At 72.4% G+C, this 43,109-nt stretch carries 38 protein-coding genes; 14 read left to right on the forward strand and 24 right to left on the reverse strand.

Going from position 1 to position 43,109, the window contains the following annotated elements; translation table 11 throughout:
• Nucleotides 1-116 precede the first annotated feature (116 nt).
• Together alc and allB are read right to left on the reverse strand one after the other, a co-directional pair.
• Nucleotides 117-1,247, reverse strand: a complete 1,131-nt coding sequence (alc, locus tag ACZ4UB_RS15800) for an allantoicase (protein ID WP_468070581.1) — start codon at nucleotides 1,245-1,247, stop codon at nucleotides 117-119.
• 2 nt (nucleotides 1,248-1,249) lie between these two features.
• A complete protein-coding gene (gene allB / locus ACZ4UB_RS15805) occupies nucleotides 1,250-2,593 on the reverse strand; it encodes an allantoinase AllB (protein ID WP_354383088.1) in 1,344 nt (447 codons plus the stop codon).
• A gap of 326 nt (nucleotides 2,594-2,919) precedes the next feature.
• On the opposite strand from allB, the gene ACZ4UB_RS15810 reads away from it, so the two are divergent.
• The gene (locus ACZ4UB_RS15810) at nucleotides 2,920-3,726 is read left to right on the forward strand and encodes an IclR family transcriptional regulator (protein WP_354383087.1); all 807 of its coding nucleotides are present in this window, start codon (nucleotides 2,920-2,922) and stop codon (nucleotides 3,724-3,726) included.
• 96 nt (nucleotides 3,727-3,822) lie between these two features.
• On the opposite strand, the gene ACZ4UB_RS15815 is transcribed toward ACZ4UB_RS15810, so the two are convergent.
• Both ACZ4UB_RS15815 and ACZ4UB_RS15820 read right to left on the reverse strand, forming a co-directional pair.
• Complete coding sequence (locus ACZ4UB_RS15815) at nucleotides 3,823-4,515, reverse strand: ABC transporter ATP-binding protein (RefSeq protein WP_468070582.1); 693 nt, start codon at nucleotides 4,513-4,515, stop codon at nucleotides 3,823-3,825.
• On the reverse strand, nucleotides 4,512-5,612 hold the full coding sequence (locus tag ACZ4UB_RS15820) for an ABC transporter permease (protein ID WP_468070583.1): 1,101 nt from the start codon (nucleotides 5,610-5,612) through the stop codon (nucleotides 4,512-4,514). Before ACZ4UB_RS15820 ends, ACZ4UB_RS15815 begins: the two co-directional genes overlap by 4 nt.
• Nucleotides 5,613-5,746: 134 nt before the next feature.
• Between ACZ4UB_RS15820 and ACZ4UB_RS15825 the strand changes: the two genes are divergently transcribed.
• Both ACZ4UB_RS15825 and ACZ4UB_RS15830 read left to right on the forward strand, forming a co-directional pair.
• On the forward strand, nucleotides 5,747-7,114 hold the full coding sequence (locus tag ACZ4UB_RS15825) for a sensor histidine kinase (RefSeq protein ID WP_468070584.1): 1,368 nt from the start codon (nucleotides 5,747-5,749) through the stop codon (nucleotides 7,112-7,114).
• Complete coding sequence (locus tag ACZ4UB_RS15830; protein ID WP_468070585.1) at nucleotides 7,111-7,740, forward strand: response regulator; 630 nt, start codon at nucleotides 7,111-7,113, stop codon at nucleotides 7,738-7,740. Before ACZ4UB_RS15825 ends, ACZ4UB_RS15830 begins: the two co-directional genes overlap by 4 nt.
• 27 nt (nucleotides 7,741-7,767) lie before the next feature.
• Here ACZ4UB_RS15830 and yczR read toward each other — a convergent pair whose 3' ends face one another.
• A complete protein-coding gene (gene yczR / locus ACZ4UB_RS15835; protein WP_468070586.1) occupies nucleotides 7,768-9,255 on the reverse strand; it encodes a MocR-like transcription factor YczR in 1,488 nt (495 codons plus the stop codon).
• A 232-nt stretch (nucleotides 9,256-9,487) separates the two neighbouring features.
• Between yczR and ACZ4UB_RS15840 the strand changes: the two genes are divergently transcribed.
• The 3 genes from ACZ4UB_RS15840 to ACZ4UB_RS15850 all read left to right on the forward strand — a co-directional run bounded on the left by ACZ4UB_RS15840 (nucleotide 9,488) and on the right by ACZ4UB_RS15850 (nucleotide 13,644).
• On the forward strand, nucleotides 9,488-10,156 hold the full coding sequence (locus tag ACZ4UB_RS15840; RefSeq protein WP_468070587.1) for a nucleotidyltransferase family protein: 669 nt from the start codon (nucleotides 9,488-9,490) through the stop codon (nucleotides 10,154-10,156).
• Between the two features lie 250 nt (nucleotides 10,157-10,406).
• Complete coding sequence (gene aceB, locus ACZ4UB_RS15845; protein WP_468070588.1) at nucleotides 10,407-12,026, forward strand: malate synthase A; 1,620 nt, start codon at nucleotides 10,407-10,409, stop codon at nucleotides 12,024-12,026.
• Between the two features lie 427 nt (nucleotides 12,027-12,453).
• On the forward strand, nucleotides 12,454-13,644 hold the full coding sequence (locus ACZ4UB_RS15850; RefSeq protein ID WP_468070589.1) for an SGNH/GDSL hydrolase family protein: 1,191 nt from the start codon (nucleotides 12,454-12,456) through the stop codon (nucleotides 13,642-13,644).
• Between the two features lie 166 nt (nucleotides 13,645-13,810).
• On the opposite strand, the gene ACZ4UB_RS15855 is transcribed toward ACZ4UB_RS15850, so the two are convergent.
• The 7 genes from ACZ4UB_RS15855 to ACZ4UB_RS15885 form a co-directional block, all read right to left on the reverse strand.
• Nucleotides 13,811-15,217, reverse strand: a complete 1,407-nt coding sequence (locus tag ACZ4UB_RS15855; protein ID WP_468070590.1) for a nucleobase:cation symporter-2 family protein — start codon at nucleotides 15,215-15,217, stop codon at nucleotides 13,811-13,813.
• Nucleotides 15,218-15,521: 304 nt separating this feature from the next.
• Nucleotides 15,522-16,925: an 8-oxoguanine deaminase gene (locus ACZ4UB_RS15860; RefSeq protein WP_468070591.1), complete on the reverse strand. Its 1,404-nt coding sequence runs from the start codon at nucleotides 16,923-16,925 to the stop codon at nucleotides 15,522-15,524.
• A gap of 189 nt (nucleotides 16,926-17,114) precedes the next feature.
• On the reverse strand, nucleotides 17,115-18,038 hold the full coding sequence (pucL, locus tag ACZ4UB_RS15865; RefSeq protein WP_354383875.1) for a factor-independent urate hydroxylase: 924 nt from the start codon (nucleotides 18,036-18,038) through the stop codon (nucleotides 17,115-17,117).
• Between the two features lie 2 nt (nucleotides 18,039-18,040).
• Nucleotides 18,041-18,430 carry a hydroxyisourate hydrolase gene (gene uraH, locus ACZ4UB_RS15870; RefSeq protein ID WP_330333425.1) on the reverse strand — a complete coding sequence of 130 codons (390 nt, stop codon included), beginning with the start codon at nucleotides 18,428-18,430 and terminating at the stop codon, nucleotides 18,041-18,043.
• Entirely contained in the window at nucleotides 18,427-18,939 is a 513-nt protein-coding gene (gene uraD, locus ACZ4UB_RS15875) for a 2-oxo-4-hydroxy-4-carboxy-5-ureidoimidazoline decarboxylase (protein ID WP_354383874.1), read from the reverse strand. Before uraD ends, uraH begins: the two co-directional genes overlap by 4 nt.
• 151 nt (nucleotides 18,940-19,090) lie before the next feature.
• Entirely contained in the window at nucleotides 19,091-19,489 is a 399-nt protein-coding gene (locus ACZ4UB_RS15880; protein WP_468070592.1) for a helix-turn-helix domain-containing protein, read from the reverse strand.
• Nucleotides 19,486-19,737 (reverse strand): YkoF family thiamine-binding protein, encoded by a 252-nt coding sequence (locus ACZ4UB_RS15885; RefSeq protein WP_468070593.1) that lies wholly within the window; start codon nucleotides 19,735-19,737, stop codon nucleotides 19,486-19,488. Before ACZ4UB_RS15885 ends, ACZ4UB_RS15880 begins: the two co-directional genes overlap by 4 nt.
• A 125-nt stretch (nucleotides 19,738-19,862) precedes the next feature.
• Between ACZ4UB_RS15885 and ACZ4UB_RS15890 the strand changes: the two genes are divergently transcribed.
• From ACZ4UB_RS15890 to ACZ4UB_RS15900, 3 genes are all read left to right on the forward strand, one after another.
• Nucleotides 19,863-20,696, forward strand: coding sequence for a TIM barrel protein (locus tag ACZ4UB_RS15890; protein WP_468070594.1), 834 nt, complete (start codon nucleotides 19,863-19,865; stop codon nucleotides 20,694-20,696).
• A 75-nt stretch (nucleotides 20,697-20,771) separates the two neighbouring features.
• A complete protein-coding gene (locus tag ACZ4UB_RS15895; protein ID WP_468070595.1) occupies nucleotides 20,772-21,662 on the forward strand; it encodes a 2-hydroxy-3-oxopropionate reductase in 891 nt (296 codons plus the stop codon).
• A gap of 243 nt (nucleotides 21,663-21,905) precedes the next feature.
• Nucleotides 21,906-23,363 (forward strand): catalase, encoded by a 1,458-nt coding sequence (locus ACZ4UB_RS15900; protein ID WP_354383881.1) that lies wholly within the window; start codon nucleotides 21,906-21,908, stop codon nucleotides 23,361-23,363.
• Nucleotides 23,364-23,964: 601 nt separating this feature from the next.
• On the opposite strand, the gene ACZ4UB_RS15905 is transcribed toward ACZ4UB_RS15900, so the two are convergent.
• Nucleotides 23,965-24,978 (reverse strand): agmatine deiminase family protein, encoded by a 1,014-nt coding sequence (locus ACZ4UB_RS15905; protein WP_468070596.1) that lies wholly within the window; start codon nucleotides 24,976-24,978, stop codon nucleotides 23,965-23,967.
• Between the two features lie 163 nt (nucleotides 24,979-25,141).
• On the opposite strand from ACZ4UB_RS15905, the gene ACZ4UB_RS15910 reads away from it, so the two are divergent.
• On the forward strand, nucleotides 25,142-25,732 hold the full coding sequence (locus ACZ4UB_RS15910) for a TetR/AcrR family transcriptional regulator (RefSeq protein ID WP_468070597.1): 591 nt from the start codon (nucleotides 25,142-25,144) through the stop codon (nucleotides 25,730-25,732).
• Between the two features lie 78 nt (nucleotides 25,733-25,810).
• Here the strand turns inward: ACZ4UB_RS15910 and gcl are convergent, their stop codons facing one another.
• The gene (gcl, locus tag ACZ4UB_RS15915) at nucleotides 25,811-27,589 is read right to left on the reverse strand and encodes a glyoxylate carboligase (protein WP_468070621.1); all 1,779 of its coding nucleotides are present in this window, start codon (nucleotides 27,587-27,589) and stop codon (nucleotides 25,811-25,813) included.
• A 246-nt stretch (nucleotides 27,590-27,835) separates the two neighbouring features.
• On the opposite strand from gcl, the gene ACZ4UB_RS15920 reads away from it, so the two are divergent.
• From ACZ4UB_RS15920 to ACZ4UB_RS15930, 3 genes are all read left to right on the forward strand, one after another.
• On the forward strand, nucleotides 27,836-28,567 hold the full coding sequence (locus tag ACZ4UB_RS15920; protein ID WP_468070598.1) for a hypothetical protein: 732 nt from the start codon (nucleotides 27,836-27,838) through the stop codon (nucleotides 28,565-28,567).
• A 119-nt stretch (nucleotides 28,568-28,686) separates the two neighbouring features.
• Nucleotides 28,687-29,175 (forward strand): glutathione peroxidase, encoded by a 489-nt coding sequence (locus ACZ4UB_RS15925; RefSeq protein ID WP_468070599.1) that lies wholly within the window; start codon nucleotides 28,687-28,689, stop codon nucleotides 29,173-29,175.
• A 126-nt stretch (nucleotides 29,176-29,301) separates the two neighbouring features.
• Nucleotides 29,302-29,901, forward strand: a complete 600-nt coding sequence (locus tag ACZ4UB_RS15930; protein ID WP_468070600.1) for a GNAT family N-acetyltransferase — start codon at nucleotides 29,302-29,304, stop codon at nucleotides 29,899-29,901.
• Here ACZ4UB_RS15930 and ACZ4UB_RS15935 read toward each other — a convergent pair.
• Genes ACZ4UB_RS15935 through ACZ4UB_RS15950 form a run of 4 tightly spaced genes read right to left on the reverse strand, consistent with a single transcriptional unit; the run spans nucleotide 29,877 to nucleotide 34,003 of the window.
• The gene (locus ACZ4UB_RS15935) at nucleotides 29,877-30,656 is read right to left on the reverse strand and encodes a nucleoside 2-deoxyribosyltransferase domain-containing protein (protein ID WP_468070601.1); all 780 of its coding nucleotides are present in this window, start codon (nucleotides 30,654-30,656) and stop codon (nucleotides 29,877-29,879) included. The two genes, ACZ4UB_RS15930 and ACZ4UB_RS15935, sit on opposite strands and share 25 nt — an antisense overlap.
• Nucleotides 30,646-31,509 (reverse strand): alpha/beta fold hydrolase, encoded by an 864-nt coding sequence (locus ACZ4UB_RS15940; RefSeq protein WP_468070602.1) that lies wholly within the window; start codon nucleotides 31,507-31,509, stop codon nucleotides 30,646-30,648. The genes ACZ4UB_RS15935 and ACZ4UB_RS15940 overlap by 11 nt, the downstream gene beginning before the upstream one ends.
• On the reverse strand, nucleotides 31,506-32,489 hold the full coding sequence (locus tag ACZ4UB_RS15945; protein WP_468070603.1) for a macrolide 2'-phosphotransferase: 984 nt from the start codon (nucleotides 32,487-32,489) through the stop codon (nucleotides 31,506-31,508). The genes ACZ4UB_RS15940 and ACZ4UB_RS15945 overlap by 4 nt, the downstream gene beginning before the upstream one ends.
• Nucleotides 32,486-34,003: an AMP-binding protein gene (locus tag ACZ4UB_RS15950; protein WP_468070604.1), complete on the reverse strand. Its 1,518-nt coding sequence runs from the start codon at nucleotides 34,001-34,003 to the stop codon at nucleotides 32,486-32,488. The genes ACZ4UB_RS15945 and ACZ4UB_RS15950 overlap by 4 nt, the downstream gene beginning before the upstream one ends.
• 58 nt (nucleotides 34,004-34,061) lie before the next feature.
• Here ACZ4UB_RS15950 and ACZ4UB_RS15955 point away from each other — a divergent pair, with 58 nt between their 5' ends.
• A complete protein-coding gene (locus ACZ4UB_RS15955) occupies nucleotides 34,062-35,642 on the forward strand; it encodes a CocE/NonD family hydrolase (protein WP_468070605.1) in 1,581 nt (526 codons plus the stop codon).
• Here the strand turns inward: ACZ4UB_RS15955 and ACZ4UB_RS15960 are convergent.
• The 6 genes from ACZ4UB_RS15960 to vioC all read right to left on the reverse strand — a co-directional run bounded on the left by ACZ4UB_RS15960 (nucleotide 35,610) and on the right by vioC (nucleotide 42,676).
• Entirely contained in the window at nucleotides 35,610-36,692 is a 1,083-nt protein-coding gene (locus tag ACZ4UB_RS15960; protein WP_468070606.1) for a glycosyltransferase family 2 protein, read from the reverse strand. The two genes, ACZ4UB_RS15955 and ACZ4UB_RS15960, sit on opposite strands and share 33 nt — an antisense overlap.
• Before the next feature lie 83 nt (nucleotides 36,693-36,775).
• Nucleotides 36,776-38,008, reverse strand: a complete 1,233-nt coding sequence (locus ACZ4UB_RS15965) for an ATP-grasp domain-containing protein (RefSeq protein ID WP_468070607.1) — start codon at nucleotides 38,006-38,008, stop codon at nucleotides 36,776-36,778.
• The gene (locus ACZ4UB_RS15970) at nucleotides 38,001-38,723 is read right to left on the reverse strand and encodes a PIG-L deacetylase family protein (protein ID WP_468070608.1); all 723 of its coding nucleotides are present in this window, start codon (nucleotides 38,721-38,723) and stop codon (nucleotides 38,001-38,003) included. The genes ACZ4UB_RS15965 and ACZ4UB_RS15970 overlap by 8 nt, the downstream gene beginning before the upstream one ends.
• Nucleotides 38,720-40,768, reverse strand: a complete 2,049-nt coding sequence (locus tag ACZ4UB_RS15975; RefSeq protein ID WP_468070609.1) for an NAD-dependent epimerase/dehydratase family protein — start codon at nucleotides 40,766-40,768, stop codon at nucleotides 38,720-38,722. Before ACZ4UB_RS15975 ends, ACZ4UB_RS15970 begins: the two co-directional genes overlap by 4 nt.
• Nucleotides 40,769-40,849: 81 nt before the next feature.
• Nucleotides 40,850-41,635 (reverse strand): hypothetical protein, encoded by a 786-nt coding sequence (locus ACZ4UB_RS15980; protein WP_468070610.1) that lies wholly within the window; start codon nucleotides 41,633-41,635, stop codon nucleotides 40,850-40,852.
• 6 nt (nucleotides 41,636-41,641) lie between these two features.
• Nucleotides 41,642-42,676: an arginine beta-hydroxylase, Fe(II)/alpha-ketoglutarate-dependent gene (vioC, locus tag ACZ4UB_RS15985; RefSeq protein WP_354383853.1), complete on the reverse strand. Its 1,035-nt coding sequence runs from the start codon at nucleotides 42,674-42,676 to the stop codon at nucleotides 41,642-41,644.
• Nucleotides 42,677-43,109 lie beyond the last annotated feature (433 nt).

Below are 43,109 nucleotides of genomic sequence, written 5' to 3' on the forward strand. Positions count from 1 at the left end.
CGCCACCCCCCCCCCCCCCCCCCCCCCCCCCCCCCCCCCCCCCCCCCCTCCCCTGCCCCTCCCCCCCCCCCCCCCCCCCCCCCCCCCCCCCCCCCACCGGGCGGTTCAGCGCGGGATCAGCCGCCCAGCTCCTGGTGACGGGCGGTCAGGGCGGTCGCGCCCTGCTCCGTCAGCGAGCCGAACAGGCGCAGGCGGGAGAAGCCGCCGTCCGGGAAGATGTCGATGCGGACGTGGCTGCCGACCGCCGGGGCGTCCAGCACGAACCGGTGGTTCGTGTCGGGCTGCAGGCGGGTGCGCGGCAGGAACTCCTGCCACTCGCCCTCCTCGCCGGACTTGATGGAGAGCGAGGCCCAGCCGGCCGAGTTGCCCTTGAGGTAGGCGGTGTCGATCTCGACCGCGCGGATCTCGGACTCGGCGACGAGCTGGTAGCGGATCCAGTCGTTGCCGTTGTCGCGGCGACGGGCGGTCTCCCAGCCGTCGTCCATCTTGCGGGAGCGGCCCGGGGCGATGGTGTTGGTCGGCGGGGAGTAGAAGCGGTTGGACGCGTCCTGCACCGAACCGCCGTTCTCCAGCGCGACCACGTCGAAGGAGCCGAGCGCGGCGAGCCACCGCGGGTCCGGGACGACCTCGCCGTAGACGCGCAGGCGGGCCACGCCGCCGTCGGGGTGCTGGTTGAGGCGCAGGTGCGTGAAGCGCTGCTCGGCGGTGACCTCGAAGCCGTTGGCCGCGTGGCCGCCGACGGCGGTGCGCGGTACGAGGGTCGTCCACTTCACGTCGTCGCCGAGGAGCTCCTCGGGGGTCGGGGCGCCCGCCACCGAAGTGCCCTCGACGGAGACCGCCTGCGGCATGTTGCCGCGGAAGTGCGCGGTGTCGACGACGATGCCGCGGATCACGCCGGGGGCACCGAGGCGGATCAGCGCGAAGTCGTGGTCCTCGGGGGTCGGCCAGGGCTGCTCGGCGGAGATGCCGCGGCGACGGCGGGTCTCCCAGCCGTCCATGACCTTGCCCTTGTGGCCGAAGTGCTCGGGGTCGAAGTGGGCGGCCTCCTCGATGAGCAGGTTCTCCCGCTCGGCGAAGAACTCGTCGTTGGCGAAGGTGACGCCGGCGCCCAGGGTCCGGGCGGCGAGGTTCGCGTACTGGGTGAACGGGAAGTCCGCGGTGCGGTAGTCCGCGTAGGGGTCGCCGCCGCCGTACGGGTTCGCGTTGCCGGTGAAGGAGGCCAAAGGAGTTGAGCTCTGCGCCGTCACAGTCAGTTCTGCCTTTCGAGGAGTCGGCCGGTGGGCTCGTTCGGGGTGCCGTGGTCGGCGATCTGCGTACCGCGCAGCCAGGTGGACTTCACGACGCCGTGCAGGGTCCTGCCCGCGTACGCCGTGACCCGGTTGCGGTGGTGCAGGTGGGCCGGATCCACGGTGAAGGTCTCTTCGGGGGCCAGGACGGCGAAGTCGGCGTCGCGGCCGACCTCGATCGCGCCCTTGTCCGCCAGGCCCGCCAGCTTCGCCGGAGCGGCGGACATCCAGCGCACGACGTCCTCCAGGGAGTGCCCGCGCTCGCGCGCCGCGGTCCAGATCGCCGGGAGGCCCAACTGGAGGGAGGAGATGCCGCCCCAGGCGGTGGCGAAGTCGTTCGTCTTCAGGTCCGCCGTGGAGGGCGAGTGGTCGGAGACGATGCAGTCGATGGTGCCGTCGGCGAGCGCCTCCCACAGGAGGTCCTGGTTCGCGGCCTCGCGGATGGGCGGGCAGCACTTGAACTCGCTCGCGCCGTCCGGCACTTCCTCGGCCGTGAGGGTGAGGTAGTGCGGGCAGGACTCCACCGTGATGCGCACGCCCTCGGCCTTGGCGGCGGCGATCAGCGGCAGCGCGTCGGAGGAGGACAGGTGCAGCACGTGGACCCGCGCGTCCAACCGCTTGGCCTGGGCGATCAGGTTCTGGATCGCGGTGTTCTCGGAGTCCCGCGGGCGGGAGGCGAGGAAGTCGGCGTACTTGGGGCCGGGCACCTGCGGCGCGGACTCCAGGTGGTGGGGGTCCTCGGCGTGCACGATCATCAGGCCGCCGAAGCCGCTGATCTCGGCCAGGGAGGTGGCCAGCTGCTCCTGGTCGAGCTCGGGGAACTCGTCCACGCCGGAGGGCGACAGGAAGCACTTGAAGCCGTAGACCCCGGCGTCGTGCAGGGGGTGCAGGTCCTTGACGTTGTCGGGCAGCGCGCCGCCCCAGAAGCCGATGTCCACGTGCGCCTTGGCCCGGGCGACCTCCTGCTTGACGCGCAGGTTGTCGACCGAGGTGGTCGGCGGGAGGGAGTTGAGCGGCATGTCCAGGATGGTGGTGATGCCACCGGCCGCGGCGGCGCGGGTGGCCGTCCAGAAGCCTTCCCACTCCGTGCGGCCCGGGTCGTTCACATGGACGTGGGTGTCGACCAGGCCGGGGAGCAGGACGTCGTCCCCGAAGTCCTCCAGCCGGGCGCCGGCCGGCACCTCGGCCGCGTACGGCAGTACGGCCGTGATCTTCCCGGCGGCGACGGCGACCGAGGCGGCACGCGTCCCCTCGGGGGTGATGACGCGCGTCGAGCGCAGTACCAGTTCCACGACGTCGGCGGACACCGGAACCTCCCCATCTACTTCCACAGAGCGAAATTCAACGTTCTGTTGACGGAGTCTTCACGCCGATGCGGGGCCAGTCAAGAGCCCCCGGACGGACCACTGACACACCTCCATCGCAATTGGATGTTTCCACAGGATGGAATTAAGATTTCGCTCTACAGAATGTAGCTACCACCACCGGGGCTCCGGCGGAGGTCCCCGCAAGGCTGTCCGCCACCGGACAAACCGCCTCTGACCGGCAGGGACGGCCTGGCCCCGGCACTAGGGCCGGTGCCGACCGCCGGGTAGGCTGCTGCCTTGCCTGCCAGCACCGAAAGGACCGCGCCGTGCCGACGTCCAGCGCCAGCACCACCGACGCTTCCGCCAAGAGCCCTGCCGCCAGCGGTGGCGTCCAGTCCCTTGAGCGCGCCTTTGATCTGCTCGAACGCATGGCCGATGCCGGTGGTGAGGTCGGGCTGAGCGAGCTGTCCGCCGCCAGCGGCCTGCCGCTGCCCACCATCCATCGCCTCATGCGCACCCTCGTGGCGTGCGGCTACGTCCGGCAGCAGCCCAACCGACGGTACTCCCTCGGTCCCCGCCTGATCCGCCTGGGCGAGTCCGCGTCGCGGCTGCTGGGCACCTGGGCCCGCCCCTACCTGGCCCGCCTGGTCGAGGAGACCGGCGAGACGGCGAACATGGCCCTGCTCGACGGGGACGAGATCGTCTACGTCGCCCAGGTGCCCTCGAAGCACTCCATGCGCATGTTCACCGAGGTCGGCCGCCGGGTGCTGCCGCACTCCACCGGCGTGGGCAAGGCGCTCCTCGCGTACACCCCCGCCGACGAGGTACGGGCCCTGCTGGCCCGCACCGGCATGCCGGCCGCGACCGAGAAGACCATCACCACCCCCGAGGGCTTCCTCGCGGCGCTGGAGCAGGTACGCGAGGTCGGTTACGCCGTCGACGACAACGAGCAGGAGATAGGGGTCCGCTGCCTCGCCGTCTCGGTGCCCAACTCGCCGACGGCCGCCGCGATCTCCATCTCGGGCCCGGCCGGCCGGGTCACCGAGGCCCTGACCGACTCGATCGTGCCGATCCTCCAGGGGATCGCGGCCGAGCTGTCGGTGGCGCTCGCCACGCAGAACCCCGCGCAGTAGGTCCCGCTACGACGACGCCCACGACGGCCCCGGTCCCCTCCGCGCGGAGGGGACCGGGGCCGTCGTCGTGGGGGGCGGGGTGGACCGGGCCGCGGGTCAGGCCGCGGGGACCACCGGGGCGGTCTCCGTCAGGCGGCCGTCGTTCATCGTCACCGTGCGGTCCATCCGCTCCAGGTGCGCGTGGTCGTGCGTGACGAGGACGGTCGCCGTCGCGCGCTCCCGGGTGAGGGTGACCAGCAGGTCGAGAACGGCCGCGCCGCGCTCGTGGTCCAGGGCGCTGGTCGGCTCGTCGACGAGCAGCACCGCGGGCTCGTTCATCAGGGCCCGGGCGATGTTGACGCGCTGGCGCTGGCCGCCGGAGAGCTGGTGCGGGCGCTTGTCGGCCTTGTCGGACAGGCCGACCGCCGCCAGCAGCTCCAGGGCCCGGCGGCGCACCTGCCGGGCGGGCCGACCCGAGAGGTGGGCCATCACCTGGAGCTGTTCGGCGGCGGTCAGCGAGGCCAGCAGGTTCGGCTGCTGGAAGACGATCCCGATCCGCTCGCGGCGCAGCCGCGCCTTGTCGGCGGCGCCGAGCGTCGCGGTGTCCTCCCCGGCCACCACGACCCTGCCGGAGTCCGGGGTGACCAGGGTGGCCGCCACCGCGAGCAGGCTGGACTTGCCGGAACCGGAGGGGCCGACCACCGCCGTCAGGGTGCCCGCGGGAACCTCCAGGTCCACCGCGTCGAGGGCGGTGAGCCGGGTGTCGCCGTCCGGGTAGGTGAGCGTGACGTCGTGCACGAGCAGGGTCATCGGGCGCTCCCGAGAGCGGTCAGCGGGTCGACGGCGGTGATCCGCCGGATGGACAGGGCCGCCCCGACCACGCCCAGCGCGATCATGACGGCGGCGGGCACCAGGACGGTGGCGGTGTCGAGGACGAAGGGCACCGCGCCACCGCTGATCAGCGCGCCGAAGCCGGCGGCGAGCCCGCTGCCGAGGCCGGTGCCGACGGCGAGCATGACGACGGCCTGGCCGAGCGCGTCCTTCAGCAGGTACGGCGTGGACGCGCCCAGGGCCTTGAGGACGGCGATGTCCCCGCTGCGCTGGATCGTCCAGACCGTGAAGAAGGCTCCTATGACGAGGGCCGAGATGGCGAAGAGGAATCCGCGCATCAGCTGGAGCGAGCCGTTCTCGGCCTGGTAGGAGCCGATGGCACCGAGTGCCTCGTCGATGGTCCGGCTCTTGCTGGCGGAGGCCTTGTCACCGGCCGCCCAGTCCACGTTCCCCCCGCCGTCGAGGGCGACGACCGTGGCGAGCGTGTCGAGGGAGGTGCCGGGGCTGCCGATGCGCTGCCAGTCGCCGAGGTCCATCCAGACGACCGGGGTGTGGCTGTAGGAGGCGGTCCCCGAGACGGCGCCGACGGCGAGCTCCAGGGAGCCGATCTTGAGCTTGGAACCGGCGCGCAGGCCGCCGAGCTCCTTGGCGGCCTTCTCGCTCAGGACCACCCGGCCCTGGCCGAGGGCGTCGGCCCCGGCGCCCCCCTTCGGGGCGAGCCGGCCGGTCGGCTCGACGCCGAAGACCGAGACGGCGGCCGTGCGCTCGCCCGAGAGCGCGTTGGTGGTGCGGATGCCGAGCGGGTCGGCGGCCCGCACGCCGGGCTGCGCCCGCCAGGCCGTCCAGGCGCTCTCGGGGAGCTGGGAACTGGTGAAGGACACCTTCTGGTCACCGGCGGGCGCGGCGAAGGCGAGACGGGTGGCGGGCAGGCCGGTGATGGCCGAGATGTTCTCCCGGGCCAGTCCGGAGGTGAGCCCCGACAGCAGGCCCACGAGCAGCGTGATCAGCACCACGACCGCACCCATCAGGGCGAAGCGGCCTCTGGCGAACCGTAGATCTCTCCATGCGACGAACATGCTTCCCACCTTGGTGTTCCGCGTGGACACAAGGCATCGCGCCACGGTAGCGATCCTCGTATCGAAGGGCGGAAGGAGACATCAAACTTTTGGTTGACCGGGGCCGGGCGGCGGCGACCTACGCTGGTCAGGCCATGGAATCCGCCCGTACCACCCGCCGTTCGCGGCCCGCGCGGCCCGCCGCCGGCGCCCCGCCCGCCGCCACCGGCCGCGCGCTGACCCCCGTCTCGCGGGTGCTGCGCCTGTGCCTGCACGCCCTGCTGTTCGGGCTGCTCGCCCTGGCCGCGGGGCGCGCCGTGACCGATTCCGCGCCCGGCGCGGGGTGGGTGGTCGCCGCCTGCGCGCTGCTGGCCGTCGTCTACGTCGCCGGGGTACGGGCGCCCGTCGTGCACCGCTCGCCCGGCGCCGGGGCGCTCTGGCTCGCCGGGCTCGGCGCGGCCTGGGCGGGGCTGCTCGTGGTCTCCCCCGACGGGCTCTGGATCGCCTTCCCGCTGTACTTCCTCGAACTGCACCTGCTGCGGCTGCGCTGGGGGGTCGCGGCCGTCGCGCTGACCGCGTGCGCGGCGATCGCGGGCTTCCTGGGCCACAGCAGCACGGTGAGCCCGGGGGCCTTCCTGGGGCCGCTGATCGGGGGCGGCGTGGCGGTGGCGACCGTACTCGGCTACCAGGCGCTGTACCGGGAGAGCGAGCGCCGCCGCGAGCTGATCGAGGAGCTGATCACCACCCGGGCCGAACTGGCCGCGGCCGAGCGCGGCGCGGGCATCCTGGCCGAGCGCGAACGCCTGGCCCGGGAGATCCACGACACCCTCGCCCAGGGCCTGTCCTCCATCCAGCTGCTGCTCCGCGCGGCGGAGCGCTCCCTCGGCGAGGGCCCGCCCCCGGCGGGGCCGGCCGAGGACGGGGGCCGGGAGGCGGGCCGGGACGCTGGCGGGGACGCGGTCCGGGACGCGGGCGGGGAGGCGGACGGCCGGGCGGCGGCGCTCGGGCACATCGCCCGGGCCCGGGAGGCCGCGCAGGACAATCTGGCGGAGGCCCGGCGGTTCGTCCGGGCGCTGAGCCCGCCCGACCTGGAACACGGGTCGCTCGCCGCGGCCCTGGAGCGGCTGTGCGTCGGCGCCCCGGGGGTGCGGGCCCGGTTCTCGCTGAGCGGGAGCCCGGCGGAGCTGCCGACCCCGTACGAGGTGGCCCTGTTGCGCATCGCCCAGTCCGCGCTGGCCAATGTGGTCCGGCACGCGGGCGCCGGCCGCGCGGAGATCACCCTCACCTTCATGGACGCCTCGGTGACGCTGGACATCGTCGACGACGGCCGGGGCTTCGACCCCGCCGCCGGCCGCTCCGGGGACGGCGACCGCGGCGCGGGCGCCGACGGCGGCGGCTTCGGGCTCCCCGCGATGCGCTCGCGCGCCGAGACCCTGGGCGGCACCTTCACCGTGGAGTCCGCGCCGGGCCAGGGCACCGCCGTGGCCGTCACCCTGCCCCTTCCCGTGGAGGCCCCCCGATGACCATCCGGCTGCTGCTCGCCGACGACCACCCTGTGGTGCGGGCCGGGCTGCGCGCGGTCCTGGACACCGAGCCCGGTTTCGCGGTCGTCGCGGAGGCCGCGACCGCCGAGCGGGCCGTGGAACTGGCCGCTTCGGAGCCGGTGGACGTGGTGCTGATGGACCTCCAGTTCGGCGCCGGGATGCACGGTTCCGAGGCCACGGCCCTGATCACGGCCCGGCCGGGCGGCCCGCGGGTGCTGGTCCTGACGACGTACGACACCGATGCGGACATCCTGGCCGCGGTCGAGGCGGGCGCCTGCGGCTACCTCCTCAAGGACGCGCCGCCGGAGGAACTGGCCTCGGGCGTGCGCACGGCCGCCGCGGGCCAGTCGGCGCTGGCGCCCGCCGTGGCGCTGCGCCTGATGGACCGGATGCGGACCCCGGCCGAGGCGCTGACCAAGCGGGAGCTGGAGGTGCTCCAGCTGGTCGCCGACGGGCTGTCGAACCAGCAGATCTCGAAGAAGCTGTTCCTCAGCCAGGCGACGGTGAAGTCCCACCTGGTGCACATCTACGCCAAGCTCGGCGTGGATTCGCGCACCTCGGCGGTGGCGGCGGCGAGCGCCCGCCGGCTGATCCGCACGCCCTGACCCGGGCGGCGGGCGGCGGGCGGCGGCTCAGGCCACCCAGTGCGGGCGCTCGACCGCGGGGGCCAGCGGGACCCCGTCGTGCAGGGCCGTGGCCAGGCGGCGCACGGCCTCGTCGAGCCGGTCGGCGGGGAGCGTGTAGGGGATGCGCAGCCGGTGTTCGAAGGTCCCCGGGTCCACGCCGAAACGGGCGCCGCGGCCGATGTGGACCCCGCCGGCCCGGGCCCGTTCGGCGAGGGCGGAGCTGACCGGTTCGCCGAGGTCCACCCAGAGCGAGAGCCCGCCGGGCGGCAGCTGCCAGCTCCACTCCGGGGCGTGCCGCTGCAGCGAGGCGACCAGCGCGGCGCGCTGGTCGCGCAGCCGCGCGAGCCGCTCGGGCAGCGACCGGTCCAGGCCGTCCAGCAGGGGCAGCGCGACGAGCTGGTCGAGCACGGAGCCGGTCATGTCGGCGCAGACGCGTACGGCCGTCAGCTCGGCGATCAGCTTGGCGCTGGCCCGGATCCAGCCGACCCGGAGCCCGCCCCAGTGCGTCTTGCTGAGCGAGCCGATGGTGATCACGTGGTCGGCGCCGCCGCGCGGGGCGAGCGAGGCCAGCGGCCGCGGCGCCGGCACGTCGAGGGCGATGTCGGCGATGGTCTCGTCGACGACCAGCCAGGTGCCGGTGCGCCGGGTGGCGCTGAGCAGCCGCAGCCGCTGCTCCTCGGGCATCAGCGCCCCGGTGGGGTTCTGGAAGTCCGGGATGACGTAGGCCAGGCGCGGCACGGTCTGGCGCAGGGTGGACTCGGCGATCTCCATGTCCCACCCGGCGTCGGAGACGGCGATCGAGGCCGTGCGCAGACCGGCGCGGCGCAGCGCGTCGAGGGCGTTGGCATAGGTCGGGTTCTCGGTGACCACCCGGTCCCCGGCCCGGCACAACAGGCTGGTGACCAGCGCGAAGGCCTGCTGGGCGCCCGAGGTCACCAGGATCTGTTCGGGTCGGGTCGCGAGGCCCCGGTGGCTGAAGCGGTCGGCGACGGCCGCGCGCAGGTCGGGCAGGCCGAAGGGGTGGTAGCCGGGGTTGCGGGCCAGGGCGGGCAGCCGGGGCGCGGCCCAGGCCAGGGCGTCCGCGAGGCTGCCGTCCGGTGCGCCCATCGCGGCGATGGCCAGGTCGATGCCGGGGTCGCCGTCGGCGCTGTAGCCGCCCCCGCCGAGCAGGGCGTGCGCGCCGACCGGTTGGTGCCCCTCGGGCAGTTCGGTCCAGGTGCCGGAGCCGCGGCGGCTGCGCACGTACCCGCTCTCGCGCAGCAGGTCGTAGGCGCTGGAGACGGTGGCACGGCTGGCGGCGAGGGCCTCGGCCAGGTCGCGTTCGGCGGGCAGGCGCACGTGCAGGGCGATCCGGCCGTCGAGGATCAGGGTGCGGACGGCGTCGGCGAGGCCCCGGTAGCCGGGGCGGGCGCGGACGTCCGCGGGGAGCAGGCCGGCGAGCTGGCGGCTGCCGATGGCCCTGTCCGCCGTGTGGACCACTCGCTCGTTCGCCATGCCAACCTCCCCTGATTGGCTCTGCCTGCCAGGCCAATCGAGGTCCAGACTCTCGGTATTGGCCCCTGATTGGCAAGGACGTACCGAAAATGCTGACCGACCGTGACGAACGCGCGCTGCTCCTGGCCGCCGAGGACCGGATCTCGACCCCCCTGCGGCTCCGGGCCGCGCTGGCCGCCGTACGCGCCCTCCCGCGCTCGATCCGCCGCGGCGCGGGGAGAGAATCGGAGGCATGTCAGACACCTCCGTCACGCCGGCCGTACCGGCTCACCCCGGCCCTTCGCCCCTCGCCTCCCCCCTCGTCGACTCCGCAGGCCCGGTGATCGCGGGCCTGCTGCTCGCGGCGGGCGGCGGGCGGCGGCTCGGCGGGCGCCCCAAGGCCCTGCTGCCCCACCACGGCCGACCGCTGGTCGAGAACGCCGTACGGGTGCTGCGCGAGGCGGGCTGCGCCCCGGTGCACGTGGTGCTGGGCGCCGCCGCGGACGAGGTCCGCGAGCGGGCCGATCTGAGCGGCTGCGTGGTGGTCGACAACCCCGACTGGGCCGAGGGCATGGGCTCCTCGCTGCGGGTCGGGCTGGCCTCGCTGGCCGGTGCGGACGCGGTCGCGGCCCTGGTTTCCTTGGTGGACCAGCCCGGCATCGGCGCGGTCGCGGTGGCCCGGGTGCGGGCGGCGTACCGCTCCCCCGCGAGCCTGGTCGCGGCGGCGTACGCGGGCGAGCGCGGCCACCCGGTGCTCTTCGGGGCGGACCGGTGGGCGGACATCGCGGCGACGGCGACGGGTGACAAGGGCGCCCGGGTGCACCTGTCGCGACACGCCGACGAACTGGTTCTCGTGGAGTGCGCGGACGTGGCCGAGGCCTTCGACATCGACACGCCCCCCGACCTGGCACGTCTGGGTTGAGCGGGGCGTGACCGTGGTGGCACCGAGGGCCACCGGAGATCGGAATCTGTCGACCCGGAGAATCTCGACATCAACAAACCATTGAACTTCCACCATGAGGAAATTACTATCCACTGGTCAGAAGCGCCCTGAACCACAGACGGCGCCCGCGACCGTTTCACGGAACTCTCTCCAGTCCGCGGCACTGCGTGCCGCATGCGCGAGCATTCCCCCGCGGCCGCCAGGCACCGCCGCTGAAGGAGTGACAGTTATGTCCGCACCAGCGCCGTCCCCGCTGGCCATCGTCGACGCCGAGGTCCTGCCCCGGCAGGACGAGGTCCTCACCGAAGCGGCCCTCGCCTTCGTGGCCGAGCTGCACCGGCGGTTCACGCCCCGCCGTGACGAGCTGCTCGCCCGCCGCGCCGACCGGCGCGCCGAGATCGCCCGCACCTCCAGCCTCGACTTCCTCCCGGAGACCGCGGGGATCCGCGAGGGCGACTGGAAGGTCGCGCCGGCCCCGGCCGCGCTCAACGACCGCCGCGTGGAGATCACCGGTCCCACCGACCGGAAGATGACCATCAACGCCCTGAACTCGGGCGCCAAGGTCTGGCTCGCGGACTTCGAGGACGCCTCGGCTCCCACCTGGGAGAACGTCGTCACCGGCCAGCTCAACCTGATCGACGCCTACGAGCGGAAGATCGACTTCACCGACGCCCGCACGGGCAAGTCGTACGCCCTGAAGCCCGCGGAGCAGCTCGCGACGGTCGTCATGCGCCCCCGCGGCTGGCACCTCCAGGAGCGCCACCTCCAGATCGACGGCCGTCCGATTCCCGGCGCCCTCGTGGACTTCGGCCTCTACTTCTTCCACAACGCCCAGCGGCTGATCGACCTCGGCAAGGGCCCCTTCTTCTACCTTCCGAAGACCGAGTCCCACCTGGAGGCGCGCCTCTGGAACGAGATCTTCGTCTTCGCGCAGGACTACGTCGGCATCCCGCAGGGCACGGTCCGCGCGACCGTCCTCATCGAGACGATCACCGCCGCGTACGAGATGGAGGAGATCCTCTACGAGCTGCGCGACCACGCGGCCGGCCTGAACGCGGGCCGCTGGGACTACCTCTTCTCGATCGTGAAGAACTTCCGCGACGGCGGCGGCAAGTTCGTCCTGCCGGACCGCAACGCGGTGACGATGACCGCCCCGTTCATGCGGGCGTACACCGAGCTGCTCGTGCGCACCTGCCACAAGCGCGGCGCGCACGCCATCGGCGGCATGGCCGCCTTCATCCCGTCCCGCAAGGACGCCGAGGTCAACAAGGTCGCCTTCGAGAAGGTCAAGGCCGACAAGGACCGCGAGGCGGGCGACGGCTTCGACGGCTCCTGGGTCGCCCACCCCGACCTGGTGCCGATCGCGATGGCCTCCTTCGACGCGGTGCTCGGCGAGAAGCCGAACCAGAAGGACCGGCTGCGCGAGGACGTCTCGGTCGCTCCCGGCGAACTGATCGCGATCGACTCCCTGGACGCGAAGCCGACGTACGAGGGCCTGCGCAACGCGGTCCAGGTCGGCATCCGCTACATCGAGGCGTGGCTGCGCGGCCTGGGCGCCGTCGGCATCTTCGGCCTGATGGAGGACGCCGCCACCGCCGAGATCTCGCGCTCGCAGATCTGGCAGTGGATCAACGCGGGCGTCGTCTTCGAGAACGGCGCCCTGGCCACCGCGGACCTGGCCCGCGAGGTCGCGGCCGCCGAACTCGCCGCGATCCGCGCCGAGGTCGGCGAGGAAGCCTTCGGAGGAGGCAAGTGGCAGCAGGCCCACGACCTGCTCCTCCAGGTCTCCCTCGACGCCGACTACGCGGACTTCCTCACCCTCCCCGCATACGACCAACTCCAGGGCTGACCCACCCGGCCTTCGACTGAACTCGCACAGCAGCCGAAGCCCCCGTGGCCACGAAGGTCCGGCCCGGTACCACCAGGTACCGGGCCGGACCTTCGTCGTCGACACCGCCCGCCCGGACGTTCTCGATGCGCGACCGCAGCGCCGGCCGTGTGGAAGACGCGGTGCCCGCGGCTGCAGCGCAGCAGTCGATTCATCACCGCAAACGCGGAGCGCCTGCCCCCGGAAGCTCCGGCTCCGGGGGCGCGCCCACTTCCGCCGACCGAACGAATGGTCGGGCGTTACCTCATCGTAATGTGCGGCTACCTAGCGGTAACAACGTGTGGCGTGTCACCTTTCCGGTTGCCACCGGCCGGCGGTACCCCCACTTACGCAGCCATACACCGGAGTTGTTCCCGACTTCGGCGTGGCCGACCGCAGGAGTTCCGCAGTGATCGGATTCCGCACCGTCAGCAAGAATCGGACCGGACGTCGTGTGCGACGACTCGCCGGGGCCTCGCTCGTCCTTCCGCTGGCCGTCAGCGCGTTGTTGGCCGGTGGAGCCGGTACCTCCGCCGCCAGCGCCGGGGCCGGGCCCACCGCCGTGGTGTCCATGGGCGACAGTTACATCTCCGGCGAGGCCGGGCGCTGGAAGGGCAACAGCCTGACCAACAGCGGCAGTCGGACCGGCACCGACCGCGCCTGGATCAGCGGCAGCAGCTACGACCCGGCGAAGGTATACGGCGCCACCGCGGGCGGGTGCGACCGTTCGGACTCGGCCGAGGTCCGCAGCGCGGGGCCGATCGCCGACGTGGCGATCAACCTGGCCTGTTCGGGGGCGGTCACGGACAACGTGTTCCGCGCCTCCAACGGCGGCGTGCCCTTCAAGGGCGAGGCCCCGCAGGCCGATCAGCTCGCCGGGGTGGCCCGGGCCAACGACGTCAAGGTCATCGCGCTGTCCGTGGGCGGCAACGACCTCGGCTTCGCCGACATCATCAAGGAGTGCGCGTACGACTTCGTGCTCTGGGGCTCCTACTGCTACGACGACCAACAGCAGGTGGTCGACGGGCAGATGGACGCGGTCATGGCGAAGGTCGGCAAGTCCGTCGACGAGATCCGCGCGGTGATGCGCACCGCCGGGTACGCGGACACCTCGTACCGGATCGTGCTCCAGTCCTACCCGTCGCCGATCCCGCGCGGCGCCGAGAACCGCTACACCCAGAGCGACTGGAGCCGGCTCAACACGGGCGGCTGTCCCTTCTGGAACAAGGACTCCGACTGGGCGCGCGACTCGCTCGTGCCGCAGATCGCGAACCGGCTGAAGGCCGTCGCCGCCTCCAAGGGCGCCCAGTTCCTCGACCTGCGGGACATGATGCAGGGTCGTGAGGTCTGCGCCAAGGCGAGCAAGCAGGTGAGCACGGCGGCGCCGGCTTCGGCGAAGACGAGCGAGTGGGCGCGCTGGATCGACAGCAGCGAGACCCAGGGTCCGATCCAGGAGGACATGCACCCGAACTACTTCGGGCAGCTGGCCGCCGGGCGCTGCCTCTCGCTGGTCTCCGCGCAGCCCGCGAGCGGCAACTTCGGCTGCCGCAACACCGCCGGCGGCGACCAGAGCGGGATGTACCTGACCCCGGCCAACTAGGGCGTCGGCCGGCGCGGGACAGGTGGGCGAGTGCGCAGACGTCCAGTTCGGTCTTCATGAGGGTCCCCCGGTCCCCGTGTGCACGCGGGGACCGGGTCCGCGTCGGGCATACGGCGGCGCGCACGCCACACCCGCAGTGGGTGGCGTGCGCGCCGCCGTACGTCCGTCAATGCGCCGGGACCGCTTCCGGGGCGGTGGCGTGCGCCGCGCCCTTCTTGTTGCCCAGGTGGTTGAAGGCCAGGTTGAGCGCGATCGCCACCACGCAGCCCGTGCTGATACCGGAGTCGAGGACGACCAACAGGTCCTTCGGGAAGGCGTGGTAGAAGGTCGGGGCCGCGATCGGGATCAGGCCGATCCCGAGGGAGGCGGCGACGATCAGGGCGTTCTCGCCCTTCTCCATGGCCGCGCCCGCCAGGGTCTGGATGCCGCTGGCCGCGACCGAGCCGAAGAGGACGATGCCCGCGCCGCCGAGCACCGGCAGCGGGACCAGGGCGATGACGGACGCCGCCATCGGGCACAGGCCCAGCAGGATCAGGATGCCGCCGCCCGCCGCGACGACGAAGCGGCTGCGCACCTTGGTCATGGCGACCAGCCCGATGTTCTGGGCGAAGGCGCTGCACATGAAGCCGTTGAAGAGCGGGCTGATGGCGCTGCCGAGGGTGTCGGCGCGCAGTCCGCCCTCGATGGTCCGCGCGTCCGCGGGGCGGCCCACGATCTTGCCCAGGGCCAGGATGTCGGCGGTGGACTCGGTCATGCAGACCAGCATGACGATGCACATCGAGATGATGGCGGCGACCTGGAACTGCGGGGCCCCGAAGTGGAACGGGGAGGGGAAGCCGACCAGGTCGGCGTTCTTGATGGGGGCGAAGTCGGTCATGCCGAGCGGGATCGCGATCAGCGTGCCGACGACCAGGCCGAGCAGGATGGCGATCTGCTGGAGGAAGCCGCGCAGGAACTTGCGCATCAGCAGGACGATCACGAGGGTGACCGCGGCCATCCCGATGTTCTCCATCGAGCCGTAGTCGGTGGCGGTGCGGTTGCCGCCCTGGGACCAGTTGAAGGCCACGGGGAGCAGGGAGACACCGATGAGGGTGATGACCGTACCCGTGACGACCGGCGGGAAGAAGCGGACCAGCTTGCCGAAGTAGGGGGCGGCGAAGAAGCCCAGCAGACCGGCGACCATGATCGCGCCGAATATGACGGGTATGGCGTCGGCGCCCTCGCCCTTGCCGATCGCGATCATCGGGGTCACACCGGCGAAGGAGACGCCGTTGACGAAGGGGAGTTTGGCGCCGATCTTCCAGAATCCGAGGGTCTGGAGGAGGGTGGCGAGTCCTGCGGTGAAGAGCGAGGCGCCCATCAGGAAGGCCGTCTCGGTCGGGGAGAGCCCGACGGCCGGACCGACGATCATCGGCGGGGCGACCACGCCGGCGTACATGGCGGCCACGTGCTGGAGACCGCTCGTGAACATCTTCAGCGGAGGCAGGGTCTCGTCGACCGGGTGCTTCTCCTCCGCTACTGCGACTGCGTCTACTGCGACTGCGTCTTTGCGAAACCTGGGCATTGCGGCCACGGCTTCCTCCGGTCGGTTAAACACGTCGGCAGGGACGTGGGTGTCTTGGAGGTGGTGCGAAAGCTGTGCGAGTCGAGCCGGTGAACCTGTGTTGAGTTGTGGGGGGGTGGGGTGGCGGAGGGCTGGAGGTGCCGTGGCAGTGGCGCGGGGTGCGCGCGGTGGGGAGAGCGGAGCGAGTGGCACGAGTCACCGACCCCGGGGGCGCCGAAAGAACGCGGCACCACCCGGGAGCGGCTGCCGCGGACCCCGCTCGGGTCCGCGGCGACCGGTCGGGGGCCGTCCCCCCCGACCGGACTCCGTGGGATCAGGCCTGCGCGGAGATCCGCGCGAGGCGCTGCGCCTCTTCACGGGTGGACACCGCGATGGCGTCCTCGTCCGCGAAGAGCAGTCGGTTGTTCTCGACGATCTGCTTGCCGTTGACGAACGAAGCCGTCACCGGGGCCGCGGCGCCGAAGACCAGCGCGGTGACCGGGTCGGCGATCGAGGAGTGCAGGAAGGTGCTGAGGTTCCACATCACCAGGTCGGCGCACTTGCCGACCTCCAGCGAACCGATGTTGTCGGCGCGGCCGAGGACCTGGGCGCCACCGTAGGTGCCCAGGCGCAGGGCCTGGCGCGCGTTGAGGGCGCGCTCGCGGTGAACGGTGTTCAGGCGGTTGATGAGGAGCGCGTTGCGCAGCTCGGTGTGCAGCTCGCCCGACTCGTTGGAGGCGGTGCCGTCCACGCCGAGGCCGACCGGAACACCGGCGGCGAGCATGTCCGGGACGCGGGCGATGCCCGCGGCCAGGCGCGCGTTGGAGGACGGGCAGTGCGCCACGCCGGTCTTGGTACGGGCGAAGGCGGCGATGTCGGAGTCGTTCATGTGGACGCTGTGCGCCATCCACACGTCCTCGCCGAGCCAGCCGGTCGACTCGAAGTAGTCGGTCGGGCCCATGCCGAACAGTTCCTTGCAGAACTGCTCTTCCTCGACGGTCTCCGAGCCGTGCGTGTGCATGCGCACGCCCAGGCGGCGGGCCAGCTCGGCGCCCTGCTTCAGCAGCTCGGTGGAGACCGAGAAGGGGGAGCAGGGGGCGACGGCGACCTGGGTCATCGCGTCGAAGGAGGCGTCGTGGTGCTTCTTCACGGTCGCCTCGGTGTCGGCGAGCGCGCCTTCGAGGGTCTCGACCGCGTGGTCCGGCGGCAGTCCGCCGTCCTTCTCGCTACGGTCCATCGAACCGCGGGCGAGGGTGAAGCGGACGCCCATCTCGGACGCGGCGCGGATGATCGAGCCGGAGAGGTCGCCGGAGCCCTTGGGGAACACGTAGTGGTGGTCCATGGCGGTGGTGACGCCGCCCTTGGCCATCGCGGCGAGGGAGCCCTGCGCGGCCGTGTACGTCATCTGCTCGTCGATGCGCGCCCAGGTCGGGTACAGCGCGACGAGCCAGTTGAAGAGGTTGTGGTCGGTGGCCAGACCACGCGTGATCCACTGGTAGAAGTGGTGGTGCGTGTTGACCAGACCGGGGGTCACGAGGTGCCCGGTGCCGTCGATCCGACGGACGACGTTCTCGAGGTTCTCGGGGGCCTTGCCCGCGCCGATGGACTCGATCTTGTTGCCGGCGACGACGACGTGGCCCGAGGCGTACTCGGTGTCCTTCGCGTCGACGGTCGCAATCGCACAGTTCTCGATGACGATGCGCTCTACCGCGCCGTCAATGGCTGCCGATGCTGCCATGGGACTTCCTCGTGCTTTCAGTGGCGGTACGGGCACGGCAAAGCCCAGGGTTTTGAGTGCCGGAGCCGGGGGCCTTGACAGCTGACAGTACTGCCGCCCCGTGTGTTGCGTCCGGGTGCCGATTCAGGAAGTTGAAGGGTGTCGCGCGGTCCCGGGGCCACTGCGGAGCCCCGGGACGCGCGTGCCGCGTCAGAGGTTGGTCATGTCCACGGGGATGCGGGCGTCGACGCCGTCCCGGAGGACCGTCGCCTCGATGAGCCCGTACGGGCGGTCCGCGGCGAAGTAGACCTCGTTGTCGTTCTTGAGGCCGAAGGGCTCCAGGTCGACGAGGAAGTGGTGCTTGTTCGGGAGCGAGAAGCGGACCTCGTCGATCTCCGAACGGTGGTTGATGATGCGCGAACCCATCTGGTAGAGGGTCTGCTGCAGCGACAGGGAGTAGGTCTCCGCGAAGGCCTGCAGCATGTGCTTGCGGGCCTCGGCGTAGGACTTCTCCCAGTTGGGCATCCGCTGCTCGTCGTCCGACCAGTTGAAGCGCCAGCGGGCGGATACCTGGGTCGCCAGGATCCGGTCGTAGGCTTCCTTGAGGGTCGTGTACTTGTCCTTCACGTAACCCCAGAACTCGGAGTTCGTGGAGTTCATGACGGTCAGGTCCTTGAGGCCGGAGATGACCTCCCAGTTCTGACCGTCGTACGTGATCTGGGTGACCCGGGTCTCCTGGCCCTCACGGACGAAGGAGTGGTTCACCTCGTCGGAGCCGATGAACTTCGAGTTGGCGTCCGAGGTGGCGATCCGGCTCCAGGAGTACTCCTCGATCCGGATCCGGGCCTTCTTGATCGGCTCCTGGCTGTTCACGAACCAGCGCGCCAGGTGGATGCCGAACTGCTCGGCGGACTCGATGCCGTACTCCTTGGCGAACGCGTACACCGTGTTCTTGGTGGTGTCCGTCGGAAGCACGTTGGCGTTGGAGCCGGAGTAGTGGACGTCGTCCATGTCGCCGGAGAGGGCGACCGAGACGTTCAGGTCCTTGATGTGGTGGGTGTCGCCGTCCCGCGTGATCTTGACGACGCGGTTCTCTGCTTTGCCGTACTGGTTCTGGCCCAGAATCGTGGCCATGACTAGCTCCCTCGGTAAACGGAGTAGCCGAACGGGTTGAGCAGCAGCGGTACGTGATAGTGCTCGCCCGGGTTGACCGCGAACGTGATGGTCACCTCGGGGAAGAACGCACCGCTGTCCCTTACGCGGGGGGCGTCCTGCTGCGCCTCGGCTTGCTTCTTTGCGAAGTACGTCTCGGTCTCGAAATCGAGGCGTACGTGGGTGGTGCCCTCCGGCAGAGCCGGCAGGTCCTTGCAGCGGCCGTCCGCGTCGGTGGCGGAGCCGCCCAGGGCGGTCCAGGCGCCGTCGAGGCCCGTACGGGCCGACAGGGCGATGGCCACGCCCTCGGCGGGGCGGCCGATGCTCGTGTCCAGGATGTGCGTGGACACGGAAGCGGTGGTGTCGGTGCTCATGCGCTCTCTTCCTCGGCGAGTCGGGTCAGGCGGATCCGGTTGATCTTCACCAGTTCGCCGCGGGCGATCTCTCGCTCCTGCTCCGGCGAGTTGGCGATCCGGGTCTTGACCGCGTCCCGCATGAACTCACCGGTCGCACCGGTGGCGCAGATGAGGAAGACGTGTCCGAACTTCTCCTGGTAGGCCAGGTTCAGTTCGAGCAGCTCGGTCTTCAGCTCTTCGGAAGCTCCGGCCATCCCCCGCTGTTCGCGGGCGGAGGTCGGGTCACCAGGCTTCGGCCGGCCGATCGGCGCGTGTCCCCCCATCGCCTCGCCCAGGTCCTCCGCGGTCAGCTCCGCCATGGCGGACTCGTTGGCCGAGAAGAGGGCGTCGACGGTGGCGAAGGGGCGCTGGGCGAGCATCTTGCTCCCCCAGGCCGAGCTGGCGCACACCTCGTGCAGCTCAGCCGTGGCCGCGCTGTCGTCCAAGGTGTTGATCCGGGTGAGACCCGGGGTCGGACTCGAAGTCACGGTAGGCCTCCGTGGCCTTGTTGCTTAACGGGCTGGGCATAGCTAACGCCCTCGACAACACGGCGTCAACACTTTGTTGAAACTTCCCGTACACAAAAGCCGCCGCCCGGGTGAATAGGGCGGCGGCTCGTCACCGTCGGTCAAACGACGTTCACTCCGGGGTCGGCTTGCCGGCCCCTTTGGGAGGGTTCGACTCCCTGTTCAAGTAGTTGTAGACGGTGAAGCGGCTGACCCCGAGGGCGCTCGCGACCGTCTCCACGCCGTGCCGGACCGAGAAGGCGCCGCGCGCCTCCAGTATCCGCACGACGTCCTGCTTGGTCTTGCGGTCCAGCTGCGCCAACGGTACGCCGTGCCGGCGCTCCAGCGCCGACAGGATGTGGTCCAGCGAGTCGGACAGCTGCGGGAGCCGCACGGCGAGCAGGTCCTGCCCCTCCCAGGCGAGCACGACGTCGTCCGGCTGGGCCAGGGCGGGGTCCATCAGCTCGCCGCCCATCGCGTCCACCAGCGGCTTGACCGCGGCGACGAAGGGGTGGTCGCGGGGTTCGGTCACGACGTTCCCTCCCCGATGACATTGACCTGGAGGGACACCCGGGTGGCCCCGGCGCCGAGCGCGTCGCGCAGCAGCGCGGTGACCGCGTCGAGCACGGCGTCCGACTCCCCCTCGGCGGTGTTGCCGAAGGGACCGACGTCCATCGCGTCCAGGTGCGCCCGCCGCATGACCTCGCGAGCGGCCACGGCATGGGCAGGAGCCTCTTCGAGGTCGAAGGGCTCGGTCGTGAACTCCACTCTCAATCGCACGCGGTCAAGCTACCCCGCACTCGGGATTTTTCGGGAGTCCGCACTTGACAGCCACGCGAACCTCGATGCAGTCTTCCATCAAGCAGAAAACAACTTCCGCAATACGGAAGGAGCGCACACCCCTCATGGGATACACGGACCAGCGCTTCGATGTGAACCTCTCGATCCTCTTCACGGAACTCCCGCTCCTGGAGCGTCCCGCGGCTGCCGCCGCGGCCGGCTTCACCGCGGTCGAGCTGTGGTGGCCCTGGATCGAAACCCCCACTCCCGCCCAGTCGGAGCTGGACGCCCTCAAGAAGGCTCTTGAGGACGCCGGCACCCAGCTGGTGGGCCTGAACTTCTACGCCGGCCAGCTGCCCGGGCCGGACCGCGGTGCGGTGTCCGTGCCGGGCGAGGAGTCGGACCGCTTCAACGCCAACATCAACGTGGCGGCGGACTTCGCCGCCTCGGTCGGCTGCAAGGCCCTGAACGCCCTCTACGGCAACCGCGTCGAGGGTGTGGACCCGGCGGTCCAGGACGAGCTGGCCCTGGAGAACCTGGTCGTGGCCGCCCGCGCCGCCGACCGGGTCGGAGCGATCCTCCTGATCGAGACGCTCAACAAGCCGGAGTCGCCGCTCTACCCGCTGGTGAGCGCCCCCGCCGGCATCGAGGTGGTGGACAAGGTGAACGAGGCCACCGGCCTCGGCAACGCCAAGTTCCTGCTCGACCTGTACCACCTGGCGATGAACGATGAGGACCTCTCCGAGGTCATCGAAAAGTACGCCGCCAAGACCGGGCACGTCCAGATCGCGGACAAGCCGGGACGCGGCGCCCCCGGCACCGGTGAGCTCCCCCTGGAGGAGCTCCTGGACCAGCTGAAGAAGGCCGGATACGAGGGCTACGTAGGCCTCGAGTACAAGGCCGCCGACGCCGCCGCCTCCTTCGCATGGCTGCCCGCCGAGGCCCGCGCCGCGCGATAGGCGGACAAAGTCCGGGCGATCAGCCAGGCACGCCACACACTTTTCGTACAAAGCATTAAGAGAAGGACCCTCATCATGAGCAACCTCCCCAAGCTCGCCTGGATCGGCCTCGGAATCATGGGCTCCCCCATGGCCGAGAACCTCCTGAAGGCCGGTTACTCGGTCACCGGCTTCACGCTGGAGCAGGACAAGCTGGACCGCCTGGCCGCCGCCGGTGGCAACGCCGCCGGCTCGATCGCCGAGGCCGTCAAGGACGCCGACGTCATCATCACGATGGTGCCCGCCTCCCCGCAGGTCGAGGCCATCTCCTACGGCCCGAACGGCATCCTGGAGAACGCCAAGTCCGGCGCGCTGATCATCGACATGTCGTCGATCACCCCGCAGACCTCGGTCGACCTGGCGAAGAACGCTGCCGAGAAGGGCATCCGCGTCATCGACGCGCCCGTCTCCGGCGGCGAGGCCGGCGCCATCGAGGCCGTACTGTCGATCATGGTCGGCGGCGAGCAGGCCGACTTCGACGAGGCTCTCCCGGTGCTGGAGGCCCTCGGCAAGACCATCGTGCTCTGCGGGCCGCACGGCTCCGGCCAGACGGTCAAGGCCGCGAACCAGCTCATCGTCGCGGTGAACATCCAGGCGTGCGCCGAGGCCGTCGTCTTCCTCGAGAAGTCCGGCGTGAACCTCCAGGCCGCCCTGGACGTCCTCAACGGCGGTCTGGCCGGCTCCACGGTCCTGACCCGCAAGAAGGACAACTTCCTGAACCGCGACTTCAAGCCCGGTTTCCGGATCGACCTGCACCACAAGGACATGGGCATCGTCACCGACGCCGCCCGCAACGTCGGTGCGGCCCTCCCGGTCGGCGCGGTCGTCGCCCAGCTGGTCGCCTCGCTGCGCGCCCAGGGTGACGGCGGCCTGGACCACTCCGCGCTGCTGCGCGCGGTCGAGCGCCTCTCCGGCGCCGAGATCTGAGCCCGCGGCCCGCACGCCGGGCCGCCGCTCCCTCCCCTTCGGGGGACCTGAGTTTCCGGATGGTGCCGGTGCTGACACCTGTCCTGTCGCGCCCAAGCGCCGGCACCGTCCGGATCACCTCTCCTTCAGCCTTTCTCCATCTTTCTTCAACAAACTGTTGACGTTGGGTTCGAGCCGAAATTAGGCTCGCTCCGCATGCCGGAAGACTCTTTCCGCCAGCAGTTACCCGTACGGAAGGTCACCATGTCGAAGCGCACGCTGACGACCGAGTCCGGCGCCCCGGTCGCCGACAACCAGAACTCCGCCACCGCCGGCGTCGGTGGCCCGCTCCTGATTCAGGACCAGCAGCTCCTTGAGAAGCTCGCCCGCTTCAACCGCGAGCGCATCCCGGAGCGCGTGGTGCACGCCCGCGGCAGCGCCGCGTACGGCCACTTCGAGGTGACGGACGACGTCACCGCGTACACCAGCGCCGCGTTCCTGAACACGGTCGGCAAGAAGACCGAGACCTTCCTGCGGTTCTCCACCGTGGCCGACTCGCTCGGCGGCGCGGACGCCGTGCGCGACCCCCGCGGTTTCGCCCTGAAGTTCTACACCGAAGAGGGCAACTACGACCTCGTCGGCAACAACACCCCGGTGTTCTTCATCAAGGACCCGATCAAGTTCCCCGACTTCATCCACTCCCAGAAGCGCGACCCCTTCACGGGCAAGCAGGAGCCGGACAACGTCTGGGACTTCTGGGCGCACGCCCCCGAGGCGACGCACCAGATCACCTGGCTGATGGGTGACCGCGGCATCCCGGCGTCCTACCGCCACATGAACGGATACGGCTCCCACACCTACCAGTGGACCAACGCCCAGGGCGAGTCCTTCTTCGTCAAGTACCACTTCAAGACGAACCAGGGCATCCGCTGCCTCTCGGCCGAGCAGGCCGCCGAGCTCGTCGGCTCCGACGCGAACTCGCACCAGACCGACCTGCTCCAGGCGATCGAGCGCGGCGTGAACCCGAGCTGGACCCTCTACGTCCAGATCATGCCGGCCGCCGAGGCCGCGGACTACCGCTTCAACCCCTTCGACCTCACCAAGGTGTGGCCGCACAGCGACTACCCGCTGCAGCGGGTGGGCCGCCTGGTCCTCGACCGCAACCCGGACAACGTCTTCGCCGAGGTCGAGCAGTCGGCGTTCTCCCCGAACAACTTCGTCCCGGGCATCACCGCCTCGCCGGACAAGATGCTCCAGGGTCGCCTCTTCGCCTACGCCGACGCCCAGCGCTACCGCCTCGGTGTGAACCACACCCTGATCCCGGTCAACGCTCCGAAGGCGACCAAGGCCGACAACTACGGCCGCGACGGCGTCATGGCGCTGCGCAACGGCTCGCGCCACGACAAGAACTACGAGCCCAACTCGTACCAGGGTCCGGCCGAGACCGGTCTGGCGCTCGGCGCTCCGCTCGCGGTCAGCGGCTACACGGGCACGCACGAGGCCCCGGCCCACACCAAGGACGACGACTTCTTCCAGGCCGGTGAGCTCTACCGGCTGATGTCCGAGGACGCCAAGCAGCGTCTGGTGGCGAACATCGCCGGTGGCCTCTCGCAGGTCACCCTGGAGGACGTCATCGAGAAGAACCTGGCTCACTTCCACGCCGCGGACGCCGACTACGGCAAGCGCGTCGAGGAGGCCGTTCGCGCCCTGCGCGAAGGCTGAAGGGCCCACAGGCTGCGTCCGGGATTTGACGGGAGGTCAGATTCCGGATGCTGAGCCCGCACCGCGAACCCGGATGAGGGGTGGTACGCGGTGAGGGCAGGACGAGGACCGCGGTGGTGTCGAGCCAGTGCGGTGGTAAAGGCCCAGCGGCTTGTCTCTTGACCTGAGGGAGACGAAGCCAAGGTGTCCTGTCGCCACCACCGCGGTCCCAGCCACTCCTCTCCTTCTCCTTATATATAGGGGGCCACGCACAGAGCCCTCTGTGGACCACGGAGAACGAGTGGGACGAGTGGGACCACCTCCCCCACAGACCCCGCCCGGCGGGTGCGAACGGCCCCTTCCCGACGCCGTCCTCGCACGCTGCGCGGCTTCGGCCCGGCTGCGCCGGACTCCGCCCGTCGGAGTCACAACAGCCCCACAGACCCCGCCCGGCGGGTGCGAACGTCCTGTCGCGCCAGCCTCGCCCCGTCGGGCGGTAACAGACCAGAGCGCCGAGTCACGGACGGTCCCGTGACTCGGCGCTTTGTCGTGTCCGCCGCGGCCGGTACGGGCGGTCAGCCGGTACGGGCGGTGAGCTGGCCGTGCGGCTCCGGGCGCCGGGTCATGCCGTGAGGTCCTTCGGGATCTGCTGCGTGATGCAGTGGACGCCGCCACCGCCGTACGCGAGCACCGGGGCCGGTACGCCGACCACCTTGCGGCCGGGCAGGGCCCCGGCGATGACGGCGAGGGCCGCCTCGTCCGCCGCCGTGCCGCCGACCGGGACCACGCAGCCGCCGTTGGCCAGGTAGAAGTTGAGGTAGCAGACCTCGACCGGGGCGCCGTCCACCTCGCCGTAGACGGTCTGGGGGACCTTGACGATCTCCAGGGCGCGGCCGCGGGCGTCCGTACTGGCCTCCAGGACGGCGAGGTTGGCGCGCATCCGGGCGTAGTCGGGGTGCGCCGGGTCCTCCGGGAGGAAGACGACGACCCGCGCGGGCGCGGCGAAGGCGGCGACGCCGTCGACGTGTCCGTCGGTCTCGGTGTCCTCCAGGCCCCCGTAGGGCAGCCAGATCACCTTCTCGACGCCGAGCCGGCGCCCCAGCTCGTCCTCGATCTCGGTGCGGCTCATCCGCGGGTTGCGGTTGGGGTGCAGCAGGCACTGCTCGGTGGTGATCAGGGTGCCCTCGCCGTCCACGGTGAAGGCGCCGCCCTCCAGAATCATCGAGGAGTGCACGCGCGGGATGCCGAGGCGGTCCAGCAGCAGCGCCGACAGCTTGTCGTCGGCGGCCCAGGGGTGGTGCTTCTCGCCCCACGCGTTGAACCTGAAGTCGACGCCGACGCGGGCGCCGTGCTCGTCGTAGGCGAAGATCGGGGCGGAGTCGCGGAGCCAGGAGTCGTCGATGGGCAGCTCGGTGACCTCGATGCCGGGGTCGTCGCCGCAGAAGGCGCGGGCCTCCTCGGCGCGGCCGGGCGCGGCGATCATGATGACCGGCTCGAAGGCGGCGATGGCGCGGGCCACGGCGGCGTACTCGTGCTTGGCGGGCTCGAAGGCGGGGCCCCACAGGGACGGACGGGTCGGCCAGGCCATCAGGCAGGCTTCGTGCTCGGCCCACTCGGCGGGCATGCGCGGGTTCATCGGAGTACTCCCTCGGTACGGCGGGCCCCGACCCTCCATGACTGACTAAATTTTCAGTCAGAACGATTCGCCTGAAAGGCGGGTCAGGAAGGCCGGTGAGGGCTATCGTGATACCTGACTGAAAGGTCAGTCAAGGGGTTACCGACCGGAAGGTGCGATCCGCGTGGCAGATCGTCAAGTGCTGATCCTCGAAGCAGCGGTACGGGTCATCGCGCGCAGCGGTGTCCGGGGCCTGCGCGTCGAGGAGCTGGCGGCCGAGGCCGACGTCTCGACCGCGCTGATCTACTACCACTTCAAGGACCGCGCGGGCCTGATCCGGCGCACCCTCGACTTCATCAGCGCCCGCGCCACCGGTTACACCGACGAGGCGCACAGCAGCGCGCGGGACCCCCGCGCCCTCCTCCTCCAGCTCCTGCTCGGCGAGCTCCAGAACACCCCCCGGGTGCGCGAGAACAGCATCGCGTGGGGCGAGCTGCGGGCCAGTGCCATCTTCGACGACGACCTGCGCGAGACCCTGGCCCGATCCACGCGCACCTGGTGCCGCGACACCGCCGACTCGGTCGCCGATGCCCAGGCGGCCGGACTCGCCGATCTGCGGGTCGACCCGCAGGACGTCGCGGAGCGGCTCACGGCGCTGGTGGAGGGCTTGAGCGAGCGCTGGCTGAGCGGCTCGCTGACGGTCGAGCGGGCCCGCGCCCTGCTCTCCGGCGCGGTGGACGCGGAACTGGGACCGCGTCCGGCCGAGCCCTTCTAGAAGCGACGCGCAGCGGCCCCCGACCCTCCGGGGGGAGGGGCGGGGGCCGCTGCGCGGTGCTGGACCAGCCTGGTGGAACTAGGCGGAGATCGGGCGGATCGCGGTCGGGGCGTGACCCGGCTCGGTCGCGAGCTCTTCGAACTCGGTGACGTCGCTCATGTCGACCGTCTTGCTCATCGAGATGTTGGTGATGCGCTCCAGGATGGCCTCGACGACGACCGGAACGCTGTACTCGGCGGCCAGCTTCTTGGCCTCCTCAAGGGCGGCACCCAGCTCGTTCGGGTCCGTGACGCGGATGGCCTTGCAGCCGAGACCCTCGACGACCTTGACGTGGTCGACGCCGTAGACGCCCAGCTCGGGGGCGTTGATGTTCTCGAATTCGAGGTTGACCTCGAAGTTAATGCCGAGACCACCCTGCGCCTGACGGATCAGGCCCAGGTAGGCGTTGTTCACCAGGACGTGGACGTACGGGATCTTGTGCTGCGCACCGACGGCCAGCTCCTCCAGCATGAACTGGAAGTCGTAGTCGCCGGACAGGGCGACGACGGGGGTCTGCGGGTCGGCGGTGGCGACGCCCAGGGCGGCCGGGATGGTCCAGCCGAGCGGGCCGGCCTGGCCGCAGTTGATCCAGTGGCGCGGCTTGAAGACGTGCAGCATCTGCGCACCGGCGATCTGGGACAGACCGATGGTGGTGACGTAGCGGGTCTCCGGGCCGAAGGCCTTGTTCATCTCCTCGTAGACGCGCTGCGGCTTCATGGGGATGTTGTCGAAGTGCGTACGACGCTGCAGCGAGCCCTTGCGCTCCAGGTGCGAGGCGACCCAGGCGCTGTAGTCGGGCAGCTTGCCCTCGGCCTTGAGCTCCTTGGCGACCTCGATGAAGGTCGTCAGCGCGGCCTTGGCGTCGGAGACGATGCCCAGGTCCGGGGCGAAGATCTTGCCGATCTGGGTGGGCTCGATGTCGACGTGGACGAACGTGCGGTCGCCGCGGTAGGCGTCCAGGTTGTAACCGGTGTGGCGGTTGGCCCAGCGGTTGCCGATGCCCAGGACGAAGTCCGACTCCAGGAACGTCGCGTTGCCGTAGCGGTGCGAGGTCTGGACGCCGACCATGCCGGCGGCCAGCTCGTGGTCGTCCGGGATGGTGCCCCAGCCCATGAGGGTGGAGATGACCGGGACGCCGACCAGCTCGGCGAACTCGACCAGCAGGTCGCAGGCGTCGGCGTTGATGATGCCGCCACCGGCGACGATCAGCGGGCGCTCGGACTCCAGCAGGAGCGAGATGGCCTTCTCGGCCTGCTTGCGGGTCACGGCCGGCTTGTGGACGGCCAGCGGCTCGTACAGGTCGGGGTCGAACTCGATCTCGGTCAGCTGGACGTCGATCGGGAGGTCGATGAGGACCGGGCCCGGACGGCCGGAGCGCATCAGGTAGAAGGCCTCCTGGAAGACGCCGGGGACCTGCGCGGCCTCCAGGACGGTGGTGGCCTTCTTGGTGACCGGCTTGGCGATCGACGCGATGTCGACGGCCTGGAAGTCTTCCTTGTGGAGCTTGGCCACCGGGGCCTGACCGGTGATGCACAGGATCGGGATCGAGTCCGCGATGGCCGAGTACAGGCCGGTGATCATGTCGGTGCCGGCGGGGCCGGACGTACCGATGCAGACACCGATGTTGCCCGGGGTCGTGCGGGTGTAGCCCTCGGCCATGTGCGAGGCGCCCTCGACGTGGCGGGCGAGGGTGTGGGCGATGCCGCCCACGTTCTTGAGCTCGCGGTAGAACGGGTTGATCGCAGCGCCGGGCACGCCGAACGCTTGCGAAACGCCCTCGCGCTTGAGGATCTCCACTGCAGCGGCGGCGGCTGTCATACGAGGCATCGAGTTCTCCTGCGGGTCTGACGGTCAGGCTTTTCCGTAATCCGGAAGTTTTGTTCTGCTATACGGAACAAGCTAAGCGGCGGCTTCCCGCACGTCAAGGCGGTGGGGAACCCCGGAAAGCACCAAAAGCCACGATCTTCTCGGTGAGTTGCACTAATGACCGGGTCCACGGGCACCGCGGTGGTGGAGCATGGACCCACCCGCGGGGGCGCACGGCGACGGAGGGGACACACGGCCATGGCGGAATCGGTACCGGTGCGCTGCCCGGGGTGCCTGCGCGAGAACGGCTACACCGCCCCCGCCTTCCCGTGCGCCTGCGGCAGCCCGGTCACGCCCCCGCTGGACCGGTCGGCGGCGCTCCGGCCGCTGACCCGGCGCACCTGGTCGCAGACCTGGGTCGCGGTGCGGTGCGGGGCCTGCGGGCGGGTGGGCGAGTGGCCGCACCCCGAGGTGGGCTGCGGGTCGTGCGGGACGGTGTGCCGGGTGCCGGTGCACCCGGTGGATCCGGTGGGTCCGGCGGAGCCGCGGGCCGCGCACCTGCCACTGCCGCCGCCGACCGTGCCCGTGCCCGCGCCGCGGCCCGCCTTCCGGCCGGTGACCATCCGTACGGCCCGGGACGCGGTGTCGACGGCCGCCCTGTACCTGCGCTGGCTGGGCTTCACGGACGTGCGCCAGCCCGACGGGCCGGCGGTGCCCGCCGCGGCGGTGGACCTGCGGGCGCCCGGACTGGTCGCCCAGGTGGATCCGACGACGGCGCCGACCGGGCTGCGCGCGGTGGAGTGCGTCTGGCTGAACGGCCTGACCGCGTCCTCGTCCTGCGCCTACTTCTCGCTGGCCGGGTACACGCCGCAAGCGCGGGAGCGCGCGGACGACCTGGGCATACCGCTCTTCGTGATGGACCTGACCGGAATGCCCCAGCCGGTCAACGACCCGGCGGACGAACTGGCGGGGCCGGGGCCCCGGGCCTGAGCCCGGCGGGACCCCCAGTCCGGGCGGAAGACGGGGCGGAACGCGGACCACGGGCGGAACACCTCGTTCGCGCGCGTTGTTGCTCCGTCTGTCAGTCCTGCCCTTCCAAGGAGAGCGCCTTGAGCCTGTACGACATCCCCCTGAACACCCTGTCCGACGAGCCCACCAGCCTCGCGGCGCACAAGGGCAAGGCGATCCTGCTGGTGAACACCGCCTCCCAGTGCGGGCTGACCCCGCAGTACTCGGGACTGGCCCGCCTCCAGTCCACGTACGCCGAGAAGGGCTTCACGGTCATCGGTGTGCCGTGCAACCAGTTCGGCGGCCAGGAGCCCGGCACGGCGGACGACATCCAGACGTTCTGCGCCACCGGTTTCGGCGTCACCTTCCCCATGCTGGAGAAGTCCGAGGTCAACGGTGAGAACCGGCACCCGCTGTACACGGAACTGGTGAAGACCGCCGACGCCGAGGGCGAGGCGGGCGACATCCAGTGGAACTTCGAGAAGTTCCTGATCTCCCCCGAGGGCGAGGTCGTCGGCCGCTTCCGTCCGCGCACGGAGCCGGAGGCCCCCGAGGTCCTCGCCGCCATCGAGGCGCTGCTCCCCGCCTGACCCGCGGCCGACGGCCCGGCCGGGTCCGTCCCGGCCGGGCCGGGGCCCACGGGCGGGGGTCGCGCGGGGCGCCGTAACCGGCTGAAACCCGCCCCTTCCCGGGCAGGACGGTCGTAGCCTCGCGCCATGACCACTCCTTTGCAGACCCCCGACAGCGACGGCGCGGCCTACGCGCTCCGGGCCGCCCGGCCCGAGGACACCGAGGCCATCGAGGCGCTCGACGGGTCCTTCACCACCGCGAGCGTCTTCCGGGTGGCCGTCACCGCCGACGGCTTCGCGCTGCGCGAGGTACCGGTGGATCCGCCCCTGACCAAGGTCTTCCCCGAGGACGACGGCAGCGGCGGCGCGGACGGGGAGGGGGACGGGGAGGACGGCGCGGAGGACGGCGACCACACCGTCGTGGCCGTCGACGCCGACGGCGGGCTCGCCGGCTTCGTCACCGTCTCCTACAACCCGTGGAACCGCCGGCTGACCATCGAGGACATCGAGGTCGCCCCGGAGCACCGCGGCCGGGGCGTGGGCCGGGCCCTGATGGGGCGCGCGCGGGACGTCGCGCGCGAGCGCGGCGCCGGGCACGTCTGGCTGGAGGTCACCAACGTCAACGCCCCGGCCGTGCACGCCTACCGTCGGATGGGCTTCGCCTTCTGCGGTCTGGACACCACCCTCTACCAGGGCACCGAGTCGGAGGGCGAGCACGCGCTCTACATGAGCGCTCCCTGCCCCTGAGCCGCGAGCAGCCGGTGGACCCCGGGGGCGGCGCCGTCGCCCGGCGCCACCTCGACGGTCAGCAGCCAGGCGGCGGCGTCCGGGCCGGCGGCCGGCGCGTACCACTCGACGCGCGCGTCGAGCAGGCGGTCGCCGGCCCCGAGGCGCTGTGCGTACCACTGCCGGAACTCCGCGCTGCGCCACACCGCCAGCGGTACGGAGCGCTCCGCGCCGGCCCGCTCCTCCCCCGGGCCGGCGACGCGCAGGGCCGCGGCGGCGGCGCCCCCGAGGGTCCGTTCCACCGGGACGCCCAGCGCCCCGGCGAAGTGCAGCAGGTACGCCATGCGCTCGGCCTGCGGCGGCGCGCCGAGCACGGCGCGGCCGGAGCCGGACCAGGCGCCCCACTTGATGTTCGAGACCAGGCCGGGCAGCCGCTCCATGTCACGGGGGATCCAGAAGAGGATCGCGTCCGAGCGGCGCATGGCCTCCTCCTCCCAGGCGATCTGGTCCGCGTACGGGGGGTAGCCGCCGCCGGGTGCCGGCTCGGGCAGGAAGACCGCCAGCCTGCCGGTGCCCGCCCACGCGGCCCGCAGCGCGGCCACGGCGTCCGGGCGCCAGGAGGGCTCGGCGGGGTCGACGGGGGTGGGGCCGCACAGGTACACGGCCGCGGCCCAGGAGGCGGGCGCCTCCTGACCGACGTACACGACGTCGACGACGGGCGCGGCGGCGGAAGGGGTGGGAGCGGGTGCGGTGGCGGGGGCCGTTTCAGTGGACACGGGCTGCTCCGGGGTCGGTCGGGGTCGGGGTGGCGAGGAAGTCCAGCAGGAGGGCGTTGAAGGCGGCGGGCCGTTCCAGGAAGCCGAGGTGGCCGGTGTCGGGCAGCTCCGTCCAGCGGGCGCCGGGGATCGCCCCCGCCACCTCCCGGCCCAGCGGTGCGGGCGCCAGCAGGTCGTCGGCGAAGCCCACGACCCGCACCGGTGCGGTGATCCGGGCGTAGTCGGCCAGCCGGTCGCGGTCCGGCGCGGCCGGGCCGTGGGCGCTCGCCGCACCGGTCAGCGCGGCCATTTCGAACAGGTCGAGCCATTCCTCGACCGCGCCCGCGTCGGCCAGGGTCCGCGGCGAGAGGTTCTGTCCGAGGCGGACGAAGGCCTCGTACGCGGGCGGCAGCCGGCCCCCGCCCGCGTCGGCGAGGGCGGCTTCGGCGCGCGCCATCGCCCGACCGACCGGGTCGGGCCGCCCCCGGGTCGCGGCGAGCAGCGCGCCACTGGCCAGCCCCGGCTCCTCCAGGAGCAGCTCCTGGACGGCGAGGGCGCCGAGGGAGTGGCCGACCAGGGGGCAGGGCGGCAGGGCGAGGAAGGTCACCAGCTCGCTCACCGCGCGGGCCAGTGCGACCGGGCCGGTCGCCCCGGGCGGGTTGTCGAAGGTCACCACCCGATGGCCGGCCGCGGTCAGCGCGGGCACCTGGTGGTGCTCCCAGATCCGCCCGCCGCCGCCCGCCCCGGCGACCAGCACCACCGGTGCGTCCCCGCCGCCGGCCGGGGAGTGGAGGGTGTACGCCGCTCCCCCGGGCGTGCGGCCCGTCGTACGGTCCGCCGTGCGGTCCGGCTCCGCGCCGGCCGGCCCGGTCACGGCGCCATCCTGGTCAGCGCCGTGCGCACCCAGGCGGGGCGGTCGGTGTCCAGGCCGCGCAGGGCCACGTGCACCCACAGGAACGAGGCGCGCGCCAGGACGTGCGCCCGCAGGCCGGCGCGGACCTCGCCGCCCGCCGCCCGGTAGGCGTCCAGGAGGTGGTCGAGGACCTCGGTCCCGCCCGCGTAGAGCATGTCGACGAAGTCGGCCGCCGGGTCGCCCACGGCGGCGTTGGCCCAGTCCAGCAGCCCGGACAGGACCGGCGGGCCGGCCGGTGGGCAGACCACGAGGGTGTGCCCGGGGTGCACGTCACCGTGGACGAGCGTCAGCCGGCGCGGCCACAGGTCGTCGTCGTCGAGCCAGGTCTCCCAGCGCCGGATCCCCCGGGCGGGGAGCGGGAGTTCGGCCCGGGCCCGGGCGAGCCGGGCCGCGATCGCGGTGCGCACGGCGTCGGGTCCGGCCGGGGCCGGGCCGGGCAGGAGCGGGGCGCCGTCGGCTCCTTCCGGTGCGGTGGCGTGCACCGCGACGAGGGTCCGGGCGAGCGGCTCCAGGTAGCCGGCCGGGTGGGCGAGCGGGTCGGTCGACCAGCCGTAGACCAGGGTGTCGGGGTCCTCGCTCCCGGCCGGCTCGCCGGGCAACCGGGGATAGGCGACCAGGTCCGGGGCGTGCAGGCGCCAGTCGGGCACCGGGACCGGAACGCGGTCGCGCACGGCGGCCAGCACCGCGCCCTCCACGGCCAGTTGGCGCGCGGCCTCGGGCCGCCGCGGCCTGCGCAGGATCCACGGGGTTCCGTCGACGGCCCGGATGTGGGTGACCCGGAAGTCCCAGCCCGTGTCGTCGGGTCGGGCGCTCGCCGGGTCGAGTTCCACACCGAGGTGCCGGGAGGCGCGGGCGGCGAGGGCGGCCGTGTCCTCGTCGGCGTCGACGGCCGTGCCGGCGTCGGTGCCGGCGCCGGGCGTCGCGCCCGGGGCGGCGGTCATCGGGGGGCTCCCGCGGTCGGCACGTGCCGGTCACGGGTGGCGTCGCGGTCCACCTTGCCCGTGTGCGTCCGTTCCAGCTCCGCGACCGGGACGAGGAGGCTCGGCACCAGGTGCGGGGGCGCGGTGCGGGCCAGTCGGGCGCGCACCGCCGCCGCGACGGCGCCCGGGTCGTGGTCCGGCAGCGGTACGAAGAACGCGGCCAGCGTGCTGTGTTCGGCCCGTTCCACCCGGGCGGCGGCGACGGCCAGCACCCCCTCGCAGTCGCCGACGAGGGCCTCCACCGCGATCAGGTCCACCCGGTGACCGCGGATCTTGACCTGGTGGTCGGAGCGGCCCCGGAAGACCACGGCGCCGTCGGCCGTCTCGGACACCAGGTCACCGGTGCGGTACCAGCGGGTTCCGTCGCGCTCGACGAACCGGGCCGCGGTGCCCGCCGGGTCGCCGTGGTAGCCGAGGGCCAAGCCCGGCCCGGACAGGTGCAGTTCACCGGTGTCGGCGTCCACGTACTGACCGATGTGCGGCAGCGGCCGCCCGACGGGCAGGTCCCCGTCGGGGTCGGCGAGGGCGGGTGCGCCCGGCCCGGCCAACTGCACCGCGTGCGTCACCAGCGCGGTCTCGGTGGACCCGTAGGTGTTGAGCAGCCGCACGCCGGACGCGCCGAGGCGCTGCCAGCGCCGGAGCATGTCGGCGCGTACGGCCTCGCCGCCGATCACCACCGTGTGCAGGGACGCGGGGAGTTGGGCGCCCCGGTGGAGCAGGTCGCCGGTGAGGGCGTACCAGAAGCCGGTGGGCAGGACGGCGACGGAGACCTGTTGGTCCTCGACGACCTCGGCGAAGCGCTCGCGCGCCGCGTCGTCGATGACGAGGGTCGCGCCGGCGGTCAGGGTCGGGAGGATCTCCTCCAGGCTGGTGTCGCCGCCCGCGCCGTGGAAGTGCAGCACGCTCTCGCCCGGTCCGACGCCGTACAGGTCGCGCAGCAGCGGCACCACGGCCGCCGGCGCCCGGTGCGGCACCACCACGCCCTTGGGCTCGCCGGTGGAGCCCGAGGTGAACAGCACGTACGCGGGGTCCTCGGGGCCCGCGCCGGGGCGGGGGTGCACGGCCGCCCGCGCGGGGGTCACCGGCGCGGGCGTCCAGCGCGGGCGGTGCACGACCGGGACGGGGGGCTGCCAGCCGGTGTCCGCCGTGGCGACGGCCTCGCGGACGCCGAGCCGGTCCAGGACCGCTTCCAGCCGGGCCGCGGGGTGGTCGGCCTCCAGCGGCACGTAGGCGCGGCCCGCCGCGAGCACGCCGAGGACGGCCGCCACGTCCCGGGCCGAGTGGTGCGCGACGATCCCCACGGGCGGCCGCGGCCGCCCGGTGCGCGGCGCGAGGGAGCCGGCCACCTCCAGGGCCCAGGCGGCGAGGGTGCCGTAGCCGACGGCGAGCCCGTTGTCGACGACGGCGGGGCGGGCCGGATCGGCGCGGGCCGTCGCGAAGAAGGGTTCCAGAAAAGCGATTCCGGCGGACTGCATTGTGATCGTCCTCGTCCTGTTGGAATATGGGCGGGTGCGAATATCGATAGAACACGACGTGAAAATACCCCTGCGGGACGGCACGTTATCGAGCGCCGACCTCTACCTCCCCGAATCGCCCGGCCCGGTCCCGGTCCTGATCCGCCGGACCCCCTACGGGAAATCCGGCGCACCCGGCGGCGCCTCCGTCGACGGGCTGCGCCTGGTGCGCCACGGCTACGCGCTGCTGGTGCAGGACGTGCGCGGCCGCTTCGACTCCGGCGGCGCCTTCGAGCCGTACTGGAACGAGGCGGCGGACGGCGCGGACACCGTGGCCTGGGCGGTCGGCCAGCCGTGGTGCGACGGCACGGCCGGGCTGTTCGGCCGCTCGTACGAGGCGATGGCGGCGCTGCTCGCGGCCGGCGAACGCCCGCCCGGCCTGGGCGCGGTCGTCCCGCACGTCGCCGGCTCCGGCTTCGACGAGGGCTGGACCCGCCAGGGCGGCGCCTTCCAGCTGGGGTTCCTCCTCTACTGGGTGCTGTACGACCTGCTGCTCGACGGGGCCGGTCTGGCGGCGGCCGACCTCACCGAGGTGGCCGGGGCCGTGGACCGGATCGACGAGCTGTACCGCGATCCGGAGGCCGCCGCGGAGCTGCTGGACCGGCTGGCCCCGTACTGGCGGCAGTGGCGCGAGCACCCCGGCGGCGACCCGTACTGGCGGCGCGCCGCCCCCCGTGACGCGTACGCGGCGATCGACGTCCCCGCGCTGCACCTGACGGGTTGGTACGACATTTTCCTGAACGGCGCCCTGGAGAATTACCGGGGAATTCGAGAATTCGGTACGCATTCTCGACTGGTGGTCGGCCCTTGGTCCCACTGCGTGACCGACGGGATTTTCCCGCAGCGCCGCTACGGATTGTCCGCGGACGAAAGCCGGCTGGATGTCACCGGCCTCCACCTGGAGCATTTCGACCGGCACCTGCGGGGGCGGGGCGGCCCGCCCGATCCGGATCCCGTACGGCTCTTCGTGACCGGCGCCGACGTGTGGCGCACCTTCCCCGACTGGCCGGTCCCGGACACCGAGGACCTCGTCCTGCACCTCGCCGGCCGGGGCCTGCGGTCGGGTCCCGCGCCGGTCCGCGCCGGCGCCGACCCGCTGCGGCACGATCCGGCCGACCCGGTGCCGACCACCGGCGGGGCGACCGCGCTGCCCGGTCAGTTCACCGGCGGGGACTGCGGGCCGCTGGACCAGCGGAAGGTGGAGCGGCGCGCCGACGTGCTGTGCTTCACCGGCGAGCCGCTCACCGCCCCGCTGACCGTGCTCGGGGACACGGTGCTCACCGTGTACGTCACCCCGGACGCCGCGGGGGCGGACGTGACGGGCAAGCTCGTCGACGTCCACCCGGGCGGCCGGGCCGAGCTGTTGTGCGACGGCATCCGCCGGCTGGATCCGGCTGCGGCGGCGACCGGGCCGATGGAGGTCACCGTGCGGTTGGGCGCCGTCGGGCACGTGTTCCGCCCGGGGCACCGCGTACGCGTCGAGGTCGCGGGGAGCAACGCGCCGCGCTTCGACGTGCATCCGCCGGTCCCCGCGCACCACACCGTCCACCACGGCGGTGACCTTCCCTCACGCCTGCTGCTGCCGCGCCTCGCCGACTGACGGCGACGCGGGGCCCGGGCCGGCGGCATCGGGGTGGAAGACCGACAGGTCGGCCACCTTCTCGATCCGCCGGCCCGCCTCCCAGTGCGCCCGCCGCAGACGCCTGGCCTGGGCGCCGGTCAGCTTGGTGCTGTGCTGCGGGATCGACATCACCAGCCGGGCGCGCTTGGCCGCCGCCGGGTAGCGGTCGCGCACCCGGTAGGGGTCGTTGAGCAGGTGGTGCGCGGTGCCGACGTGGAAGGCCGCCTTCAGCAGGGCGTAGTAGGCGGCCGCGCCGACGCCCTTGTCCCGGGCGCAGTGCACCAGCGTCCGCGACGCCTCGAAGAGCCGCCACACGACGGGTACGGCCGGTGTGGTGAAGACGCCGGTCTCCTGCGCGATGCCCTCGCCGACGCCGTAGCGGAAGTAGCTGCGCATGTTGGCGAAGCCGTGCTGGGCGTCGTGGAAGATGCGCGCCTGCGGCAGGTACACCACGGGGATCCCCGCCAGCTGGAGCCGGAAGTCGAACTCCCGGTCCTCGCACCAGTGGATGAGCTCGTCGAAGTGGTAGCCGCCGATGTGGTCGACGATGTCGCGGTTGTAGATCAGCGGCGGGGACAGCGCGCTGACGTAGTCCCCCTCGTCGAACTCCCTCACCCGCGCGGTCAGTTGGCTCAGGGTGCCGTCCGACTCCCCGTACACGACCTGCCCCTTGACCACCGGGTCGGTGAGCACCGCGCGGACCATGTCGCGGACGACGCCCGGGGCGAAGGTGCAGTCGGAGTCCATCAGCAGCAGGTACTGGCGGTCGGTGGCGGCCGCCCCCGCGTTGTAGGCGGCGCCGAGGTTGCCGACGTCCTCGATCTCGGTGACCGTCAGCGGTCGGGGGTGTTCGGCGATCAGCTTCAGCACTGCGTCGCTGGGACCGTTGAGCGCGAGGACGATCTCCACGTCCTCGTCGATCGAGGCGATGCAGTCGGCGATCCGCAGGTCGTCGCGCAGGGCGATGATCACGCTGGTCCGGGCGATGCCCTTGTCGACCGCGCCCTCGTCCACCGGGTCGGTGGTCATCCCGTTCTCCCTTGTCTCGGTCGTGCCGTGCTTCGTGGTGCGGTACGTGCTCGTGCCGTGCGGCGTCGTGTCGTGCGGGGGCATCAGGCCGCCGGGGCCTTCAGCCGCAGGGGCAGGGCGCGCAGGGCGCGTTCGGCGACGGCCTCGGCCTCGGCCGGCAGCTCCGCGTGGGCGATCACCCCGGCCAGGACGTCGGCGCCGCCCTGGTAGGACGGCAGCACGGTGCCGGGGGCCAGGTCGAGGCCCCAGAACACGTCGTGCACCCCGGCCCGGCGGGCGACGTCGCGCGGGTTGCCGGCCCACTCGACCACTCCCCCGTCCGCCGGCAGGAACCGCTGGACCACGGCCCTGCTGTGCCGGGGCTCCAGCTCGGTGAGGTCCAGGGGCCGGCCGAGGGCGAGGCGCACCACGTTGGGCAGCGGGTCCACGCCGGTCGCCAGCCGCATCACCTCGGTGGCGATCCGGGCGCCCGTCAGCCGGCCGGTGATCTCCAGCAGGACGACCCGGCCGTCACGGGTGCGCAGGATGTCGGTGTTGATCACCGCCGGGTCCAGTCGCAGGGCGCGCGCGCCGCGCCGGACCACGTCGGTGACCTCCTCGATCCGCTCGGCGCTCAGCAGGCTGGGCAGGGTGTCGCCGCCCTCGAAGAAGTGCGGGGCGAACTCCTCCTTGCGTCCGTACTCGCGGTCCGCGAAGCCGAACCGGTGCAGTTCCCCGTCGACCATGAACCCGGCGAGGGTGTGCTCGGTGCCCTCCAGGAACTCCTCGATCACGATGCGGCCGCCCGGGCTGAGCCGCAGCGCTTCCTCGGCCAGGGGCCGCACCCGGTCGGCGCGGTCCACCTTCAGCACGCCCAGCGAACCGGTCTGGTCGCTGGGCTTGATGACCGCCGGCAGGCCGATGTCGGCGACGGCCCGCACCGCCTCGGCGACGCTCCCGGCGGTCGCGAACCGGGGCAGGTCCAGCCCGGCCGCGCGCAGGATCGCGAGCCGCCGGTCCTTGAGCGTGCAGTCCAGCGCGGTCTCCAGGGGCAGCCCCGGGCAGCCGAAGCGCCGCGCGAGGGTGCTGATCACCGGCGGGTTGTCGGCGCCCAACGAGAACACCCCGTCGATCCGGTCGACGCCCGCCGCCGACAGCTCGGCGAGGACGGCGACGGCGTCGTTCGGGTCGCAGACCACCAGTACGTCCGCCGCGGCCCGGACCCGCTCGGTCGGCCGGTCGGTGACCACGACGAGCGTGCGCCGCGGGGAGCACAGTTCGGCGAGCGAGCGGTCCATGCCGGAGCCGATCCCGCACACCAGGAGCCGGTCAGTCATGGTCGCCCCCCGTCCCCGCGACGGCGCCGGTGTGGGCCGCGGCATGGGCTCCGGTCAGGCTGAGCACCTGGAACACCTCCGCGTGCCCGGAGCCGGTCGTGACGGCGCCCCGGTAGCGGGCCAGGCCCCGGATGCCCTCGTCCCAGGCCGCGTGCCGCAGTTGGGAGACGTACGCGCGCATCGCCTCGACCTTGGTCTCGATCTGGTCGTCGATGTCCTCGGCGTACTGGAAGCGGGCCATCGGCGCCCACACCTCGTAGCCGAGCACCAGCCGGGGGGCGGGCATCGGCCGCTCGCCCGCCTCCTGGAAGAACTCCGACTGCGCCATCCACAGCGCCTCGGTGGTCAGTTGGTGGACCATGCGGTGCTCGACGTCGTCGTCGTTGTCGTGCGGCAGGTAGACCACCTGGGGGCGCACCTCGCGCAGTACGCGCACCAGGTCGAGGTGGACCCGTCGGCTCGGCTGGAAGTCCCGCGAGGGCTCACCGAGTTGGATGCAACGGTGCACACCGAGGGCCTTGGCGGCGGCCTCCGTCTCGGCGGCGAATTCGGCGTCGGTGACGGCGTCGTCGAGCGCGCTGCGCTCGCGGCCGATGACGATGACGACGCTCACCCGGGCGCCGTCGCGGACGTGTTTGGCGATCGATCCCCCGCAGCCGATGACGTCGTCGTCGGGGTGCGGGGCGACGACGAGGACGTCGGTGACGGCGCTCACGCCCCGGCCCCCGGCAGCTCGCCGGCCCAGCCGGCCCACTGGCCGGTCAGGGCGACGCCGTCGGCGAAGGGGACCCGGGCCGTGAAGCCGAGGACCTCGCGGGCCTTGGTGTGGTCGGCGCGGGCGCTGGAGCGGTAAAGGTCCAGCTCCCACTCCTCGACCGGTTCCCCCGCCTCGGCGGCGGCCGGGTCGCCCGGGCCCCGCAGGGCGCGGATCGCGTCGAAGAAGGTGCCCCAGCCCAGCTCTTCGGCGTGGCCGACGAGGAAGCGCTCGCCGGCCGCGGCCGCGGTGTCCACGGCGAGGAGCACGGCGTCGGCCAGGTCGTCCACGTACACGGCGTTGCAGACGCCCGCGCCCGCGCCGGTCGGGAGCTGCGCGAAGTCGCTCTCGGGGCGCCGCAGTTGAGCGGTGGTCCACTGACCGCCCCACGGCCCGTAGACCACTCCGGGCTGGAGCACCACGGTCTCCGGTCCGCCGTCGAGGGCGTGGGCGTCGAGCACGAGCCGCTCGGCGGCGAGCTTCTGCTGCTCGTACTCGCGGTCCTCGGCGTCGGCCGGCCGCGCCGGGGACTCCTCGGTCAGCACGCCGGCGACGGACGGGTCGTAGACGTCGATGGTGCTGAGGTGCACCACGCGGCGCACGCCGGCGGCGCGGGCGGCGGCCAGGACGTTCGCGGTGCCCTCGACGGAGGCGGCCCAGCGTCCGTCCTCGTCGCCGGAGCTGCCGAAGGCGCAGTGCACGACGGTGTCACAGCCTTCGAAGGCCGCGCGCAAGGAGTCGGCGTCCAGCAGGTCCCCCTGCTGGAAGGCGATCCGGTCCTGCGGCAGGACGGAGAGCCGGGCCGCCCGGCCGAAGCCCCGGACGACCGGCCGGATCCGGGCCTCGGTGCCGAGGGCGAGCCGCTCCACGATCCGGCCGCCGATGAAGCCGCTGGCTCCGGTGACCGCGACGGTGTGCCCGGCGAGCGACGGCAGGCCGGCGCCGCCCTCGGCCTCCTCGCCCGTGCCCCGCGTGGTCCAGGGCTGGGCGGACCGCTCGCGGGCGGGGCCGCCGTAGCACTCCTGGATCAGCTCGACGACGCGCACGCCGTCCTCGGGGGTGGAGTGGACGGGGGCGGCCCCGCGGACCGCCGCGGCGAAGTTGCCGAGCTGCTCGGTGAAGAGCAGCTCCCACTCGTCCTGTGCGGGGGCGACCGCGTCCACGTCGCCGCGGTGCAGCACCTCGCCGTCGGCCGTGGTCAGGACGCACTCCCCCGCCGGGAAGTCGGTGCCGATGCTGACGGACGCCTTGGTGCCGGTGACCTCGCAGGAGATGCCGAGGTCACGGAGCCGACTGAAGTCGCAGTGCACGTCGACGGAGCCGAAGCGCAGGTGGGCGGTGGCATCGGTCTCCACCCCACCGAGCGAGTTGTCCTCGGCCCGGACGACCCGCACGTCGGGGCCGAGCCACCACAGCAGCGTGTCGAAGACGTGCGAGGCGGTGTCGGTGAGCACCCCGCCCCCGGCGAGGCGCCGGTCGAACATCGACCAGGAGACCGGCTCGTGGGCGTAGGGGTGCCCCTCCGACCAGTCGACGCGCAGCACGTCACCGAGGTCGCCGGCGTCGATCAGCCGCTTGACCCAGGCGTAGGCGGGGAAGAGGCGCCGAGGGTGGGCCATGGCCAGCACGGGGGCGCCGTCGACGGCCGCGGTCGCGGCCAGCCGTCGGGCGTCCTCGGTCGAGGTGGTCATCGGCTTTTCCAGGAGTACGTGCTTGCCCGCGGCCAGCAGCGCCTCGACGATCGGCGCGTGCAGGGTGTGCGGGGCGACCACCACGGCGGCGTCGAAGGCGTCGGCTACCTCGGCCGCGTCGGTGGCGATCACCACCTGGTCGGCGTCGGCGCCGCCCAGTTCGCGGTAGAGGGCGAGGGCGGCCTCCGCCTGGCGCGGGTCACGGTCGACGAGGGCGGTCAGCCGGACGTCTCCCTTGAGCGGGGGCAGGGCGGGCAGGTGGCAGCCGCGGGCGGCGGCGCCGCACCCGACGATCGCGAGGCGTACGGCGGTCATGGTCTCTCCAGGGTTCGTCGGAAGGGGACGTGGGGGGATGGGGGGACGTGGGGGTGGGGGGATGGGGGGCGATGCGTGGAGTCACGCCGGGGCGTCGACCGGGTGGTGGACCCATACGTTCGGCTCGGCGTACGTACCGTGGCCGTCGTCGGTGACGCGCAGGGGGACGAGGCCGCCGGGGAGCGGGTGGTCCCCCGGGCCCGGCAGTGGGTAGCCGAGGAACTCCGCCCAGCGTTGCACCGGTTGACGGATCACCAGGGACCGCTCCGCGATGCCCAGTTGCCGCGCGCCGAGTTCGAGGTGGGTGCGCAGCCAGGGGTCGAAGCAGCGCCCGTCGGGTCGGCGCCAGGCCGCGTACTCGGCGATCGGAACCAGCGGGTAGCGGGGCTTGCGGGTGGGCCGGACCGGAATGATCACGCCGCGCGGGGCCCGGCCCGCGGCGCGCCGCCGGACCTCGGTGAGCAACCTCTCGGCATGTCCGGCCGCCCGCTGAGCCGGGTCCACGGAGACCGACAGCATGCACACCGCGTCGGGCCGTTCGGGCGGCTCCCGGTCCACGGCCTCCACCAGCACCTCGTCGCTGCCGGCGGGGAGGGACGGGGCCAGGCCGTCCCAGCGGACCGGCAGCCCGTTGGCCGCCGCCACCAGGCGCCCGTCCGCGTCCACCAGGCAGAGCTGGTGGGCGGGGTAGCGGTCGTACATGCCGTGCCAGCGCCAGTTGCCGGGGGACTCCCAGCTCATGAACTCCGGCATGTTCGCGCCGATCAGGGCGTCCACCTCGGGCAACAGCCAGGGGTCCCGGGACAGATCGGTCAGGGTGAGGGTGGACGCGGCGGCGGAGCGGGGGGTGGGGATGGGGGCGGACACGGCGCCTCAGCCCAGCAGCCGGGTCTCGGCCGTGGCCCGCATCTCGCGGGAGCGCCGCAGGTCGGCGGTGACGCACACCCGCTTCAGCCAGCGGTCGGTGCCGTCGTAGCGGGCCCGGAAGGGGAGGCGGCCGTGCACGGCGCGGTGGTTGTCGATGAAGAGCACGTCGCCCTGGTCGGCGACGACCTCCCGCATGCCGGCGTCCACCACCTTGAACAGCGCGTCGTAGGCGCGCCGGGCGTCGGTGTCGTCCTCCGGTACGGAGGTGAAGTAGGGGTCGAGGCGCATGTACGGGTCCTGCCGCGAGCCGTAGAGGAGCGGGCCGAGGGGACGCTCGTCGATCATCTTCTGGATGGCGGCGAAGCGGGCCGCCTCCTCGTCGGAGTCGATGGTGTTGTTCTTCGGCAGGTGCGACTCGTCGGGGGCGATGTAGAACCGGGGCTCGAAGAGGATGTCGACGTCCTCGACGGACAGCGAGGACAGGTCCAACTCGCCGACGGTGGTGGGGACGTGGTCGGGGTTGCGCAGGGCGCCGAGAACGAGGTAGTCGCTGCGGTGGGGGTGGAAGGCGTCTTCGGTGTGCCAGGTCAATAACTCGGCGCTACCCATACCGAGTTGATCGTTCTCGTGCTGGCGGATCGGGAAGATGTCGTGCACCAGGTGGCCGTCCTGCTGGGTGGCCCACCCGAAGGGCTCGCCGAGGAGCGCCGAGTACAGCATCAGCAGGAGCTCCTCGGGGAACTCCGGGCCCGGTCGGGTGCGGCCCCGCCAGTGGTCGGGGGTGGGGCCGATGCGCCGCTGGTCGAAGTCGTGCCCTTGGATCACGACGTGGCCCCGACGATCGGACAGCTTGAACTCGCGCAGGAAGCGCTGGACTCCCTCGGGCAGCCCGGCCGCGAGCCGCGGCAGGTCGCGCAGCAGGGCGGGGTCGCCGAAGGACGGGTAGGTGACGGCCAGTTCGAGGCAGAGCTCCGCGATGGCGGAGGCCTCGTCGGCCGTGAGGGCGTAGCCGGGCGTGGACTGGTCGGTGAGGTTCGACATGCCAACTCTCGCTGAGTGGTCGGGGATGCTTACTGCCCGCGGGCGGCCGGAGGCGGGGCCGCGGGCCCTCGGGGGTGGTACGGGTACGGCCTTGGCCAGCGCCTTGGCCGGTGCCGTGGCCTTGGCCAGCGCCTCGGCTGGTGCCGTGGCCTTGGCCAGCGCCTCGGCCGGTGCCGGTGCCTTGGCTGGTGCCGGTGCCTTGGCCGGTGCCGTGGCCTTGGCCAGCGCCTCGGCCGGTGCCGTGGCCTTGGCCAGCGCCTCGGCCGGTGCCGTGGCCTTGGCCGGCGCCGGTGCCGTGGCCGTCTGCTCCGGATCTCGCCGGGCCCTCGGCCTGCCCTCCGGGGGGGGGGGGGGGGGGGGGGGGGGGGGGGGGGGGGGGGGGGGGGGGGGGGGGGGGGGGGGGGGGGGGGGGGGGGGGGGGGGGGGGGGGGGG

This window comes from Streptomyces sp. NPDC028419 (genome assembly GCF_055565515.1).

Excerpts from the sequence above, each read along its gene's own strand:
- ACZ4UB_RS15815 (WP_468070582.1), bottom strand. The coding sequence starts at position 4,515 with ATGACCCTGCTCGTGCACGACGTCACGCTCACCTACCCGGACGGCGAC.
- ACZ4UB_RS15820 (WP_468070583.1), bottom strand. The coding sequence starts at position 5,612 with ATGTTCGTCGCATGGAGAGATCTACGGTTCGCCAGAGGCCGCTTCGCC.
- ACZ4UB_RS15825 (WP_468070584.1), top strand. The coding sequence starts at position 5,747 with ATGGAATCCGCCCGTACCACCCGCCGTTCGCGGCCCGCGCGGCCCGCC.
- ACZ4UB_RS15830 (WP_468070585.1), top strand. The coding sequence starts at position 7,111 with ATGACCATCCGGCTGCTGCTCGCCGACGACCACCCTGTGGTGCGGGCC.
- yczR (WP_468070586.1), bottom strand. The coding sequence starts at position 9,255 with ATGGCGAACGAGCGAGTGGTCCACACGGCGGACAGGGCCATCGGCAGC.
- ACZ4UB_RS15840 (WP_468070587.1), top strand. The coding sequence starts at position 9,488 with ATGTCAGACACCTCCGTCACGCCGGCCGTACCGGCTCACCCCGGCCCT.
- aceB (WP_468070588.1), top strand. The coding sequence starts at position 10,407 with ATGTCCGCACCAGCGCCGTCCCCGCTGGCCATCGTCGACGCCGAGGTC.
- ACZ4UB_RS15860 (WP_468070591.1), bottom strand. The coding sequence starts at position 16,925 with ATGGCAGCATCGGCAGCCATTGACGGCGCGGTAGAGCGCATCGTCATC.
- pucL (WP_354383875.1), bottom strand. The coding sequence starts at position 18,038 with ATGGCCACGATTCTGGGCCAGAACCAGTACGGCAAAGCAGAGAACCGC.
- uraH (WP_330333425.1), bottom strand. The coding sequence starts at position 18,430 with ATGAGCACCGACACCACCGCTTCCGTGTCCACGCACATCCTGGACACG.
- ACZ4UB_RS15890 (WP_468070594.1), top strand. The coding sequence starts at position 19,863 with ATGGGATACACGGACCAGCGCTTCGATGTGAACCTCTCGATCCTCTTC.
- ACZ4UB_RS15895 (WP_468070595.1), top strand. The coding sequence starts at position 20,772 with ATGAGCAACCTCCCCAAGCTCGCCTGGATCGGCCTCGGAATCATGGGC.
- ACZ4UB_RS15900 (WP_354383881.1), top strand. The coding sequence starts at position 21,906 with ATGTCGAAGCGCACGCTGACGACCGAGTCCGGCGCCCCGGTCGCCGAC.
- ACZ4UB_RS15905 (WP_468070596.1), bottom strand. The coding sequence starts at position 24,978 with ATGAACCCGCGCATGCCCGCCGAGTGGGCCGAGCACGAAGCCTGCCTG.
- gcl (WP_468070621.1), bottom strand. The coding sequence starts at position 27,589 with ATGACAGCCGCCGCCGCTGCAGTGGAGATCCTCAAGCGCGAGGGCGTT.
- ACZ4UB_RS15920 (WP_468070598.1), top strand. The coding sequence starts at position 27,836 with ATGGCGGAATCGGTACCGGTGCGCTGCCCGGGGTGCCTGCGCGAGAAC.
- ACZ4UB_RS15930 (WP_468070600.1), top strand. The coding sequence starts at position 29,302 with ATGACCACTCCTTTGCAGACCCCCGACAGCGACGGCGCGGCCTACGCG.
- ACZ4UB_RS15945 (WP_468070603.1), bottom strand. The coding sequence starts at position 32,489 with ATGACCGCCGCCCCGGGCGCGACGCCCGGCGCCGGCACCGACGCCGGC.
- ACZ4UB_RS15950 (WP_468070604.1), bottom strand. The coding sequence starts at position 34,003 with ATGCAGTCCGCCGGAATCGCTTTTCTGGAACCCTTCTTCGCGACGGCC.
- ACZ4UB_RS15960 (WP_468070606.1), bottom strand. The coding sequence starts at position 36,692 with ATGACCACCGACCCGGTGGACGAGGGCGCGGTCGACAAGGGCATCGCC.
- ACZ4UB_RS15965 (WP_468070607.1), bottom strand. The coding sequence starts at position 38,008 with ATGACTGACCGGCTCCTGGTGTGCGGGATCGGCTCCGGCATGGACCGC.
- ACZ4UB_RS15975 (WP_468070609.1), bottom strand. The coding sequence starts at position 40,768 with ATGACCGCCGTACGCCTCGCGATCGTCGGGTGCGGCGCCGCCGCCCGC.
- vioC (WP_354383853.1), bottom strand. The coding sequence starts at position 42,676 with ATGTCGAACCTCACCGACCAGTCCACGCCCGGCTACGCCCTCACGGCC.